General features: G+C 63.3%; 60 protein-coding genes and 1 tRNA gene (1 of these 61 cut by a window edge). 37 read left to right on the top strand and 24 right to left on the bottom strand.

What is annotated here, in order from left to right; all coding sequences use genetic code 11:
• The first annotated feature begins 43 nt into the window (after window positions 1–43).
• Window positions 44–1,270, top strand: coding sequence for a dihydroorotase (locus ACTS1Z_RS07175; RefSeq protein ID WP_442623765.1), 1,227 nt, complete (start codon window positions 44–46; stop codon window positions 1,268–1,270).
• An 18-nt stretch (window positions 1,271–1,288) separates the two neighbouring features.
• Here ACTS1Z_RS07175 and ACTS1Z_RS07170 read toward each other — a convergent pair whose 3' ends face one another.
• Genes ACTS1Z_RS07170 through ACTS1Z_RS07160 form a run of 3 tightly spaced genes read right to left on the bottom strand, consistent with a single transcriptional unit; the run spans window position 1,289 to window position 4,307 of the window.
• On the bottom strand, window positions 1,289–2,782 hold the full coding sequence (locus tag ACTS1Z_RS07170; RefSeq protein WP_442623757.1) for an SPOR domain-containing protein: 1,494 nt from the start codon (window positions 2,780–2,782) through the stop codon (window positions 1,289–1,291).
• Between the two features lie 15 nt (window positions 2,783–2,797).
• Window positions 2,798–3,574 (bottom strand): hypothetical protein, encoded by a 777-nt coding sequence (locus tag ACTS1Z_RS07165; protein ID WP_442623756.1) that lies wholly within the window; start codon window positions 3,572–3,574, stop codon window positions 2,798–2,800.
• A 10-nt stretch (window positions 3,575–3,584) separates the two neighbouring features.
• Window positions 3,585–4,307, bottom strand: a complete 723-nt coding sequence (locus ACTS1Z_RS07160; protein WP_442623755.1) for an AAA family ATPase — start codon at window positions 4,305–4,307, stop codon at window positions 3,585–3,587.
• 186 nt (window positions 4,308–4,493) lie between these two features.
• Here ACTS1Z_RS07160 and ACTS1Z_RS07155 point away from each other — a divergent pair, with 186 nt between their 5' ends.
• Together ACTS1Z_RS07155 and ACTS1Z_RS07150 are read left to right on the top strand one after the other, a co-directional pair.
• On the top strand, window positions 4,494–5,519 hold the full coding sequence (locus ACTS1Z_RS07155; RefSeq protein WP_442623754.1) for an SPOR domain-containing protein: 1,026 nt from the start codon (window positions 4,494–4,496) through the stop codon (window positions 5,517–5,519).
• 74 nt (window positions 5,520–5,593) lie between these two features.
• A complete protein-coding gene (locus ACTS1Z_RS07150; RefSeq protein ID WP_442623753.1) occupies window positions 5,594–5,911 on the top strand; it encodes a hypothetical protein in 318 nt (105 codons plus the stop codon).
• Here the strand turns inward: ACTS1Z_RS07150 and serB are convergent.
• Window positions 5,908–6,789 (bottom strand): phosphoserine phosphatase SerB, encoded by an 882-nt coding sequence (serB, locus tag ACTS1Z_RS07145; protein WP_442623752.1) that lies wholly within the window; start codon window positions 6,787–6,789, stop codon window positions 5,908–5,910. The genes ACTS1Z_RS07150 and serB overlap by 4 nt on opposite strands.
• Here serB and miaA point away from each other — a divergent pair.
• The 6 genes from miaA (at window position 6,782) to ACTS1Z_RS07115 (ending at window position 11,888) form a co-directional block, all read left to right on the top strand.
• The gene (gene miaA, locus ACTS1Z_RS07140; RefSeq protein ID WP_442623751.1) at window positions 6,782–7,729 is read left to right on the top strand and encodes a tRNA (adenosine(37)-N6)-dimethylallyltransferase MiaA; all 948 of its coding nucleotides are present in this window, start codon (window positions 6,782–6,784) and stop codon (window positions 7,727–7,729) included. The two genes, serB and miaA, sit on opposite strands and share 8 nt — an antisense overlap.
• Window positions 7,730–7,812: 83 nt before the next feature.
• The gene (ilvB, locus tag ACTS1Z_RS07135) at window positions 7,813–9,561 is read left to right on the top strand and encodes a biosynthetic-type acetolactate synthase large subunit (protein WP_442623750.1); all 1,749 of its coding nucleotides are present in this window, start codon (window positions 7,813–7,815) and stop codon (window positions 9,559–9,561) included.
• The gene (gene ilvN / locus ACTS1Z_RS07130; protein WP_442623749.1) at window positions 9,561–10,076 is read left to right on the top strand and encodes an acetolactate synthase small subunit; all 516 of its coding nucleotides are present in this window, start codon (window positions 9,561–9,563) and stop codon (window positions 10,074–10,076) included. The genes ilvB and ilvN overlap by 1 nt, the downstream gene beginning before the upstream one ends.
• 11 nt (window positions 10,077–10,087) lie before the next feature.
• Entirely contained in the window at window positions 10,088–10,402 is a 315-nt protein-coding gene (locus tag ACTS1Z_RS07125) for a hypothetical protein (RefSeq protein ID WP_442623748.1), read from the top strand.
• 4 nt (window positions 10,403–10,406) lie between these two features.
• Window positions 10,407–11,426, top strand: coding sequence for a ketol-acid reductoisomerase (ilvC, locus tag ACTS1Z_RS07120; RefSeq protein ID WP_442623747.1), 1,020 nt, complete (start codon window positions 10,407–10,409; stop codon window positions 11,424–11,426).
• 36 nt (window positions 11,427–11,462) lie between these two features.
• Window positions 11,463–11,888 carry an I78 family peptidase inhibitor gene (locus tag ACTS1Z_RS07115; protein ID WP_442623746.1) on the top strand — a complete coding sequence of 142 codons (426 nt, stop codon included), beginning with the start codon at window positions 11,463–11,465 and terminating at the stop codon, window positions 11,886–11,888.
• Between the two features lie 60 nt (window positions 11,889–11,948).
• On the opposite strand, the gene ACTS1Z_RS07110 is transcribed toward ACTS1Z_RS07115, so the two are convergent.
• Window positions 11,949–12,482 carry a YHS domain-containing (seleno)protein gene (locus tag ACTS1Z_RS07110; RefSeq protein ID WP_442623745.1) on the bottom strand — a complete coding sequence of 178 codons (534 nt, stop codon included), beginning with the start codon at window positions 12,480–12,482 and terminating at the stop codon, window positions 11,949–11,951.
• Between the two features lie 333 nt (window positions 12,483–12,815).
• Between ACTS1Z_RS07110 and leuA the strand changes: the two genes are divergently transcribed.
• Both leuA and ACTS1Z_RS07100 read left to right on the top strand, forming a co-directional pair.
• Window positions 12,816–14,480 carry a 2-isopropylmalate synthase gene (gene leuA / locus ACTS1Z_RS07105; protein ID WP_442623764.1) on the top strand — a complete coding sequence of 555 codons (1,665 nt, stop codon included), beginning with the start codon at window positions 12,816–12,818 and terminating at the stop codon, window positions 14,478–14,480.
• Entirely contained in the window at window positions 14,477–15,016 is a 540-nt protein-coding gene (locus ACTS1Z_RS07100) for an AAA family ATPase (protein WP_442623744.1), read from the top strand. Before leuA ends, ACTS1Z_RS07100 begins: the two co-directional genes overlap by 4 nt.
• On the opposite strand, the gene ACTS1Z_RS07095 is transcribed toward ACTS1Z_RS07100, so the two are convergent.
• A complete protein-coding gene (locus ACTS1Z_RS07095) occupies window positions 15,013–15,354 on the bottom strand; it encodes an MOSC domain-containing protein (RefSeq protein ID WP_442623743.1) in 342 nt (113 codons plus the stop codon). The two genes, ACTS1Z_RS07100 and ACTS1Z_RS07095, sit on opposite strands and share 4 nt — an antisense overlap.
• A 9-nt stretch (window positions 15,355–15,363) precedes the next feature.
• Here ACTS1Z_RS07095 and ACTS1Z_RS07090 point away from each other — a divergent pair, with 9 nt between their 5' ends.
• The gene (locus tag ACTS1Z_RS07090) at window positions 15,364–15,597 is read left to right on the top strand and encodes a hypothetical protein (RefSeq protein WP_442623742.1); all 234 of its coding nucleotides are present in this window, start codon (window positions 15,364–15,366) and stop codon (window positions 15,595–15,597) included.
• A 61-nt stretch (window positions 15,598–15,658) separates the two neighbouring features.
• Window positions 15,659–16,324, top strand: a complete 666-nt coding sequence (locus tag ACTS1Z_RS07085; RefSeq protein ID WP_442623741.1) for a CAP domain-containing protein — start codon at window positions 15,659–15,661, stop codon at window positions 16,322–16,324.
• A gap of 9 nt (window positions 16,325–16,333) precedes the next feature.
• Here the strand turns inward: ACTS1Z_RS07085 and mutL are convergent, their stop codons facing one another.
• Window positions 16,334–18,157, bottom strand: coding sequence for a DNA mismatch repair endonuclease MutL (gene mutL / locus ACTS1Z_RS07080; RefSeq protein WP_442623740.1), 1,824 nt, complete (start codon window positions 18,155–18,157; stop codon window positions 16,334–16,336).
• A gap of 164 nt (window positions 18,158–18,321) precedes the next feature.
• Here mutL and ACTS1Z_RS07075 point away from each other — a divergent pair, with 164 nt between their 5' ends.
• From ACTS1Z_RS07075 to ACTS1Z_RS07040, 8 genes are all read left to right on the top strand, one after another.
• On the top strand, window positions 18,322–19,362 hold the full coding sequence (locus ACTS1Z_RS07075; RefSeq protein ID WP_176874306.1) for a rod shape-determining protein: 1,041 nt from the start codon (window positions 18,322–18,324) through the stop codon (window positions 19,360–19,362).
• A 30-nt stretch (window positions 19,363–19,392) separates the two neighbouring features.
• Window positions 19,393–20,316 carry a rod shape-determining protein MreC gene (gene mreC, locus ACTS1Z_RS07070; protein ID WP_442623739.1) on the top strand — a complete coding sequence of 308 codons (924 nt, stop codon included), beginning with the start codon at window positions 19,393–19,395 and terminating at the stop codon, window positions 20,314–20,316.
• On the top strand, window positions 20,313–20,828 hold the full coding sequence (locus tag ACTS1Z_RS07065; protein ID WP_442623738.1) for a rod shape-determining protein MreD: 516 nt from the start codon (window positions 20,313–20,315) through the stop codon (window positions 20,826–20,828). The genes mreC and ACTS1Z_RS07065 overlap by 4 nt, the downstream gene beginning before the upstream one ends.
• Entirely contained in the window at window positions 20,825–22,795 is a 1,971-nt protein-coding gene (gene mrdA / locus ACTS1Z_RS07060; protein WP_442623737.1) for a penicillin-binding protein 2, read from the top strand. Before ACTS1Z_RS07065 ends, mrdA begins: the two co-directional genes overlap by 4 nt.
• On the top strand, window positions 22,795–23,910 hold the full coding sequence (rodA, locus tag ACTS1Z_RS07055) for a rod shape-determining protein RodA (RefSeq protein WP_442623736.1): 1,116 nt from the start codon (window positions 22,795–22,797) through the stop codon (window positions 23,908–23,910). The genes mrdA and rodA overlap by 1 nt, the downstream gene beginning before the upstream one ends.
• Window positions 23,911–24,005: 95 nt before the next feature.
• A tRNA-Lys gene (locus tag ACTS1Z_RS07050) sits at window positions 24,006–24,081 on the top strand.
• Window positions 24,082–24,154: 73 nt separating this feature from the next.
• A complete protein-coding gene (locus tag ACTS1Z_RS07045; RefSeq protein ID WP_442623735.1) occupies window positions 24,155–24,691 on the top strand; it encodes a hypothetical protein in 537 nt (178 codons plus the stop codon).
• A gap of 81 nt (window positions 24,692–24,772) precedes the next feature.
• Window positions 24,773–25,123, top strand: a complete 351-nt coding sequence (locus ACTS1Z_RS07040; RefSeq protein WP_442623734.1) for an ion channel — start codon at window positions 24,773–24,775, stop codon at window positions 25,121–25,123.
• 213 nt (window positions 25,124–25,336) lie between these two features.
• On the opposite strand, the gene ACTS1Z_RS07035 is transcribed toward ACTS1Z_RS07040, so the two are convergent.
• The 3 genes from ACTS1Z_RS07035 to ACTS1Z_RS07025 all read right to left on the bottom strand — a co-directional run bounded on the left by ACTS1Z_RS07035 (window position 25,337) and on the right by ACTS1Z_RS07025 (window position 27,447).
• Window positions 25,337–25,942 carry a hypothetical protein gene (locus ACTS1Z_RS07035; RefSeq protein WP_442623733.1) on the bottom strand — a complete coding sequence of 202 codons (606 nt, stop codon included), beginning with the start codon at window positions 25,940–25,942 and terminating at the stop codon, window positions 25,337–25,339.
• 115 nt (window positions 25,943–26,057) lie between these two features.
• Complete coding sequence (locus ACTS1Z_RS07030; RefSeq protein WP_442623732.1) at window positions 26,058–26,648, bottom strand: GNAT family N-acetyltransferase; 591 nt, start codon at window positions 26,646–26,648, stop codon at window positions 26,058–26,060.
• A 28-nt stretch (window positions 26,649–26,676) separates the two neighbouring features.
• Window positions 26,677–27,447 (bottom strand): sulfite exporter TauE/SafE family protein, encoded by a 771-nt coding sequence (locus tag ACTS1Z_RS07025; protein WP_442623731.1) that lies wholly within the window; start codon window positions 27,445–27,447, stop codon window positions 26,677–26,679.
• 101 nt (window positions 27,448–27,548) lie between these two features.
• Between ACTS1Z_RS07025 and ACTS1Z_RS07020 the strand changes: the two genes are divergently transcribed.
• Window positions 27,549–28,520, top strand: coding sequence for an NAD(P)H-dependent flavin oxidoreductase (locus ACTS1Z_RS07020; protein WP_442623730.1), 972 nt, complete (start codon window positions 27,549–27,551; stop codon window positions 28,518–28,520).
• A 138-nt stretch (window positions 28,521–28,658) separates the two neighbouring features.
• On the opposite strand, the gene ACTS1Z_RS07015 is transcribed toward ACTS1Z_RS07020, so the two are convergent.
• A complete protein-coding gene (locus ACTS1Z_RS07015; RefSeq protein ID WP_442623729.1) occupies window positions 28,659–29,126 on the bottom strand; it encodes a DUF1465 family protein in 468 nt (155 codons plus the stop codon).
• 245 nt (window positions 29,127–29,371) lie between these two features.
• Here ACTS1Z_RS07015 and ACTS1Z_RS07010 point away from each other — a divergent pair, with 245 nt between their 5' ends.
• Window positions 29,372–29,848 (top strand): Hsp20 family protein, encoded by a 477-nt coding sequence (locus ACTS1Z_RS07010; RefSeq protein WP_442623728.1) that lies wholly within the window; start codon window positions 29,372–29,374, stop codon window positions 29,846–29,848.
• A 78-nt stretch (window positions 29,849–29,926) separates the two neighbouring features.
• Here the strand turns inward: ACTS1Z_RS07010 and ACTS1Z_RS07005 are convergent, their stop codons facing one another.
• Window positions 29,927–30,124, bottom strand: coding sequence for a YdcH family protein (locus tag ACTS1Z_RS07005; RefSeq protein ID WP_442623763.1), 198 nt, complete (start codon window positions 30,122–30,124; stop codon window positions 29,927–29,929).
• A gap of 125 nt (window positions 30,125–30,249) precedes the next feature.
• On the opposite strand from ACTS1Z_RS07005, the gene ACTS1Z_RS07000 reads away from it, so the two are divergent.
• On the top strand, window positions 30,250–30,405 hold the full coding sequence (locus tag ACTS1Z_RS07000; protein WP_299326443.1) for a YdcH family protein: 156 nt from the start codon (window positions 30,250–30,252) through the stop codon (window positions 30,403–30,405).
• Between the two features lie 24 nt (window positions 30,406–30,429).
• On the opposite strand, the gene dksA is transcribed toward ACTS1Z_RS07000, so the two are convergent.
• The 3 genes from dksA to ACTS1Z_RS06985 form a co-directional block, all read right to left on the bottom strand.
• On the bottom strand, window positions 30,430–30,795 hold the full coding sequence (gene dksA / locus ACTS1Z_RS06995; RefSeq protein ID WP_442623762.1) for an RNA polymerase-binding protein DksA: 366 nt from the start codon (window positions 30,793–30,795) through the stop codon (window positions 30,430–30,432).
• A 1,157-nt stretch (window positions 30,796–31,952) separates the two neighbouring features.
• The gene (locus ACTS1Z_RS06990; protein ID WP_442623727.1) at window positions 31,953–32,177 is read right to left on the bottom strand and encodes a hypothetical protein; all 225 of its coding nucleotides are present in this window, start codon (window positions 32,175–32,177) and stop codon (window positions 31,953–31,955) included.
• Between the two features lie 193 nt (window positions 32,178–32,370).
• Entirely contained in the window at window positions 32,371–32,814 is a 444-nt protein-coding gene (locus ACTS1Z_RS06985; protein WP_442623726.1) for a host attachment family protein, read from the bottom strand.
• Between the two features lie 85 nt (window positions 32,815–32,899).
• Between ACTS1Z_RS06985 and serS the strand changes: the two genes are divergently transcribed.
• The 4 genes from serS (at window position 32,900) to ACTS1Z_RS06965 (ending at window position 37,108) form a co-directional block, all read left to right on the top strand.
• Window positions 32,900–34,183 carry a serine--tRNA ligase gene (gene serS, locus ACTS1Z_RS06980; protein ID WP_442623725.1) on the top strand — a complete coding sequence of 428 codons (1,284 nt, stop codon included), beginning with the start codon at window positions 32,900–32,902 and terminating at the stop codon, window positions 34,181–34,183.
• Window positions 34,183–34,947: a 5'/3'-nucleotidase SurE gene (gene surE / locus ACTS1Z_RS06975; protein ID WP_442623724.1), complete on the top strand. Its 765-nt coding sequence runs from the start codon at window positions 34,183–34,185 to the stop codon at window positions 34,945–34,947. The genes serS and surE overlap by 1 nt, the downstream gene beginning before the upstream one ends.
• A 77-nt stretch (window positions 34,948–35,024) precedes the next feature.
• Window positions 35,025–36,068, top strand: coding sequence for a peptidoglycan DD-metalloendopeptidase family protein (locus ACTS1Z_RS06970; protein ID WP_442623723.1), 1,044 nt, complete (start codon window positions 35,025–35,027; stop codon window positions 36,066–36,068).
• Window positions 36,068–37,108 carry a potassium channel family protein gene (locus ACTS1Z_RS06965; RefSeq protein WP_442623722.1) on the top strand — a complete coding sequence of 347 codons (1,041 nt, stop codon included), beginning with the start codon at window positions 36,068–36,070 and terminating at the stop codon, window positions 37,106–37,108. Before ACTS1Z_RS06970 ends, ACTS1Z_RS06965 begins: the two co-directional genes overlap by 1 nt.
• A 6-nt stretch (window positions 37,109–37,114) precedes the next feature.
• Here ACTS1Z_RS06965 and ACTS1Z_RS06960 read toward each other — a convergent pair whose 3' ends face one another.
• Together ACTS1Z_RS06960 and ACTS1Z_RS06955 are read right to left on the bottom strand one after the other, a co-directional pair.
• The gene (locus ACTS1Z_RS06960; RefSeq protein WP_442623721.1) at window positions 37,115–37,519 is read right to left on the bottom strand and encodes a DUF1761 domain-containing protein; all 405 of its coding nucleotides are present in this window, start codon (window positions 37,517–37,519) and stop codon (window positions 37,115–37,117) included.
• A gap of 37 nt (window positions 37,520–37,556) precedes the next feature.
• Window positions 37,557–38,054 carry a hypothetical protein gene (locus ACTS1Z_RS06955; protein WP_442623720.1) on the bottom strand — a complete coding sequence of 166 codons (498 nt, stop codon included), beginning with the start codon at window positions 38,052–38,054 and terminating at the stop codon, window positions 37,557–37,559.
• Between the two features lie 77 nt (window positions 38,055–38,131).
• Here ACTS1Z_RS06955 and rimO point away from each other — a divergent pair, with 77 nt between their 5' ends.
• Window positions 38,132–39,469, top strand: coding sequence for a 30S ribosomal protein S12 methylthiotransferase RimO (gene rimO / locus ACTS1Z_RS06950; RefSeq protein WP_442623719.1), 1,338 nt, complete (start codon window positions 38,132–38,134; stop codon window positions 39,467–39,469).
• Here the strand turns inward: rimO and ACTS1Z_RS06945 are convergent.
• Window positions 39,466–40,047, bottom strand: a complete 582-nt coding sequence (locus tag ACTS1Z_RS06945) for a hypothetical protein (RefSeq protein ID WP_442623718.1) — start codon at window positions 40,045–40,047, stop codon at window positions 39,466–39,468. The genes rimO and ACTS1Z_RS06945 overlap by 4 nt on opposite strands.
• A 67-nt stretch (window positions 40,048–40,114) precedes the next feature.
• Here ACTS1Z_RS06945 and ACTS1Z_RS06940 point away from each other — a divergent pair, with 67 nt between their 5' ends.
• The 5 genes from ACTS1Z_RS06940 to ACTS1Z_RS06920 all read left to right on the top strand — a co-directional run bounded on the left by ACTS1Z_RS06940 (window position 40,115) and on the right by ACTS1Z_RS06920 (window position 44,318).
• On the top strand, window positions 40,115–41,509 hold the full coding sequence (locus ACTS1Z_RS06940) for a leucyl aminopeptidase family protein (protein ID WP_442623717.1): 1,395 nt from the start codon (window positions 40,115–40,117) through the stop codon (window positions 41,507–41,509).
• A gap of 159 nt (window positions 41,510–41,668) precedes the next feature.
• Complete coding sequence (locus ACTS1Z_RS06935) at window positions 41,669–42,013, top strand: MarR family transcriptional regulator (protein ID WP_442623761.1); 345 nt, start codon at window positions 41,669–41,671, stop codon at window positions 42,011–42,013.
• Entirely contained in the window at window positions 41,925–42,863 is a 939-nt protein-coding gene (locus tag ACTS1Z_RS06930; RefSeq protein WP_442623716.1) for a C40 family peptidase, read from the top strand. The genes ACTS1Z_RS06935 and ACTS1Z_RS06930 overlap by 89 nt, the downstream gene beginning before the upstream one ends.
• Window positions 42,863–43,804 (top strand): N-acetyl-gamma-glutamyl-phosphate reductase, encoded by a 942-nt coding sequence (argC, locus tag ACTS1Z_RS06925; RefSeq protein WP_442623715.1) that lies wholly within the window; start codon window positions 42,863–42,865, stop codon window positions 43,802–43,804. Before ACTS1Z_RS06930 ends, argC begins: the two co-directional genes overlap by 1 nt.
• Window positions 43,805–43,877: 73 nt before the next feature.
• Window positions 43,878–44,318: a hypothetical protein gene (locus ACTS1Z_RS06920; protein ID WP_442623714.1), complete on the top strand. Its 441-nt coding sequence runs from the start codon at window positions 43,878–43,880 to the stop codon at window positions 44,316–44,318.
• Here ACTS1Z_RS06920 and mltG read toward each other — a convergent pair.
• The 6 genes from mltG to fabD form a co-directional block, all read right to left on the bottom strand.
• Window positions 44,315–45,286 carry an endolytic transglycosylase MltG gene (gene mltG / locus ACTS1Z_RS06915; RefSeq protein ID WP_442623713.1) on the bottom strand — a complete coding sequence of 324 codons (972 nt, stop codon included), beginning with the start codon at window positions 45,284–45,286 and terminating at the stop codon, window positions 44,315–44,317. The genes ACTS1Z_RS06920 and mltG overlap by 4 nt on opposite strands.
• A gap of 39 nt (window positions 45,287–45,325) precedes the next feature.
• Window positions 45,326–46,582 carry a beta-ketoacyl-ACP synthase II gene (gene fabF, locus ACTS1Z_RS06910; protein ID WP_442623712.1) on the bottom strand — a complete coding sequence of 419 codons (1,257 nt, stop codon included), beginning with the start codon at window positions 46,580–46,582 and terminating at the stop codon, window positions 45,326–45,328.
• Window positions 46,583–46,706: 124 nt separating this feature from the next.
• Entirely contained in the window at window positions 46,707–46,943 is a 237-nt protein-coding gene (locus ACTS1Z_RS06905; RefSeq protein ID WP_442623711.1) for an acyl carrier protein, read from the bottom strand.
• Window positions 46,944–47,098: 155 nt separating this feature from the next.
• Entirely contained in the window at window positions 47,099–47,644 is a 546-nt protein-coding gene (locus ACTS1Z_RS06900) for a hypothetical protein (RefSeq protein WP_442623710.1), read from the bottom strand.
• The gene (gene fabG, locus ACTS1Z_RS06895; RefSeq protein WP_442623709.1) at window positions 47,641–48,378 is read right to left on the bottom strand and encodes a 3-oxoacyl-ACP reductase FabG; all 738 of its coding nucleotides are present in this window, start codon (window positions 48,376–48,378) and stop codon (window positions 47,641–47,643) included. The genes ACTS1Z_RS06900 and fabG overlap by 4 nt, the downstream gene beginning before the upstream one ends.
• Window positions 48,379–48,386: 8 nt before the next feature.
• Window positions 48,387–49,322 (bottom strand): ACP S-malonyltransferase, encoded by a 936-nt coding sequence (gene fabD, locus ACTS1Z_RS06890; RefSeq protein WP_442623708.1) that lies wholly within the window; start codon window positions 49,320–49,322, stop codon window positions 48,387–48,389.
• A gap of 92 nt (window positions 49,323–49,414) precedes the next feature.
• Between fabD and ACTS1Z_RS06885 the strand changes: the two genes are divergently transcribed.
• The 3 genes from ACTS1Z_RS06885 to ACTS1Z_RS06875 all read left to right on the top strand — a co-directional run.
• A complete protein-coding gene (locus ACTS1Z_RS06885; RefSeq protein WP_442623707.1) occupies window positions 49,415–50,815 on the top strand; it encodes a phosphotransferase family protein in 1,401 nt (466 codons plus the stop codon).
• Entirely contained in the window at window positions 50,812–52,074 is a 1,263-nt protein-coding gene (locus ACTS1Z_RS06880; protein WP_442623706.1) for an acyl-CoA dehydrogenase family protein, read from the top strand. The genes ACTS1Z_RS06885 and ACTS1Z_RS06880 overlap by 4 nt, the downstream gene beginning before the upstream one ends.
• Before the next feature lie 136 nt (window positions 52,075–52,210).
• A protein-coding gene (locus ACTS1Z_RS06875) for a hypothetical protein (RefSeq protein ID WP_442623705.1) crosses the window boundary here: on the top strand, window positions 52,211–52,259 show its 5' end (the start). It continues 281 nt past the right edge of the window; only the first 49 of its 330 coding nucleotides appear in the window; the start codon lies at window positions 52,211–52,213; the stop codon falls past the right edge of the window.

The following is a 52,259-nucleotide window of genomic DNA, read 5'->3' as shown; positions in this document are numbered from 1 at the left end:
TCGACGTGCTGACCCGCAAGCAGCGCGGCGTGGAGGGCTGGGCATGAGCGCGCTGACGATAGCAGGCGGCGCGGTGATCGACCCGGCAACGGGCAGCGCGACGGAGCGCGATATCGCCTGCGCCGGCGGCGTGATCGCGGATGCGGCAGTCGATGGTGGGGCGACGATCGATGCGAGCGGCCTGCATGTCGCGCCGGGCATCGTCGACCTCGGCGTTTTCGCGGTGGACATTCCGGCCTTCGTTGCGGGCGGCATTACCCGGGTCGCGCTGATGCCCGATCAGGTACCGGTGATCGACGAGCCGTCCATGGTCCAGCATGCGGCGGCCGCTGGAAAACCGTCGGTCTGGGTCCATCCCCTCGCCGCGGCGACGCAAGGCTTGGACGGCGCGGAGCTGACGGAGCTCGGCCTGATGCGACGGGCCGGCGCGGTTGCCGTGTCCACGGGCCGTTCGCGGGTCGCCGATGCCGGAATCATGTTGCGCCTGCTGCGTTACGCCAATGCGCTCGGCCTACCCGTGATCACCCATGCGGAAGACGAGGGCCTGTCCGGCCACGCAATCGCGACGGACGGCGAAACGGCGACGCGGCTCGGGCTGGCGAGTGCCCCGCCCATGTCGGAGGCGATGGCCATCGCGCGGGACATCATGCTGGCCGAAGAAAGCGGTGGCCATGTCCATTTCCGCATCGTGACGACGGCGCGCGGTTTCGATCTGATCCGCGACGCCAAGGCACGCGGCCTGCGGGTGACTTGTGGCACGACACCCGCGCACCTGTTGCTTTGCGATGTCGATATCGGCCCGTACCGTACCTTCGCCAAACTCTCTCCGCCCCTGCGTAGCGCCGAGGATCGCGATGCGGCGCTCGCCGCGCTGACCGACGGCACGATCGACGTTATCTGCTCAAGCCACGATCCGCAGGGCCCGGAAGCCAAACGCCTGCCTTATGCCGATGCGGAAGCCGGCATGTCCGGCGCGGAAACGCTGCTGACCCTATCGCTCAATCTCGTGCGCGACGGCCATATCGATATGGCACGGCTGTTCACGCTGCTATCCGCCACGCCCGCAAAGCTGCTCGGGGTGGACGGCGGGTCGCTCGCGGCTGGGTCTGCCGCCGATCTGATCGTGTTCGACCCGGACGCACCGTGGAAGATCGATACCGCCGCCATGGCCTCGCGTGCCGGCAACACGCCGTTCGACGAGCTGCCCGTGCAGGGCAAGGTCATCCATACGATAAAGGGCGGCCAACCGCTCGATCGACCGCCCTTCTGATATCGTGCCGCTGGTGCGCTAGCGCAGTGCGGCGGCTCCCGCACCGCCACGGGCGGCCATCTGCAGCGGTGCATCGCCCGCATGGGTCCGCACGAAACATTCCTGACCGCGTGAACGCAGCGTACGGCACAAGCGCGCGGCTTCGCGGCGGCTCTCGAAACCGCCGAACGAGAGGCGGTACAGCGTCCGGCCCTGTTCGATCGTCGCGTGCGACGGTGTGTAATCGGCAAGCGCGCCATGGCGGCGCACCGCGCGATCCCAAGCGACTTCCACATTCGAGCGCGTGGCGAACGCGCCGAGCTGTATGACATAGCGTCCATCGGTGCTGCGCGCCTGGCGTTGGGGCGCTTCCGGCTGTGCAGCGGGCGCCATGGGTTCAACCGACTGCACCGTGCGTTCCGGCGCACGCGCCGCGCGCAGGACCGCCAGCCATTCTTCTTCAGCCGGCGCCTCGGCCGAGACGACCGGCGCTGTCAGCGCGACGATCGCCTCTTCGCTTGGCGCAGCCGCAGCCGCGATCGCATCGTCAGCCTCGACGACCTCGAAATTGTCTTCCTCTTCGACGATGAAGGCGTCCGCCGCGGGTGCCGCATAATCTTCGGTCTCCGCGACGGCGACGCGCATCGGCTCTTCGTCAGCCTCGATGACCGGCGGGTTTTCTGCAGGCGCGGTGAAGGCGACCACCACATCTTCGTCTTCGGCAGGCTCGGCGGCCGGCGCCTCCACCGGTGCCTCGGCAACGGCCGTGGGCGCCGGGTTTGTTACCAGCGCAAGCCGCATCGGCTGTCCGGGATCGCTGGGCGCTGCGGTCACACCGAGCAGGCTCGCAACCTGATCGGACGGGCGTTCCGGCGCGGCAAAGCGCGCCCAGTCCTGCATACGCGCATCGAGGTCGGCCATGCTGATATCCTGGGCGGCGGTTACCCGCGCTTCGGCCCAGCGACCGGCGATGGCATAGGTCAGTGCCAGATTCTGGCGCGCACGCGGATCGCCGCCATTGGCGCGCGCCGCCTGCTGCAGAATCTCGATCGCGCGGTCATGATTACCGGCAAGCGCCATGGCGAGCCCGAGATCCGAAGCGCCCATACGGCCTTCAAGATTGTTGAGCTCTACCAGCGCATCGGCGCGGTCGCCCTGCGCGATCTGCGCGAGCGCGAGGTTGAACGCGGTGCGATTGAGATCGGGATTGATCGTCAGCGCATCGTGGAAGCTGGTCTCGGCCGATGCAAAACGGCCCGCGGCCAGATAGGCGCGGCCGAGCAGATGCCGATATTCGGCGCTGTTCGGGACATGCTGCACCGCGCGTTCCGCATGGCGGATCGCCGCCACGCTGTCATTGGCGCCTAGCGCTGCGCGCGCATCGGCGGCCGCATCTGCCGCCTGCTGTGCCGCGCGGCTGTCGACCTCGGTCGCACCCGTCGAGAAGGCTCCGTGCAATAGCGGCGTAAATCCGGCGATCGATGCACCGACGGCGAGCGTCGATGCGGCGAGTTTGATGATGCTAGGCTTCATTATACCCCTCCTCAATCAGTGCGTCTTGCCGTCAGCCGACTGGCTGGCGATGGACTGCACGTCAGGATGCTCTTCGAGAAACCGGTCGAGCGCTTCGGTAACCAGGCGCTGCGCCGACTGATTGGTGATCGCCGATGCAAGCCGCAGTTTGAGATGCCGCTCCTTGTCGAGACGCAGCGTGAAGGCGACCTTCTCGCGCGCCGGAACAGAGTCGGCTTTTGTTTCCTCGGCAGGCTTAGATACCGGCTCCGGCGTTTTCGGCTCAGGCACGTTGGACTTGGTCGACAGCGGCGACTCCCCGTGCGGCACGACGGCTTCGGGTGCGTCAACGGCACTCGCTGGCTCTTGGCTGTACTCGCCGACCGTCTGCGGCTGCTCGCCCGACTGGCTTTCGGCCTTTTCGGCGTCATCGCCGACATCGTCCTCGGCATCCATCGGGCTGAGACCGCTATGGCCATTCGATTCATACGGCTCGAACGCGTGGTGCTCGACCATGTGATCGCCGATGTCCGGATATTCGCTATCGTCCGCGTCGACCGGTTCGTCGGGAGATTCGCTCAGGCCCTTTTCGAGTTCCTCGCGCTGCTTGTGCACCTCGGGAAGCGGAGCTTCGCCGTGATGCTGATCTCCCTGGACGGTATGCGGACCCTCATGGCCCATATCGTTCCAGCCGAGATCTTCGGTGACGTCACCCTGCGGATTGATGAATGCTTGGCGTCGCATGGCGGGCTTGGCCGCACCTTTGCGTGCGAGAAGCCCCGAGGATAGCGACGCGAATTTTTCTTCGCCCATTATGTCGCTCCTACTGGCCTGTCACCCGGCGGCCGAAACCGCCTGTCGCGGGACGCTGCACGGTGCCCGGCTGGGCCGCGAATTTCGGCCCGCTGAACACGGTCCGGCGGAAATTCTTTTCGAGCCGGTCGGAAATATAGGCCCACAGCTCACGGATTTCGGCGGCGGACTTGCCGTTGGGATCGATCTCCATGACCGTCCGGCCGTCGATCATCGAGGCGGCGAAATCGGTGCGGTGGTGGAGGGTGACCGGTGCAACCGTGCCATGTTGCGAAAGCGCGACGGCTGCTTCGTAGGTAATCTTCGCCTTGGGCGTCGCCGCGTTCACGACGAAGATGAGCGGTTTCCCGGCGCGTTCGCAAAGATCGACCGTCGCACCGACGGCGCGCAGGTCGTGCGGGCTCGGGCGGGTCGGAATCACGATGAGTTCCGCGACCTGGATGACGCTCTGGATCGCCATGGTGATGGCGGGCGGCGTATCGAGGATGGCAAGTTTGAAGCCCTGCTGCCGCAATACTTCCAGATCGGCGGCGAGCCGCGCGACCGTGGTCTGGGCGAAGGCCGGCATATCGTCCTCGCGCTCGTTCCACCAATCGGCGAGCGAACCCTGTGGGTCGATATCGATCAGGACGACCGGTCCCGCGCCGCTACGCTGCGCCTCTACGGCCAGGTGCCCGGAGAGCGTCGTCTTGCCCGAGCCGCCTTTCTGCGATGCTAATGCCAGTACCCGCATGATATCCCCTTTGCTCGCGGTATTTCACGCAAGCCATTGCCACTCGGGTGACTAAAATCTGGTTAACGACCGGCGTTAAATTTCGATTGATGTCCCGGAAATGGACGGTCCATCTTTGCTAATCCGCCTTTAACCCTGCTATCGTTCGCGATAGTAAATTCGGGCGTAAATGCATGGAGATGGATAATGGCGACGAGGCATAAGGCGGCGATCGCGGCGCTGTTGGCGGCAACGGCCTTGCCATGGGGTGCCAACGCCGGCGTGCAGGACGGCGTCGAGGCGTGGCAGAGCGGCGATTATGCCCGGGCCGTCGCCGAATGGCAGCCGCTTGCCGAAACCGGCGATCCCGATGCCCAGTTCAATCTCGGCCAGGCGTACAAGCTGGGTCGCGGCGTGCCGCAGGATATGGAGCGCGCACGCGACCTGTTCGGCCAGGCCGCGCGGCGCGGCCATCTCCAGGCGGAAGCCAATTACGGACTGATACTGTTTCAAGACGGCAATCGCGAAGAGGCGATGCCATACATAATCCGCGCCGCCAATCGCGGCGAACCGCGCGCGCAGTATATCTACGGCACGGCACTGTTTAACGGCGATCACGCGCCCCGCGACTGGCCGCGCGCCTATGCGATGATGACGAATGCCGCCGCCGCGGGCCTGCCGCAAGCGTCGGCCAGTCTCGAGCGCATGGACGGCTTTATCCCGCTCGAACAGCGCGAGGAAGGCACGGCGATGGCCGAACGTATGGCCGCCGACAGCGCGGCGACCCAGGTCGCAGTCGCCAGCCCGCCACCTGCGCCGACCGCACGCCCGGCCCCGACCGGCACATTTACGCCTGTTCCGGTCCCGGCACCTGCAGCCAGTCCGCCGGCATCAACGCCGCCACCCGCATCGCCGCCGCAAACACGGCCTGCACCGGCGATGACGGCAGCAGCGCCGCCGCCTCCGCCGCCACCCGCGCCTGCGCCAGTGGCCCGTAGCGGCGACTGGCGGATCCAGCTCGGTTCGTTCCGCGAAAGGGCGCGCGCGGAATCGCTTTGGCGTTCGGTGAGTGGCCGGTCTTCCACGCTGGCGAGCCTGCAGCCCTATCTCGTCCGGGCAGGTCCCTATACGCGGCTTCAGGCCGGCCCGTTCCAGACCCGCGCCGAAGCGCAACGGGCCTGCAGCGCGGCGACCCGGGCCGGGTCGGAATGCATCACGGTCCGTCGGCGCTGATACCGGAAAGTCGAGCCGTTTAACCGAATTTTTGCCGGTAGTGGCTAACCGCTCTCTCCAACAGGGGAGTGTCGATGGCGCGGCGTTATCGGGTACAGAATTCAGGATCGATGGCGTCACCATGGCGCCGCCGGCGCATGTGCGTCATCCATGCAGATGGTCCCGCGCCCGCGGCGCTGGACAGAGTCTCCGGTCGCGGCGCGATCGTTCGCAGCAATATCGAAACGCAATGCGGCGCGCGCGTGACGCTCGTCCACCCGTCCGCCGGCGAGATCGCGGCGGAAGTCCATGCCGTGTCGGATGCCGGTATCGAGCTCAGTTTTGCCGGAGATGAGACTGCGGTCGCCTTCGCGCTGACCGCCATCGCTTCGGACATGACGCGGGCGAACTAGGTGTCGACCCAGTCCGCGCGCGCATAGCCCTGCGCATAGAGCAACGCCGTCAAATCGCCATGATCGATGCGGGCATCCGCGGCCTCCCGCAGCGTCGGCTTGGCGCGATAGGCGATCCCGAGGCCCGCCCGGGCGACCATCGCCCTGTCGTTGGCGCCATCTCCGATAGCGAGCGTTTCGGAGAATTGCAGGCCGCGTTTCTCGGTCGTATCCGCCAATATCCGCTCCTTCATGGCACCATCGACGATCGGGCGGGTCACGCGCCCCGTCAGCCGGCCGGCGGCGATTTCCAGCGTGTTGGCGATAGCGCGATCGAACCCGATTTCCGCCGCGACACGGTCCGCAAACAGCGTGAAACCGCCGGAAACAAGGACGCAATGGGTGCCTGCCGCGCGCATGGTGCGCACCAGCGTCGCCGCGCCCGCCGATATCGCGACGCGTTCCTCATGGCAGCGGGTGACAATCTCGGCATCCATGTCCGCAAGCAGTGCGACGCGTTCGTCCAGCGCTTCGATGAAATCGAGTTCGCCGCGCATGGCCCGCTCGGTGATCGCGGAAACCTGCGGCTTGAAGCCCGCATAATCGGCCAGTTCGTCGAGACATTCGACGGTGATCATCGTCGAATCCATATCGGCAACGAACAGCGATTTGCAGCGCCCCTCTTCCGGTTGAACGATCGCATCGAACTTACCGTCCAGTATCGACAGCGCCTGCCTTGCATCGTCAAGCACACCGGAAAAGCGAATATCCGCCGCCTTGTCCGCTTCCACCCATTCCCAGCCCGCAACGCCGGCACCCGCTGACGCGAGGCGGTCCGAGGCCTCGGAAATATCGCCTGCGGACAGGCGATCTGCTGCTATGAGCGTTGCGATGAACATGCCGGAAGACTCCAAGAACCAACTGTGCGGGGCCAGGGTCGCGCTTATTGCCGGGCCAACGGCCAGCGGCAAGTCGTCTCTCGCGATGCGGGTCGCCGAACGCACGAACGGAGTGATTGTCAACGCCGACAGCGCGCAGGTCTATCGCGATCTGAGGGTCGTCACGGCCCGGCCGAGCGCGGAAGACGAAGCCGCCCTACCCCACCGCCTGTTCGGCTATATCGACGGCGCGGAGGCCTGTTCCGCCGCCCGCTGGGCCGATGACGCCAAGACGGCAATTGCCGAAGCTCATAACGGTGGCCAACCCGCGATACTGGTTGGCGGCACCGGCCTCTATCATCGTACATTGCTCGAAGGGCTGGCCCCGATCCCGGAGATAGACCCCGATATCCGCGCAGATATCCGCGCCAGTCCGGTCGAAGAGAATTTTGCCGCTCTGGAGCGCGAAGACCCCGCATCGGCCGAGCGGCTAAACGCGACGGATACGACCCGCGTGGCGCGCGCCCTCGAAGTGATCCGCTCGACCGGACGCACTATCGACGCCTGGCAGAAAGAAAAACGCGGCGGCATTGCGCAGGACATCGCGCTTGCACCGGCGATCCTGTTGCCAGACAGGCATTGGCTCTATGCGCGGTGCGATGCGCGGTTCGCCGATATGTTCGACAGCGGTGCGGTGGACGAGGTGCGCGCGTTGATCGATCGCGAGCTCGACCCGTCTCTTCCGATCATGCGGGCCATTGGGATGCCCGAAATTGTGGCGTTTCTGTCTGGCGGCCTCAGCCGGGAAGACGCAATCGCCGCCGCCGCGCAGGCCACGCGCCGCTATGCCAAGCGCCAATATACCTGGTTCGCGAACCAGCCCCCTGCCGACTGGCCGCGCCCGAGGGAATCAGAATGTGAGAAATATGAGAATAAAATTGTAACTAAATTACTCCAATAGGCGTTGACATGGAATATTTCCCTGTCTAGCAGCCCGGTTCCCGCGCTGCTATTGCGGTGCAACACGGGTAGTGGATGAGGATCATGGCAAGCGAAAAAGCCGGAGCGGATATATTGGTCGAAGCGCTGTTGGATTGCGGCGTGGACGTCATTTTCGGCTATCCGGGCGGCGCGGTGCTGCCGATCTATGATTCCCTGTTTAAACAGAAGCGCATCCGCCACATTCTGTGCCGGCACGAACAGGGCGCGGCCCATGCCGCGGAAGGCTATGCGCGGGCGACCGGCAAGCCGGGCGTGGTGCTCGTTACTTCAGGCCCCGGCGCGACCAACGCTGTCACGGGTATCACCGACGCGCTGATGGACTCGATCCCGATGGTCGTCATTACCGGCCAGGTACCCTCGACGCTCATCGGCACCGACGCTTTTCAGGAAGCCGACACGGTCGGGATCACCCGGCACTGCACAAAGCATAATTATCTGGTGAAAGACCCGGACAAGCTGGGCAGCGTGCTGCAGGAAGCCTTTTTCATCGCGACGACGGGCCGCCCCGGCCCCGTCGTCGTCGATATCCCGAAGGACGTGCAGGTTGCGACCGGCCGCTATCGCAAAGCGGGCCCAATGCCGCACAAAGCCTATGTTCCGCGCGACAAGCCGGACCCGAAAAATATCGAAGCGGCGGCGGAGATGATCGCTGCGGCCGAGCGGCCGATCTTCTACACGGGCGGCGGCATCATCAATTCCGGGCCCGGCGCCAGCATGATCCTGCGCGAGCTGGCCCGGATCACGGGCGCGCCCGTCACTTCGACGCTGATGGGTCTGGGCGCCTTCCCGGCCTCGAACGAGCAATGGCTCGGCATGCTGGGCATGCACGGGACGTTCGAGGCCAATATGGCGATGAACAAGGCCGACCTGATCATCGCGATCGGCGCGCGGTTCGACGACCGGGTGACCGGCCGTCTCGACGCTTTTGCCCCCAATTCGCGGAAGATACATATCGATATCGATCGCAGCTCGATCAACAAGATCGTGCCCGTCGACCTCGCCATCAACGCCGATGCGGGCCGCGCGATGGAAGATATCGTCAAGATCTGGAAGGCCCGGCAGCACAAGAAAGCCGATCTGCAGGATTGGTGGGCGCGGATCGATGGATGGCGCGCGACCCAATGCCTTGCATTTCCTGAGAGCAAGGAAGAGATCATGCCGCAGGCCGCCATCCAGGCGCTGTGGCAGGCGACGCACAAGCAGGATCCGATTATTACGACCGAAGTCGGCCAGCACCAGATGTGGGCGGCCCAGCATTACGGCTTCGAAAACCCGAATAAATGGCTGACATCCGGGGGTCTCGGCACGATGGGATACGGCCTGCCCGCAGCGATTGGCGCGCAGATCGGCAATCCGAACGCGCTCGTCATCGATATCGCCGGCGAAGCCTCGATCCAGATGAATATCCAGGAGCTGGGCACGGCGAGCCAGTATCGCCTCCCGGTCAAGATATTCGTGCTCAACAACGAATATATGGGCATGGTCCGCCAATGGCAGGAGCTCACATATTCTGGTCGCTACGCAGAGAGTTATAGCGATTCCTTGCCAGATTTTGTAAAGTTGGCCGAAGCCTATGGCTGGAAGGGCATCCGGATCGAGGAGCCGGACGCTCTGGAAAGCGGCATAGAGGCGATGCTTGCCCATGACGGACCGGTACTCGTCGATTGCTGTGTCGCCAAACTCGCCAATTGTTTCCCGATGATCCCGTCGGGCGCTGCGCATACGGACATGATCCTCGAATCCGACACGGTTTCAGGGACGATGGACGATGAAGCCAAGGCGCTGGTCTGATGAAAATCCACGCCGAAGCCGGCGAACGGCATACCCTCTCCGTCCTTGTCGATAACGAACCGGGCATCTTGGCGCGCATCGCCGGCATGTTCACGGCGCGCGGCTACAATATCGAGAGCCTGACGGTGACGGACGTCAGCGAGGACGAGGCGATCAGCCGGATCACCATCGTCACCAACGGTTCGGCGCGCGTCATCGACCAGATTATCGCCCAGACCGAGCGCATGCCGCCCGTGTACAAGGTCACCGACCTCACCGAGATCGGCCCGCACGTCGAACGCGATATGGCGCTCGTCAAAGTCGCCGGCACGGGCGATCATCGGATCGAAGCGCTGCGCCTCGCCGATGTCTATCGCGCGCGGGTCGTTGACTCGACGACCGGCAGCTTCGTCTTCGAGGTCACGGGCAACAGCGAGAAGGTCGACAGTTTCATCGATCTCATGCGCGAGGTCGGCTTGGTCGAAGTCGCGCGCACGGGCGTTGTCGCCATTGGCCGCGGCAAGGAAGCGAGCTAAGGCCCGCGGCAATGCGCGAAATCATCAGCATATCGGCGATCATCATCGCGTTTTTCTACTTTCTCGCCTTCGGCTCGGCCGTATTCATGGCGCTCGAGGATGCGATGCACTGGATCCTCGCCGGGATCGCGATGGCGTGGATCATTATCTTACGGCTCTGGCCCGCCCTGCCGATCCTCGCGGTGATCGGCGCGGTCAATGTCTGGGGATGGGCCTGGTATGACGGCGTCGCGCTGGCGTTGCCGATCTCCATCTATGTGGTTTCCTATTACTGGACGCGGATCTTCGACTATTTCCGCCGTCCGGCGCAAAAACAGGGAGTGTGAACTTATGCGCGTCTATTACGATGCCGATGCCGATCTGGGCCTGGTGACGGGCAAGAAAATCGCGATCATCGGCTATGGCAGTCAGGGCCATGCCCATGCGCAGAATCTGCGGGACAGCGGCGTTGCCGATGTCGCGATTGCCCTACGCGAGGGTTCGGCGACGCGCAAAAAAGCCGAAGCCGCCGGGTTTCAGGTAATGACGAATGCCGAGGCCGCGTCTTGGGCCGATATCGTCATGATGCTGGCGCCGGACGAGCATCAGGCAGCAATTTATGCTGAAGACCTTGCACCGAACATGAAGGAGGGCGCCGCCCTCGCCTTCGCCCACGGCCTGAACGTGCATTTCGGCCTGATCGAGCCGCGCGCCGATCTCGACGTCATCATGGTCGCGCCCAAGGGCCCGGGCCATACGGTTCGCGCCGAATATGAGCGCGGCGGCGGCGTCCCGTGCCTGATGGCGATCGCGCAGGATGCGACCGGCAACGCGCATGACGTCACGCTTGCCTATGCAAGCGGCGTCGGCGGCGGACGTTCGGGTATTATCGAAACGACATTTCGCGAGGAATGCGAAACCGATCTGTTCGGCGAACAAGCGGTGCTCTGCGGCGGACTCACGAGCCTCGTCATGGCCGGGTTCGAAACGCTCACCGAAGCGGGCTACGCGCCGGAAATGGCCTATTTCGAGTGCCTGCACGAGGTGAAGCTGATCGTCGACCTCATGTATGAGGGCGGGATCGCCAATATGCGCTATTCGATCTCGAACACCGCGGAATATGGCGACTATCACACCGGCCCGCGCGTCATCACCGAGGAAACCAAGGCTGAGATGAAGCGCGTTCTCGACGATATCCAGCGCGGCAAGTTCGTCCAGCGCTTCATCGCCGACAACCGTGCCGGCAACCCCGAGATGAAAGCGGCCCGCAAGCTGCAGGCCGAACATCCGATCGAAAAGACCGGAGCCGAATTGCGCGCGATGATGCCGTGGATCGGCGCCAACAAGCTGGTGGATAAGGAAAAAAACTAGCGCTACACCGATATGCCTCAGACAATGAGGTGTATCATGCGTATCGATTACTCAGCGGCGGTTGCCGCAGTCTTCATGGTCGGTCTGGCGGGCTGTGGCGCCTCGGCCGAATGTCCGGCAGGCGAACCGGCGACGGGCAACGGCGCTCGCGAACCGATTGCGGCGGATGTTGCCCAACGGGATGACCTACCGCCCTGCCCCGGCATCAACCCTGAAATCCGCAGGCCGGCGGGGTCCAACTGCTTGGGCATCTTGCCCGAGGAATGCGGCGCCGACCGACTCACCGCCTTTGTCGGCCTGTTTGCCGATCCCGCGACGCGCCGGGAGGCGGAGGCGCTGGTCGAAACCACCGACATCCGGTGGATACGCCCGGGCGATGCCGTGATCGAAGACCTGCGGGCCAACCGGCTGAATTTCGAGCTCGACGAAAACAACCGGATCGAAAAGATCGATTGTTATTGAACGCGAAAGAGCGGCGCGTATCTCTGCCCGCCGCCCTTTCCATTCGCATCGTTCCAGCGTTTAGCCGAGGGAATCGCCCTCGGTCGCATCGGCGGCGAACTGCGGATAGTTCTCGTCCGCGCGCTCGATGAAGCCCGGGATGTCCTGTTCCCAACGCGACTGGATCAGCCCGTTGAAGTTCAGATAGAGCCGGCCGTCCACGACGCGATAGTTTTCCGGGTTGCCGGCGGCGAGATCGCCACGCGCAGCCGCCCAGGCACAGAAACCGCCATAGGCCGGAACGTAGCGCGCCGGATCGGCCTGGAAGGTCGCGGCATTGTCGGCATTCGCGAAATGATACTGCACGCCGTTATAGCTGACGGCGAACTCCTCATTGCCCTGCTGCGGCGTGCCGTCACCGACTTGATAGGATACCGCGTCATAGCCGCTGAGGCCGATATTGCGGCCGGAGCTCAGATAAACGGGCCCGCTGGCATCGTCATTCACTTCGGCGAGCAGTTCGTCCTGAGCGACCTCTTCGGTCACGGTTTCGGGGGCGCTGCAAGCGGCCGGGATGAGAGCGGCGGCGGCAAGCGCGAGAGCGATGGTGCGCATGATATTAGTCTCCTGTTGAGCGTCATGCCGGCCGCCCGGATGCGGGCGCTTGATCGAACCGTCATGGTCGCGACGAGCTTCGCGCGCCCTCGCCGATCGGTTACGGCAAAGAAAATTTCGCTTGGCCAAGATTATCTTTTTCAGCGGCCCACTCTGGACTTGTTAACCATTTGCCGTCACACAATGCGGCCATGACAGCGCAACGCGCCCTGCTTATTCTTCGACTTACACGCCCTTAGGCGTGCCCCTCGTGCTGAGCGCAGCACACACGGCCTAAGGGCTTCTCTTTCAAAACCCGGCAAACCGAAGAAGATACAGGCTATCGTTATGCCCATGCTCAGCGATCCGTCGCAAAAATACCGACCCTTTCCGCAGATCGACCTGCCCGACCGGCAATGGCCGTCCCGCACGATCACAACTCCGCCGCGCTGGCTCTCCACGGACCTGCGCGACGGCAACCAGGCGCTCATCGACCCGATGGACAGCGAGAAAAAGCGCCGTTTTTTCGACCTGCTCGTCAAGGTCGGCCTTAAGGAGATCGAGGTCGGCTTTCCCGCATCCGGCGCGACCGATTTCGATTTCATCCGCGGGCTGGTCGATAGCGGCGCAATCCCAGACGACGTCATCATCCAGGGCCTGACCCAGTCGCGCCGCGACCTGATCGAAACGACTTTCGCGAGCATGGCTGGCGCGAAAAAGGCTATCGTCCATCTCTACAATGCGATCTCCCCGGCCTGGCGCAAGATCGTGTTCCAGATGGACGAAGACGGCGTGATCGATATCGCAAAGCAGGGTGCGGGCATCCTGGTGGAACAGGCCGCGAAATATCCGGAGACCGACTGGCATTTCGAATATTCGCCGGAAACCTTCAGTACCGCCGAAATCGATCTGAGCGTTCGCGTCTGCGACGCGGTCATCGCGATTATCGATCCGACGCCCGAAAAACCGCTGATCCTCAACCTGCCGGCGACGGTGGAGGCGGCAACGCCCAACATCTATGCCGACCAGATCGAATATTTCGGCCGCCATATCTCGCGTCGCGACAGTGTCGTCATCTCGCTGCACACGCATAATGATCGCGGCACGGGCATCGCGGCGGCGGAGCTCGGCCTGATGGCGGGCGCCGACCGGATCGAGGGCTGCCTGTTCGGCAACGGCGAGCGCACCGGCAATTGCGACCTCGTGACGATGGGCCTCAACCTGTACAGCCAGGGCGTGCATCCCGGCCTCGATTTTTCGGATATCGACGAGATCAAGCAGACGGTCGAGTATTGCAATCAGATCCCGGTCCATCCGCGCCATCCTTATGGCGGCGAACTGGTGTTCACGGCCTTTTCCGGATCGCATCAGGACGCGATCAAGAAAGGCTTTGCAGCGCAGGAAAACCGCAACGATACGCTCTGGGAAGTGCCGTATCTCCCGCTCGATCCGCGCGATATCGGCAGCGATTATGAGGCAGTGATCCGCGTAAACTCGCAATCGGGCAAGGGCGGCGTGGCCTGGGTGCTCGAACAGGATCAGGGACTGAAACTGCCGAAACGGTTGCAGGCGCATTTCAGCTTCGTCGTGCAGGAACTGGCGGACGCCACCAGTCGCGAACTCAATGCCGACGATATCTGGCAGGCTTTCCAAAGGCGCTATGGGCTAACAGGCGAGCAACGCTTCACGCTGATCGACTATGAAGAGGGCCGCGCCGGCTCGGACCGGATATTCACCGGCACGATCGGCCATGACGGCGAAGAACGGTCCGTGAGCGGGCGCGGCAACGGCCTGATCTCCTCGGTGCTCGCTGCACTGCGCGACGAATGGGGCATCCAGCTCGATGTGGTCAGTTACAACGAACATGCGATCGGGCACGGCTCCGACGCACAGGCGGCCGCCTATCTCGAATGTACGGACGGTGCCGGCAACACCGTCTTCGGGGTCGGCATCAGCCATGACGTTGCAACGGCAAGCGTCCGGGCAGTGCTAAGCGCCGCGAACGGCGTCGACGTTTGAACGCAAACCCGCTTATCGCCGTCACCGGAGGGCCCGGCGCAGGCAAGACCACGCTGGTGGACGCGCTGGCGGACGAAGGATTCGCCACCGTTCCCGAAGCCGGACGTGCCATCCTCGAAGAGCAGAAGCGCAGCGGCGGCAGCGCCACGCATGATGGGGATCGTGTGCGATATGCCGAATTGCAGTTCCAGCGCTGCATCGCGGATTACGAAGCCGCTCTCACGCTTCCTCCGCCCGTCTGGTTCGATCGCACGATTGTCGACGTCTACGGCTACTATCTGTTGATCGGCGAAGCGGTACCTGATCGCGTCAAACGCGCCTGCGATACCCACCGTTACGCGAAGGATGCCCTGCTCGCGCCGTTCTGGCCGGACATATTCTGCAATGACGAACTGCGCCGGCAGGACGAAGCCGAAGCGCGCGCAACCGAAAACGCTTTACGCGAAGCCTATACCGCCAACGGCTACCAGCTTGTCGAACTCTCAAAAGCTAGCATTGCCGATCGCGTCGCGTTTGCGGTGCGTCGCTTCACCTAAACCGATTGCAACCGCCGCCTTTCGCCTTCGGGCATGTGCACCGCTATCGCATCGCCGGGCCGCACTTCGCCGCCTTCCAAGACGACCGCCATGATACCGGCCTTGCGGACGAGTACGCCATCGGCATCGCGATCCAGTACGGCATTCATCAGCCCCGGCGCATGGCCGTTCAGCTGCTTGCAGGGATTGCGCAGCCCCGTGATCCGGATGCGCGCCGTATCGCCCAAAGCCAGCTCCGTGCCCTCAGGCAACGCCAGTAAGCCGATGCCGCGCGTCGTGATATTCTCGCCCATATCGCCGGGCGAGACGGCAAAGCCGTGTTCACCGAGTGCGTCCAACAGTTCAGCATGGACCAGATGCACCTGACGCAAATTGGGCTGATCCAGGTTTTTCGCCACGCGAGAGCGATGCTGTACAGTCGTCCCGAAATGCGCATCGTCCTCCACGCCATGACCGGCAATCAGGCGGATGACATCGACGTTCGTTTTGGCAATGCCGTGGGACCGCTTTCTCGAGACGGCGAGGATTTGCATCGGCTGCGATCCGGCGGGCATATCCGCGCTTGTATCAACTCCGCCTGACAATCCAAAGCGGATCGCGTTAACCTGACAGCCACGGACGGGAAGCTATCGCGGCGCGGAGATGAGACAGGGTACTATCAAGCGCTTGCCAATCTTCGTCGCGGCGGTGTGCGGGCTTTCCGGCACTGCACAGGCGCAGTCCGACAACGCGGTTTCGGCGCGCGAGTCCGCGGTGCTTGCCGAGATGAATCGAGTGCGCGCGGATCCGGCGGCCTATGCCGATGTGCTCCGCGAATATCGCACCTATTTCGACGGCCGGATCATGCGACGGCCGGGCGACGCCGTCGGCATATTGACCAGTGAAGGCGTGGCGGCCGTCGACGAGGCCATCGCTTTTCTCGAACGTCAGGACCCGTTGCCGCCTTTCGCTGCGAGCGGGCTTTTGGCCCAAGCCGCTGACGATCATGTCGACGAGCAGGGCCCGCGTGGCGCGCTCGGTCATGCGTCGCGCGACGGAAAGCGAGCCGGCGACCGCGCAGAGCGCCGCGGCGGCGGCCGCTATGTCGCCGAGGCGATATCCTATGGTCCGTCGGAAGGCGCGGAGGTCGTGCGTCAGCTCATTGTCGACGATGGCGTACCCGATCGCGGCCATCGCGACCTGATCTTCACGAGCGAATTCCGCTACGCGGGCGTAGGCTGCGGCGATCATGCGCGCTTCGATCATATGTGCGCGATCAGCTTCGGGACGACGGCGACCGGGCACTATCGCGCCAGCTCGCCGGACTGACGCGCCCGATCACTTCCGCCCGAACAGTTTCTCGATATCGCCATGGCCGAGCTTCACCCAGGTCGGGCGGCCGTGATTGCATTGGCCGCTATGCGGCGTCACTTCCATTTCGCGCAGCAGCGCGTTCATCTCGGCAACATTCAGCACCCGTCCCGCACGCACCGAGCCGTGGCAGGCCATCGTCGCGGCGACATGGTCGAGTTTCTCCTTCAAACTCAGATGCTGGTCATAGGCGGCGATCTCGTCGGCCAGATCGGTGACCAGCCCTTTGACATCGCCGGCACCCAGCATGGCCGGGGTCGCGCGGACCAGCATCGCCTTCGGGCCGAAGCGTTCGAGTTCGAGGCCGAGTTCGGTCAGTTCGCCGATCCTTTCCTCCAGCGCATCGCAGGCGCTTTCGTCGAGCTCGACCACCTCGGGCACGAGCAGGCCTTGGGACGCGACCCCGCCCTCCGCCATGGCCCGATTCATCCGCTCTAGCACCAGCCTCTCATGCGCCGCATGCTGATCGACGATTACAAGCCCATCTTCCGCTTCGGCAACGATATAGGTTTCGGCGACCTGTCCGCGCGCAATTCCGAGCGGATGGTCGGCGGCCGCGGGCACCGGCGCGTCGGCAATTTCGGCGCGGCCTTCTGGCGCTGGTCGATAATCGGGCGAGCGATCCCAGACGCTGGATTGCCCGGCGGCAACCTCGGAACCCGCCGATGGCGCGAAAAAGGCACCGCGCTGTCCATAATCCTGTTGATAAGCCTGTGGAGAAGCCGTGGACACGCTGCCGGATGCCGCGCCGACCGGCTCCGTCTGCCAATTGCCGAGCGCGCCCGCCGATGGCCGCTGCACGCTCCGGAATCCCGCCTCGTCCAGCGCATGGCGCAACCCGCCGACTATCAGCCCGCGGATATTTCCCGGCTCGCGAAACCGCACTTCCGTCTTTGCCGGATGGACATTTACATCCACTTCGCCCGGCGGCACGGTCAGGAACAACGCCAGCACCGGATGCCGGTCCCGCGCCAACAGGTCCTGATACGCGCCGCGGACGGCGCCGATCAGCAGCCGATCCTTCACCGGCCGCCCATTGACGAACAGATATTGATGATCGGCGACGCCGCGATTGAAAGTCGGCAAGCTCGCCACGCCTTCGAGCTTCGCCGTGCCGCGTTCATAGTCGACCGCGACACTGTTTTCGGTCAGCTGACGATCGGTGAGCGCGGCGACGCGTTCCGCGCGCGTCTCTCCGGGCTGTACGGAAATATTGCGCCGCCCGTCATGTTCGAGCGTGAAGCCGATATCGGGCCGCGCCATGGCGAGCCGCCGGATCGCGTCGGCCGCCGCGCCATATTCGGATCGCGGCGTACGGAGAAACTTGCGCCGCGCCGGCACCTTGGCGAACAGACCCTCGACGACGACGCGCGTGCCGGGCGGTAGCGCCGCTGGCCCCTCTTCGAGCAACGCGCCGTTGTCGATAATCTTCGACCAGCCCTCGGTCCCGCGCACACGGCTTTCTATCGTCAGTCGCGCGACACTGGCGATCGAAGGCAGCGCTTCGCCCCGAAAACCAAGCGTTTCGACGTTCTCGATATCGTCGTCCGGCAGCTTGGATGTCGCGTGTCGCTCCAGCGCGAGCGCCATCTCGTCCGGGCTCATGCCACAACCGTCGTCGATCACTTCGACTCGGTCGATACCGCCCGAGGCGAGGCGCACCGTTATCCGTGTCGCCCCCGCATCCACGGCGTTTTCGACCAGTTCCTTCAGCGCACTCGCCGGCCGTTCTACGACTTCGCCGGCCGCGATGCGGTTGACCAGATGTTCGGGAAGACGGCGAATGGGCATACTAGAGTCTTTATCGCATGTCCCGACATCGCACGAGCGGACGATCCACAGTGATTCGCCGAAAATATTAGTGCAAATGCGCCGATAAGCGCTATGGGGGTGTCAAGGCCTGTCAAGCGCCGATTCCCAACGCTTTAAACCCTTTGTACGAGACAGTTCCAAACATGTGGTTCCAACGTTTTTTTAAGATCATGTCCCACGACATGGCGATCGACCTCGGTACGGCGAACACCGTCGTCTATGTCCGCGGCCGCGGCGTCGTCCTAAACGAGCCGTCTGTGGTCGCGATCGAGACCGAAAACGGCATCCAGAAAGTCCGCGCTGTCGGAGAAGACGCGAAGGTCATGATGGGCAAGACGCCCGACGCTATAGAGGCGATCCGCCCGCTGCGCGACGGCGTGATCGCCGACATCGATGTCGCGGAGCAGATGATCAAACACTTCATCCAGAAGGTGCACGGGGCCCGCCGCTTCCCGCGCTGGCCGCAGATCGTCATCTGCGTGCCCTCAGGATCGACCAAGGTCGAGCGCCGCGCGATCCGCGACGCAGCTTCCAATGCCGGGGCGAGCCAGGTGTTCCTGATCGAGGAACCGATGGCGGCAGCGATCGGCGCTGACATGCCGGTGACCGAACCGATCGGATCGATGGTCGTCGACATCGGCGGCGGCACGACCGAGGTTGCCGTGCTCTCGCTGCGCGGCCTCGCCTATACAACGTCGGTCCGCACCGGTGGCGACAAGATGGATGAGGCGATCTCCTCCTATGTCCGTCGCAACCACAATCTGCTGATCGGCGAAGCGACGGCCGAGCGGATCAAGAAGGAAGTCGGCGTCGCGCTGATGCCGGCGGACGGCAAGGGCCAGACGATTCACATCAAGGGCCGCGACCTCGTCAATGGCGTGCCGAAGGAAATCTCGATCAACCAGGGCCAGCTCGCCGAAGCGCTGAGCGAACCGGTCGGCACGATCGTCGAAGGCGTCCGCATCGCGCTCGAAAACACGGCGCCGGAGCTGGCGGCGGACATCGTCGATCAGGGCATCGTTCTCACTGGCGGCGGGGCGCTGCTCGAAGGCATCGACGAGGTGTTGCGGCGCGAGACGGGTCTCCCCGTCACGGTGGCCGAAGATCCGCTGACCTGCGTCGCGCTCGGCACCGGTCGCGCACTCGAAGAGGAAATCTTCCGCGGCGTACTAAGCACCGGATAATCTGGCCGAATACGCCAAGGGAGACGGCCAGTGGCCTCACAAGGATCGAAGCGCCCCGGTTTTTCCCGTCGCGCGCGCTTCGGCCTGTTCGCCGGTTATGTGGTTGCGATCACCGGCGCGCTCATCGGCGCGGGCCTGATCATCATCGCGATCTTCGATCCGCAAGGCTTCGCCTCGATCCGCGGCGCCGTCAGTACGGTGACCGCTCCGGTTTCGGCGTCTGGACGCGGCGCGGTGCAAAGCGGCGGCCGGATCGATGACTATATCGCCAACTGGTGGAATGCGGGCCGCCAGAATGCGGAGCTGCGCGCCGAACTCGATATCGCGCGGCGACAGCTTGTCGAGGCGCGCGCGACCGAGCTGGAGAACCGCCGGTTGCGGCAGCTTGTCAACCTTATCGAAGGGGAAAGCGAGATCATCGTCACCGCGCGTCTCGTCAATTCCAGCCTGACCAGCGCGCGGCGTACCGCTACGCTATTCGCCGGACGCAATCAGGGCGTACGCTCGGGTCAGCCGGTGAGCGCCGCTGACGGCCTGGTCGGGCGGATCATCGACAGTGGCAGCTCGGCCTCGCGTGTGCTGCTGCTCACGGACCGGTCGAACATCGTGCCCGTCCGGCTGACGCGGGATGGAACACCCGCTTTCACGACCGGACGCGGCGACGGGCAGGTCGAGGTGCGTGCGCTCGAAGCCGGCCGCAGCCCGTTCGAGGAAGGCGATGTCCTCATCACCAGCGGCACCGGGGGCATTTATCCGCCCAATGTACCGGTTGCCGTCATCATCGAAGTGTTCGGCGATTCCGCGCTGGCGACGCCGCTGGCCAACCCCGCCTCGCTGGACTTCGCGATCGTCCAGCCCGCCTATGAACCCGAAGTCGAAGAAGAAGACGAAGCCTCGGCAGGCGATGGCAATGCGGACGAAACGGCCACCCCCGGATTCTCGGAAACGCCATGAGCCGGTTGCGCGCAGCGGATGAGAATCTCGCGCTGGTGCGCGCGCAGCTGAGCCTGATTCCCGCGGCAAGCGTCGTCGCCGGTTCGCTGCTGTGCCTCGTCCCACTCATCGCGCAGGCGCCGCTCATGCCGCCCTTCGCGCTCATGATCTTTCTCGCCTGGCGCTTTCTGCGGCCCGAAATCTGGCCGATCTGGGCCGGCCTGCCATTCGGCCTGTTCGACGATCTCATATCCGGCAATCCGATCGGCAGCGGCATGCTGCTCTGGACGGCGATCCTGCTGGCGCTCGATTTTGCCGAGAACCGGGCGATGTGGCGCGATTACTGGATCGACTGGCTTCTCGCGACAGGCGCTCTCACTTCCTATATCATGGGCGCCATGGTGTTGAATGCGTTGACTGGCGGCGGCTGGATCTTCTGGCCGCTGCTGCCCCAAATTGCCGCGACGATCTTGCTCTTCCCGCTTGCGCTGCGCCTGTGTGCGCGGCTCGACCGGCGGAGGCTCATGCTGTGAAGCGCCGCCGCCCGTCTCTCCCGATCAACGACAATATGCGCAAGACGATGTATTCGCGCCGGGCGATTCTGCTCGGCGGGGCGCAGCTCGGCGTCGCCGGACTTCTCGGCGCCCGCATGGCCTGGATATCGGTTGCCGAGAATGAGCAGTGGCAGCTACTGTCCGAAAGCAATCGCGTTCAGCTGAGCCTGATTCCGCCGCGCCGGGGCTGGATCGTCGACCGCGCCGGACAGCCCATCGCGATGAACCGGTCCGACTTCCGCGTGGACCTGATCCCGGATCGGCTGCGCGACCGCGAACCGGTGCTCGCCGCGCTGACCGAGTTGCTCGACCTGCCCAGCGACGAACTGGAGCGCATAAACGAGGAACTCGACACGGTACCCGGCGCGCAGCCCGTGCAGGTCGCGGCGGGACTCGAATGGGAGCAATTCGCCGCCGTCAATGTCCGACTGCCGGACCTGCCGGGCGTCGCTCCGATACAGGGCTTTGCGCGCCATTACCCCGCCGGCGCGGCCGTCGGTCATCTGGTCGGCTATGTCGGCGCACCGACGCGCGAACAGTATCTCGAGGAAGGCGAGGATCCGCTGCTGCTCTTTCCGGGCTTCAAGGTCGGCAAGGACGGGCTCGAAAAGACGTTCGAGGAGCGTTTGCGCGGCGAACCGGGCGCGCGGCGCGCCGAGGTTACCGCCCGCGGCCAGCTCGTTCGCGAACTCGATACGCGCCCCGACAGGCCAGGCGAAACGCTTCAGCTGACGGTCGATGCGGGGCTTCAGGAATATGTGGGTCGCAGGCTCGGCAATGAATCGGGCGCGGCGATCGTCATGAACTGCCGGACCGGCGATGTACTGGCGATGGCGAGCATGCCCTGTTTCGATCCCAACAGTTTTTCGGACGGCATCAGCCATCCCGAATATAATATGCTTTCCGAGGACGAGCGTGTCCCGCTGCGCAACAAATCGCTGCTCGGCATGTACCCGCCCGGATCGACCTTCAAACCGGTCGCGGCGCTGGCCGCGCTGGAAGCGGGCGTGGATCCCGAAGAGATCGTCTATTGCGGCGGGGGCTACCGGCTCGGCAACCGCCGCTTCGGTTGCCTTGGCGTGCACGGCCCGATGAATTTGCACCGTGCCATCGCACGCAGCTGCAACACCTATTTCTACACGATGGGCCGCCGGATCGGCATCCAGCGGATCGCCGAAGTCTCGCGCAAACTCGGCCTTGGCGCTGAATATCCGATTCCTGTCGCCAACCAGAATTACGGCACGGTGCCCGACGACGAATGGGTCGTCCGCCGGCACAATCGCGAATGGACCGATGCCGACACGCTCAACACGTCGATCGGTCAGGGCTATCTGTTGACGACGCCGTTGCAACTGACGGTCATGTCCGCGCGCATCGCATCGGGCCTCGACGTCAATCCCCGGCTCGTTCAGGACGGCGCTACGCAACCGCGGCACCTTTCGGGCATCTCGGACGAAAATCTGCAGCTCGTCCGCGCGGGCATGGACGAGGTCGTGAATGGCGCAGGAACCGCGCCACGCGCGCGTCTGCCGCTTGAGGATGTACGCTTGGCAGGCAAGACCGGGACGGCGCAGGTCGTGAACCTTTCCGCTGGCCGCGGCGGTCGCGGCGTGCCGTGGCGGTTCCGCGACCACGGGCTGTTCGTTTCCTTCGCCCCTGCTGACAATCCGCTCTATGCCTGCGCGGTGGTCGTCGAGCACGGCATGTCCGGCGGACGCGCTGCTTCGCCAGTCGCGCGCGATGCGATCACCTATCTTTACGATCCCGACCGCGCAATGGAGGAACTCGAGCGCCTCGAAGCGGGATGGGGCGGCGATATATTCACCCGCATGGCGGTGCAGGAGGCCGAGTATCGCCGCGACGAAGGTCTGCCGCCGCGCGAGGGGCTGCCCGTCGTACCGGCCCGAGCCGAAGCGGCGGATGACGACGAAGAGCGGGCGCCATAATGGCGACGAACCCGGACTCCCTCATCCCCGAACCATTGGCGCAATTGCCATGGCGGCTGATCCTGCTCGTGCTTGCGATCTTCGGCCTTGGCCTCGCCGTGCTCTATTCGGCGGCCGGCGGCGCGCTCCAACCCTGGGCCTCGAACCATGCGATCCGGTTCACGCTGTTCTTCGCCTTTGCGATCATGCTGTCGCGGTTTCGCGAGGAGCATTGGAAATTTTTCGCCTTTCCGTTGTACGGCGCTACCTTGCTGGGCCTGCTCGGCGTCGAAATCATGGGTCAGGTGAGCGGCGGCAGCCAGCGATGGCTCGATCTCGGCTTCATGCGCATCCAGCCCTCGGAGATCATGAAGCCGGTATTGATCCTGGCGCTCGCGAAATTCTACGACACGCTGCCGTCCGGCGAGCTGCGCCGCTTCGTCGCCATCTGGCCGGCTTTGATCATTATCGGCCTCCCTGCCGCGCTCGTCGTTATCCAGCCCGATCTCGGGACGACGCTCGTGCTGGTCGCGGCCGGCGTAACGGTCATGTTTCTGGCGGGGCTGCCGATGCGGATATTCGTCGGCGGCGCACTCGCGATGGCGGCCGCGATCCCCCTTGCCTTCCAGTTCCTGTTGCAGCCCTATCAGCAGAACCGCGTCCTGACCTTCCTCAATCCCGAAAACGATCCGCTCGGCACCGGCTATCATATCACCCAATCGAAGATCGCGATCGGATCGGGCGGGCTGTTCGGCAAGGGGTTCTTGAACGGTACGCAGAGCCATCTCGCCTATCTGCCGGAGGGCCATACCGATTTCGTCTTCGCGACCATGGCCGAGGAGTTCGGGCTGCTTGGCGGATTGCTCTTGATCCTCGGCTTCGCGCTGCTGATCCGCTGGGGCATCCGGGTCGGACGCCGGGCGGAATCGACCTTCTCGAAATTGACCGCGGCGGGCCTTGCGACCACGATCTTCTTCTATTTTGCGATCAACCTGATGATGGTCATGGGCCTCGCCCCGGTTGTCGGCATTCCCCTGCCCCTCGTTTCCTATGGCGGATCGGCGATGCTGACCGTGTTGATCTGCATCGGCATATTGATGTCGATCGACCGCGAAAACCGGATGCGCCGTCGCTGAGCCGGCACACCTTCGCGCTTGCGGAATGGCAAACCTCATGCTAACCGCCCCGCCTTCCCGACTGCCTCAGGCCGGACGGAACGCCAAAATGGAATGGACGCATAGCTCAGTTGGCAGAGCAGCTGACTCTTAATCAGCGGGTCCCAGGTTCGAGCCCTGGTGCGTCCACCATCCTTCTTCGCAATCCGATGCTGACGATCCGAGGCTTGTGCGATATGCTTTGTCTTTTTGGCGGGGCGTAGACATGCGGTTTCTATCATTCTCCAAGGCCTTGTTCGGCTCGGCGCTTCTCATCTTTGCAGCAACCCAGGCCTCTGCGCAGGACGAGGGCGGCGCGTCGGCGGAAGAGATCGGCGAAGCGGTCGGCGAAGTCGCGCTGACGCCGCTCAGCGATCTCAATCTGCGCGCCGAACGGGTGCCGGAGGTACTGCTCGAACTTGACTCACCGTACCAGCCCGTCGGGCGACACCGCTGTTCGGCGATCGGCGAAGAAGTCGCCATGCTCGATGCCGCGCTCGGACCCGATGCCGACCTGCCGCAAACCGATGACGACGATACGCTCGAGCGCGTCCAGAGCGGCGCATCTTCAATCGTCGGCGGTCTCATTCCGTTCCGCAGCCTGGTGCGCGAGCTGTCCGGCGCGGAGGATCGCGAAAGGCGACTGTTGGAACTTCATATCCGCGGCGTTGCGCGGCGCGCCTATCTCAAAGGGCTTGGATCAGCCCTCGGATGCAGTCCTCCTGCCGCGCCGCGGCCCTATGTCGCGCCAGAGGCGGAATAACCCCGCATCATGTTCGCCCAGATTGCCGTTGGCTCGCTTCTGATAGCTTTAACGATCCTTGTAACCGCGGGTTTTATCGGCATGGCGATCGCGGCAGCGCAGCGCTTCGGCGATCGCTTCCTGAACGACCACAGGATGCTGCGGCTGGTCGCGTTCCTCACGGGCATGACATTGTGGATGGTCGCAGCGCTGAGCATCGCCGTCTGGCTATGGGCTGCCGCGTTCATGATGCTCGGTGTTTTCAGGCTGCCGGAGGACGCGCTCTATTTCGCTGCAGTATCCTTCACGACGCTTGGTTTCGGCGATGTCTTGCTGGAAAAGCCATGGCGTTTGCTATCGGGCTTCATCGCCGCGAACGGACTCATACTGTTCAGCCTGACCACGGCGTTCCTGATCGAAGCCGTGCGGCGCGTCTATCAGGCGGAGGAATAGTTCAATTGCGCGCCGGGGTTGACGCTCGATCAGCGGGTCCGCGGTGCGCGCCCTGGCGCGGCCAGCAGATCCGTATCTGCATCTCGATTGGCAAATGAAGATGTAGAGGCCCCGGTTTACAACGGTTGATAAAGTGTTTCCGACCGTCGAAAGCCGCTCGAAAGCAGCGCCGATTCATTAACAGTTTGTGTAGAAGTTACCGCTATCCCGGCCTCAGCTTGGGGAAAGGGATATGCGATTTAAACTGATAGTCGCGTTGATGCGCGACACACGTGGGCTTTCGATCGTCGAATACGGGATTATCGCGGCATTGCTGGCAATCGGCGTTTCTGCCGCTATCGCCACCAGTGGGCAATCGACTTCGAACAGCATGAACGACGTAAGTGGTTGCCTCAATGGTACTTCGGTAGCCTGCCGCAGCAGCGACGGCGGACCGGACGATGGGTCGTCGGGTAATGGCGGGTCCTCGAGCGGCGGCTCTACTGGCGGAGGCTCAACTGGCGGCGGCTCGACTGGCGGCGACGGTTCAACCGGCGGCAACGGATCTACCGGCGGAGATGCATCGAGTGGCGGCAACGGCTCGGGCGGTGCCGGGTCCAGTAGCAACGGCTCGAGCGGTAACGGCAGTTCGGGAGGAAGTTCCGGTGGTAGCAGTTCCGGTGGATCGAGCGGCGGCAGCGCAGGCGGCAGCAGCAGTGGTGGGTCCAGCGGCGGCAGCGGATCCAGCGGCGGCTCCAGTTCCGGTGGCGATCCCGGAGGCAGCTCAGGCGGATGCGGGAACGCCAGCTCCGGTGGCAATAATGGCAGCAGCGGGAACAACAATGGTAGCTCCGGTAATAATAACGGGAGCTCCGGCGGATGCGGCAACGCTAGTTCCGGCGGCAACAATGGCAGCAGCGGAGGCCGTGGCCGCAGGAGGTAAGCGGCCGGCCTCTTAGACCCGCGGCGGCCGCAGCATCGGCGTCACTACCGGCGATGTGCCATGCTGGATCTCGCCCATGATCTCGAAACCGTGCCGTTCGTAGAGCGAGATATTGCGCGGGTTCGACGACTCGAGATAGGCCGGAAGCCCGTCCTCGTCGACGCGGCGCAGCGCGTGTTTCATCAGCATGCCACCCAGACCGCGCCCGAGCCAAGCCGGATCGGCGGCGATCAGCGGCAGATACCAGCATGCCTCGTCATGCGGGTGATAGGCATCCATTTCTTCAAGAACGGTGCCGACCTCTTCCATCAGTTCAGGCGCGATATTATCGGCCATCAACTGCTCCATCCGGTCCTCATCGGGCGTCTGGCCGGGCGGCAACCACAAGGCGACCGCCTTGCCGCCGTCGGCAAAATAGGCGGAACCTGCGGCGAGCGCACCACCGCCGAACGCATCGGCTATTTCGGGAAATACGCGCGTATACCTGTCCGCATCGGGCAGCATCCAACGCACAAAAGGATCGTTGGCGAAACCGAGCGTCATTGCGGAGATTGCCCGTGCGCGGTCATGCTCCTCCGCTATCCGGACTTCCGGGATCGACATTCTCACTCCCCCTGATGCGAGTCGCGGGTCAGCTTATGAGCCCGATCCAGCGCCACAACAAGCGCGCGGCGACATACAGGATGAGTGCCGCGGTAAGTCTTTTGACAAGCATGGGCGGGATGCGCGTGCTGCCGAGACGCGAGCCGATCTGGCCGCCGATCAGGACGGCTGGAAAGAGCATCCAATAATCGCGCAGCGCATCCGTCGCACTGCTGACCCCATACTCGGCCTCGAGTTTCATAAGCTGTCCTGCAAGGCCGGCTAGTGAATTCACGAGAATGAAAACGCTCGCCGTGCCGGCGATTTCGCGCGCGCCGCCCCAACGCAGCAGATAGAGGATGGGTGCAAGGAATATCCCGCCGCCGATACCAACCATGCCGGACAGAAAGCCGATGCCGCCGCCCCCGGCGAAGCTGATCGGACGTGCGACATGGCGCTTTTCCGCATGCTCTACGGGTCTCGCGTCGAACAAGAGCTGCAGGCCTGCGAGCGACAGCGATCCGCCCAGCAGGCCGATGAAAAGCGTTTCGGACACCGGAAGCCGCCCGCCCAGCCATGCAGCAGGTATGGACAGAAGAAACCAAGGCCATATCCGCGCGAAGGTCACATGGCCGGCCCTCCAAAAGCGCCAACTGCCGCCGGCGACGACGATAACGTTGCAGATAAGCGCGATGGCCGGAAGGAGGCGGTAATCGGTGCCGTTCAGCACGAGCAGCGCGTTATACGTCGAACCGCCACCAAAGCCGACCGAGGCGTAGAGCAGCGCGGTCAGCGCAAAAAGAGCGGCGAGCATCGGCATGAACGCGGCCTAGCCGCTTTGCCGCGGATGGCGAAAGCGCAAATCGCAGCCTGTCCCAAATATCGGGTGGACAGAAAAATCCGTTTCGCTAGGAAACCGAAATGACTTTACCCAGCCCTCTCTTCGATACGCTGCGCTTGCCGCTGGTCGGCGCGCCCCTCTTCATCATTTCGGGTCCGGAACTCGTGATCGCGCAGTGCAAGGCCGGGATCGTCGGCTCCTTCCCCGCGCTCAATGCCCGGCCGCAAACGATGCTCGACGAGTGGCTGCACCAGATCACCGAGGAGCTTGCCGCGCATAATCGCGACAATCCGGACCGCCCGGCCGCGCCGTTCGCGGTCAACCAGATCGTCCACAAGTCGAACAACCGCCTCGAAGAGGATCTCGCGACCTGCGAGAAATGGCAGGTGCCGATCACGATTACGTCCCTCGGTGCACGGGTTGAACTCAATGACGCCGTCCACAATTGGGGCGGCATCACGCTGCACGACATCATCAACGACCGCTTCGCGCGCAAGGCCGTGGAGAAAGGCGCGGACGGCATTATCGCGGTCGCGGCCGGCGCGGGCGGCCATGCGGGCACCATATCGCCCTTCGCGCTGGTGACGGAAATCCGCGAATGGTTCGACGGGCCTCTGCTGCTGTCCGGTTCGATGGCCACAGGCGCTGCCATTCTCGGCGCGCAGGCCATGGGCGCCGACCTCGCCTATATCGGTTCCGCCTTTATCGCGACCGAAGAAGCCAACGCGGTCGACAGCTACAAGCAAGGCGTGGTCGAAGGCCGCGCGGCCGATATCGTCTATTCGGACCTGTTTACCGGGGTGAAGGGCAATTATTTGCGCCAATCGATCGAGAATGCGGGGCTGGACCCCGATAATCTTCCCGAGGGCGACATTTCGACCATGAATTTCGGTTCCGGCGGAAACCAGGAAAAGAAGGCCTGGAAAGATATATGGGGCGCGGGCCAGGGCGTCGGCGCCGTCGAAAAGGTCGAGAGCATCGCCGACCGCGTCGACCGGCTGGAAACCGAATATCGGGCCGCGAAGGACAGTCTGCTCGAGCGGTTGTATTAATTTGTCAGACTCGACCTTGCGGTCGAGCGCGGCACCGGCCCGCTCCCCCTCCCGACCTCCCACAGGGTAAACTTATTGGGGGGTCGGGAGGGGGAGTGGGCCGGTGCCGCGAACTTCCGACAGGAAGTTTCTGACAGTTTAAAACGCGCGTTCGAGACGGCCGAGCAGGCTGCGCGCCGGGCTGGGTCCAGTCTGTTCTGGCGGGTTCAAGAGATCGCGTTCGAGACGGCTGACGCGGCCATACAATTCCTCGCTCGCCGCAATCAGTTCTTGTGCCGCTTCCGGTAGCTGCGCGACAATCGCCGCATCGCTCTTGGCTGTAAGGCCAAGACGCCGGTCCGGATGGCTTGCCGCTTCGGCCGTAATTTCACCCTTCGCCTCGCCGCGCCAGGTGAGCAGCCAGGCGATCACATGCATCATGCGCGTGGTCACTTTGAGCGACTCCACGGCATAACCGACGCGCAACGACGGGGAGAGGCTGTCCCGCGCTTCCACTCCATGATCCTCGAAATAGGCGCGGGCTTCGTCGGCCAGCACCATCGCTTCCACGTACAGCGAATCCACGAACTTTCGGGCGAGGCCCGTTTGCGCAACTACAGTCGACATAATTTCCCTCTGGCGACCCCTTGGCACAGGCGCTGCGCGGCGGAAAGCGCAAACAGGGTGAGCGGCGCTGGTTAACCGCGAATGTCCCGATCCGGGCCGCAATACACCCCTTGAAAAACGGCGATCAAATCCCATCTTTTTCGTGTCGGCACCGTCGCCGTTTTCGGGGCGGTGAAGACAGGCCGCGCGGACGATCCGCGGGCTGAAAACACTCTTAAATCGCTTGAATGAAAGGATTTTTGATTATGCGTACCATCGATTTTACCCCCCTCCTCCGCTCTTCGGTCGGATTCGAGAATCTGAACCGTCTGATGGACACCGCGACCCGCGGCGAAGGTAATGCCTACCCGCCGTACAATATCGAGAAGCTTGGCGATGATGCCTATCGCATCTCGATGGCGGTCGCCGGTTTCGCCGAAGACGAGCTCGACGTGACCGTGCACGAAAATGTGCTGATCATCAGCGGCCGCGTGGCCGAGCGTGAGGAAGACGAAACTCGTGAATTCCTCCATCGCGGGATCGGCACGCGCGCCTTCGAGCGCCGGTTCGAACTCGCCGACACCATCAAGGTGACCGGCGCGGACTATGCGCACGGCTTGCTCAATATCGAGCTTGCGCGCGAAATCCCTGAAGAGAAAAAGCCGCGCAAGATTGCGATCGGCGGCGGCGACGCCCCGAAGACGATCGACGCGCACAATGACGAGGATCGCGAAGCCGCGTAAGCGAGCTGAAGTCTCGAAATTGGAGGGCCGGTCCGAACATTCGGGCCGGCCCTTTTGTTTGCCGCGAGCGGCGAGGCATCAGGCGATTATGTCGGGCAACAGCCTGTCTTCGATTTCGGCGATCTCGTCCTTCAGGCGAAGCTTGCGCTTCTTGAGACGGGCAAGCTGGAGTTGATCCTTGGCGGGGGCTTCGAGCAAGGCGTCGATCGCTCCGTCCAGATCGCGATGCTCGGACTTGAGCGCCGCCAGCTTCACCCTCAATATCGCCTCTTCCATGGCATTATCCGATGTCATCAACGCCTTACGGTTGCAAGGCCACGATCCGGCGCGAGCGGGCATTTTGGGGGCAGACTGCGTCCGCGAAATAGGTTAGCTTATTCGGGCAGAATAAGGAGAGAGTGATGGATAATGCTCGTGAGTCCGCCCTTGAAGCCAAGCATGCCGGCCTGGATGCGAAGATAGCAGCGGAAATGCAGCGCCCCTCACCCGATCAGATCAAGATCGCCGAACTGAAGAAACAGAAATTGAAGATCAAGGAACGGCTCGTCACGCATTAAGCGTTCGACGACCCTGCAGGGCGGCTATTCGTCGCGCGTAATGCGCTCGTTGCGTTCGTGGCGCTCCTGCGCTTCGATCGTCATCGTCGCTATGGGCCGCGCATCCAGCCGCGCCAGAGAGATCGGCTCGCCGGTTACGACGCAATAGCCGAACTCGCCATTGTCGAGCCGCCGTAGTGCGGCGTCGATCTTCATGACCAGTTTGCGCTGGCGATCGCGGCGGCGCAGTTCGATCGACCAGTCGGTTTCGCTCGATGCGCGGTCGGTCGCATCGGGCTCGCGGATCGGCCCCTCGCGCAACTGTTCACGGGTTCCGTTGACGTCGTGCAGAATGCTCGCCTTCCAGTCGAGCAGCTTCTCCCGGAAATAGGCCTGATGAGCCTCGCCCATGAACGGGGCGTCGTGATCCAACTCGCGCTCGATATGCGGCGGATTGGTCGTACCGGAACCGGATTTACGACCCTTGCCCGAGTCGCGCTTGTCAGATGATCGCGCGGCAGTCGCCATATAACGTTCCCCCACCAGACCGATTCCAAGTATCGCGGCGCAGAAACGCTTGCGAATCAATCGCTATGGGGCGTCCTGCCATGGCGCGGGCCTATACTCACAGGGCGCTGCGCGCACAAGCGCGATTCGGCAACATCGTCATATGACCCAGGTCGAAGCGCCTCCGCTGGTGCCGGCGCGCTGCATCCTTCTCCCATCGAAACTGTCCCTCAATGGGTCATTAACTCCGATTGTTCGGGAAAGGCGGCTGCAAATCCCTGATTAACCATTGGAAACATGGTTAACGATATTGCGATTAATGTTTCGTTGATGCCTTGTGCCGGCGTTGAGCACCGGATTTTGCGCCCGGACGGGGCCGAACCGATGTTCTGAACAACAGGAAAGAGAAAGCCAATGTCTGTCAGAATGGCTCTAGCAAAATTATCGGCCTGCGCTTGCGGAGGGGCAATCGTCGGCGGAGGTGCGGTGCATGTCGCGGAAGCGCCCGCAGGCGGTCCGGCGGAGATCCGCACCGAGCAGCCGCGCGTTGCAGCGCGCAGCATCGGCAACCGGCCGCGCGTGCATCGCAAGACGCGCCAGGTCCGCACGATCACGCGGACGGCGACCTGCGCGCCCGCCCCGACCGTGGTCAGCGTTACGAACCAGGTCGCCGCGCCCGCGCCGGCCGTCTATGACGTGCCGCCGCCCGCACCGATCATCAATGAGATTCCGGCCTTTGGCGGTGGCGGCGATGTCGGCCTGATCGGCGGCGGCGGATTCATCGGCGGGGGTGGCGGCTTCTTCGGCGGCTTCTTCGGCGGCGGCGGATCGACAGGCGGCGGCGGTTTCTTCGTCCGCGAAGGCGATATCGTCATCAAGAACGACAATAGCGGTTCCACCTCGACCGGAGGCAGCTCGACGTCGAGCGGCGGTTCGTCAAGCTCCTCCAGTTCCAGCTCTAGCTCGTCGAGCAGCAGCTCCAGCTCCTCCAGCTCGAGCTCCAGCTCATCCGGCGGGTCGAACGGGAGCTCAGGCGGTCATCCGCCGAGCAGCACCGGCGGTCATCCCCCGAGCAGCACGGGTAGCTCCGGCAGCTCCGGCAGTTCGTCGAGCAGCAGCTCTTCGGGATCGAGCGGATCGTCCTCGACCTCGTCGGGCGCAACCGGCGGATCGAGCAGCTTCGGCAGCAGCGGTTCCTCGAGCAGCAGCAGTTCCAGCTCCAGCTCGTCCAGCAGCTCGTCGTCCTCGTCTTCGAGCGGTGGCAGCACCGGTTCGACGGGCGGCACTGAAGTGCCTGCTCCGCCGATGCTCCTCCTCTTTGGTGGCGGTGTTGCGGCACTGGTCGCCCGGCGGCGCTGGAAAAAGAAGAAACAGGCAGTCGCCTAGCGTTAACGTCTGACAGACGGGAAACGGCGCGATCCAGCCCCTTGGATCGCGCCGTTTTTTTGTGCGCCAGATCGGCGGTCCGCTAGTCCCCTGTTAGTCCGCAGTCTTCAGGATTTTCTCGATATCCTCGATCGTGTGGCCGGTCAGATCCTTGTCGATCTCGCCGATCAGCCTGTCCTTCACCTCCTGATGATAGTTTTTCCGCAACTCGCCCAATGTCTTGGGCGGCGCGACGATGATCAGCTTTTCGAAATCCCCCTTGTGCGCGCGCTTGTAGAGTAGGTCCGCCGTTTCCTCGGCAAAGCGATCTTCTTCGAGCTGGTGAAAATCTGTTTCGTCCATCTTGCTGCGGCCCGGGCCTGCGCTGCTGAAGCTGCGTCCGGCCTCGTCGGTCTTCTGTTCGCGGTTCGGCGGATTATCCTGCTTGCGTTTCCGTTCCAGCTCCAGCTGCGGATATTCGGAATCGCCCTCATTGCGGAAAAACAGCATCTTCCGGCCATCGGCCACGACGACGAAGGCATCGTTCGGTATCTTCATGGATAGTCTCTCCTTCTCTATCCCACCAACGCACCAGCGGGCTTGAGGGTTGCGCGAAAAGAGCGCGCCAGCCATAGCGCCGGTCATGCATGACCTGAAACAGATCCGCGAAAACCCGGACGCTTTCGACGCCGCGATGGCCAAGCGCGGCGACGATCCGATCGCCGCCGAGATCCTTTCGCTCGACGAACAGAATCGCGCACTCATGACCGAAGTGCAAGCCGCGCAGGCACGGCGGAACGAAGCGTCGAAAGCCATCGGCCAGGCGAAGGCGCAGGGCGATGAGGACAAGGCCCAGGCGCTGATGGCCGAAGTCAGCGAACTCAAGACGAAACTGCCCGAACTCGAAGACCGGCAAAAGGCGCTCGCCGCCGAAATCGACGTCCGCCTGTCCGGCCTGCCAAACATACCGGCCGACGATGTGCCGATCGGCGAGGATGAGGATGACAATGTCGAGCTGAAGCAGGTTGGCCAGCCGCCATCCTTCGATTTCGCGGTCAAGGATCATGCCGATCTCGGCCCGCCGCTCGGCCTCGACTTCGAGACCGGAGCCAAGATTTCGGGCGCGCGTTTCACACTTGTCCGCGGGGCCGTCGCCAAGCTGCATCGTGCACTCGGCCAGTTCGGCCTCGACATCCTGACGCGCGAGCACGGCTATGAGGAGGTCTTCCCGCCGATGCTCGTCAATGACGAGACGATGTATGGCGCGGACAAGCTGCCGAAATTCGCAGACGATCTGTTCCGCACGACGGACGGCCGCTGGCTGATCCCGACGGCCGAAGTCAGCCTCGCCAATATCGTGCGCGGCGATATCGTGTCCGAAGCGGAGCTGCCGATGCGCTTCGTCGCACTGACCTCTTGCTTCCGCTCGGAGGCCGGCGCTGCGGGCAAGGATACGCGCGGCTATATCCGCCAGCACCAGTTCGAAAAGGTCGAGATGGTGTCGATCACGACACCCGAAAGCTCGGAAGCCGAGCACGAACGGATGACCGATTGCGCCGAGGACGTACTGACGCGTCTCGAACTACCCTTTCGGCGCATGAACCTCTCGACCGGCGATCTGGGTTTCGGTGCGGCACGGACGTACGATATCGAGGTCTGGCTGCCCGGACAGGATACCTATCGCGAGATTTCGAGCTGCTCGACCTGCCGGGACTTCCAGGCGCGGCGGATGAATGCGCGCTACCGCCCCGAGGGCGAGACCAAGGGCACGCGCTTCGTTCATACGCTGAACGGCTCGGGTCTCGTCGTCGGCCGGACGCTGGTCGCCATCCTCGAAAACTATCAGCAGGCCGACGGATCTGTCATCGTTCCGGACGTGTTGCGCCCCTATATGAACGGCATGGACCGGTTGGAGCCCGCACGCTGATGCGCATATTGCTGACCAATGACGATGGCATCAACGCGCCGGGCTTCGCGGTGCTCGAAGAGATCGCAGCCTCGCTGAGCAACGATATCTGGGTCGTCGCGCCTGCCGAGGAACAGTCGGGCGCAGGCCATTCGCTCACCCTCACCGCACCGCTCAGACTGCGTGAGCATGACGACCGCCGCTTTTCGGTGACCGGCACGCCGACCGACGCGGTGATGCTGGGCATCAATCGGGTCATGAAGGAAAATCCGCCCGATCTGCTATTGTCCGGGGTCAATCGCGGGGCCAATCTTGCCGAGGATGTTACCTATTCCGGGACGGTCTCGGCGGCAATGGAGGGTGCGTTGGCCGGTGTCCCGTCGATCGCGCTGAGCCAGACCTATGGGCCCGATGCCAGGGGCGATGACGTACCGTTCGCCGCAGCGCTAAAATGGGGCGGCCAAGTGCTCGAAAAGCTGCTCGCGTACGATTTTCCGGCGCGCACATTGGTCAATATCAACTTCCCGGCGCGTACGCCCGACGAGGTGCGGGGGATCCGAACGGTCAGCCAGGGTATGCGGGACTATGGCCGGCTGCAGATCATCGAGAACAAAGATCCGCGCGGTTATCCTTATTACTGGTTCGGTCTCGGCCCGATGGTGGGCACTCCCGAACACTCGACCGACCTCGAGGCGATAGAGGATGGTTATATCGCCGTCTCGCCGCTCCATCTGGACATGACGCATCACGAGTCTTTGAAAGACCTCAGTGCCATTTTCGACTGATTCGCCGCCCGCAAGTTGTTCAATCCTGACGGCTATCCGGCGCTGGAAAGCCGCGAATTTCGTGGTAAGAGCGCTGCATGCGCGCGCAACGCCCATGGATGCAGCCCGCCGCCTTGGCGTTCGTAACAGTTTCGGCGCTCATGCTTAGTGCCTGTATCCCCGCACCGCCCGGTCCGCGTAGCGCGCCGCAAGCGCGCACGACCCCGCCGCCGCAACCGCTTACGACTTGGGAAGCGCAAACCGTCACGGCTAACGCCGTCGAAATCGAAGGCACCAGCTACACCGTGCGCGCTGGCGACACGCTGAGCGAGATCGCCCGGCGGACCGGGGCGAGCGTGGATGCGATAGCCAATGCCAACGGCATAGCGCCGCCTTATGTCATCCGCCCCGGGCAGCGGCTCGAAATTCCTGCCGGGCGTTATCACGAAGTTCAGCGCGGCGAGACCGGGATCGGGATTGCGCGCACTTACGGCGTGGACTGGTCCGAAGTCGCCACGCTCAACAGGCTCGAGGAACCGTTCATCCTGCGCGCGGGGCAACGAATATTGCTGCCCGGTACCGCTGCTGTATCCGAGATGACGCTGCAGCAGCGTGCCGCCGCCTTCGACCTCGACATTGACGATATCGTCACAGGCGGCGAACCGGCGCTCGCCGAGAACGAGCGGCCGACACCGCCGACACGGACCGCCGAGCGCGTGCTGCCAGCCGATGCCGCCGTCCGTTCCCCCGCCAATTTCAGCGGGCGGTTCGGCTGGCCGCTGACAGGCCGCATACTCGCGCCGTTCGGGCGTCGTGGCGAAGGCCAGTTGAACAACGGTATCGATATCGCGGCCGAACGCGGCACGCCCGTGCTCGCGGCGGCCGATGGTGTGGTCCTCTATGCCGGCGACGAGATACAGGTGCATGGCGGGCTCGTTCTCCTCAACCATGGCGACGGCTGGATTACGGCCTATGCCAATATGGACGATCTGCAGGTGGCGCGCGGCCAGCGCGTCGAACGCGGCCAGATGATCGCCCGGGCGAGCGACACCGGCCAGGTCGATCAGCCGCAACTCCATTTCGAAATCCGCCGCAACCGGCAGCCGGTCGATCCGGCGCAGCACCTGCCGGATCTGAGCTGATGGCCCGTCTTCCACAGGCCCCGTCCGACCGCACGGGAGAATTGCGGCGCAAGACCGGCCTCTCGCGTTGGGGTTCGCTCTGGCTACGAGTGAGCGCGGTTATCGGTCTGATCGGCATCGCGGTCGCCGTGCACTGGTTCGACCGCGAGGGCCTCGTCGACTCGGTGGACGGCAATGTCAGCTTCAGCGACGTCGTCTATTTTACGATGATCAGCATCACCACGACGGGCTATGGCGATATCACGCCGGTGACCGACCGCGCACGCATGTTCGATGCGCTGATCGTTACCCCGCTGCGGATTTTCGTGATTCTGATATTTGTCGGCACAGCCTATGATTTCGTGCTGAAGCGAACTTGGGAAAGGTGGCGCATGAGCATCATCCAGAAAAACCTTCACAACCATATCGTCGTCGCCGGGTTTGGGATCAGCGGATCGGAAGCGGTGGACGAACTGCTGGAGCGCGGCATCGACCCGTCCGAGATCGTCGTCATCGACCAGGATCATGGCCGGCTCGAAGCGGCGGAAAAGCGCGGATGCAACGTCATGGAAGGCGATGCGTCGCGCGACAAGACACTCAACCAGGTCCGCGTGTCGCGCGCGCGGTCGATGATCGTATCCGCCGGGCGCGACGACACCTCGATCCTTGTCGTCCTGACGGCGCGGGCGCTGGCGCCGAAGCTTGCGATCAGCGTCCTCGTACGCGCATCGGACAACGAGCAGCTGGCCCGCCAGGCCGGTGCCAGCAACGTCATCAACCCGGTTAGCTTTGCCGGATTGCTGCTCGCCGGTTCCTGTCATGGCCCGCATATCTCCGACTATATGGCCGATCTCGCCTCGGCGACCGGCCGCGTGGCACTGCGCGAACGCATGGCGACGCATATGGAGGAAGGCCTGCCATTGGGCGCGATCCAGACCGGGCTCGGCGTGCGGATCTACCGCAACGGCAAGCCCTATGGTTTCTGGGAAGAAGAAGCCAAGCAGATCCTCGAAGGCGATCTCATCGTCGAGATTGTCGGCAAGCCCGACGACGAGGAATAGATCGCCCTACAGCAGCGCGTGGACGAGACCCATCGCCGCGTAGAAGAGCAGCCAGTAGGTCGCATCGATCAGGAACAGCGTGCGGCTCTTCTGCGAAAACAGATAGTTGGTCCCGATCGCCGGTACGATGAAGCCTGCGGCCACGCCGACCGCGATCAACAGCACCGTGCTCAATCCCGCATCGGGAAAATAGGTGAGCAGATGCGCAAGCGTCGTCGAAGCGACAAGGCTCAACACGAAAGTGGTACCGTAGATCAGCCCCATATTGCCGGACTGCACATCCTCTTCGGTCAAGCCGACGGCGCCCATCCATTTCTTGCCCATGACCGGGCCGTACCAGATGCCCCCGACCACGAAGCCGGCAGCGGCCGCGGCGATGATCGCCAGCCAGTTTTCGGCATAAAATTCCATGACACATCCCCCCTTTGTGTGTGCGGTAAAGGTTACACTACCAGACCAACGTGATCGACTGTCCCGTCGACAGATCGCTCCAGTCTGCAGCAAACTCCCGCAGCCGCGTAAATAGCTCGAGAATCGCTTCGCTGGAAAGATCGGGTAGCGGCACGTGCGAAGATTCGCAGGCCGCCCGGTAAGTATCCAGAAACGCGTCCAAATCCAGCTCATCGGCCCATAAAGCAGCTTCGAAACACTCGACCAGCCGCTCCGCCTGGAGCAGCTGCACGATATCCGCGTCCGGTCTGGCCGCACGTTTCGCGCTCGCATGGCCGGCCTGCTTCGCCATCTCCTGAATCGAATCCGGATCGCCGCCCGCCGCTACCGAGCCCCAAAAACCGACGTCGAAGCCGAGCGCCTTCTCGACGAAGAAATGCACCGCATCGTGCGGGATATGGCCCTTTTTGGGGAAGGTGAGCCGCGCCTCTGAACCGTCATCGCGTGTAACGGTAAGCCAGTCCCGATCGGTACCCTTGGCCATCACTATATCCATGCCAACCTCCTCGGGCGCGCTAGCCAAGGACAATGGAGATGACAATCTCCACCACAATCCCTATGTCGCGGCGCATCATGGCAACGCGTCTCCCCTCCCCGCCCAAGGTCGGCATGGTGTCGCTCGGCTGTCCCAAGGCTCTGGTGGACAGCGAACGCATACTGACCAAGCTGCGCTCGGACGGCTATGGCCTGTCGCCCGACTATGACGACGCTGACGTCGTGCTGGTCAACACGTGCGGGTTCCTCGACAGCGCCAAGGAGGAGAGCCTCGAAGCAATCGGCGAGGCCATCGCCGAAAACGGGCGCGTGATCGTCACCGGATGCATGGGCAACGAAGCCGATGTCATCCGCGAGCGTTTTCCCGACGTGCTCGCCGTGTCGGGGCCGCAGCAATATGAGGAGGTCGTCGGCGCGGTGCATGAAGCGGCGCCCATGCCGGCCTTGCCCTATGTCGACCTTGTGCCGGAGACCGGGCTCAAGCTTACGCCGCGCCACTATAGTTATGTGAAGATATCCGAAGGCTGCAACCATCGCTGCGCCTTCTGCATCATCCCCTCGATCCGCGGCGATCTGGTTAGCCGACGCCCCGACGCGATCCTGCGCGAGGCGGAAAAGCTAGTCGCGGCCGGGACCAAGGAGCTGCTGATCATCAGCCAGGATACATCGGCCTATGGCGTCGATATCCGCAAGGAAGAGCGAGAGTGGAAGGGCCGCACGGTACAGCCGCATATGACCGATCTGGCGCGCGAGCTGGGCCAGTTCGGCGCCTGGGTGCGACTCCACTACGTCTACCCCTATCCGCATGTCGATCAGGTCATTCCGTTGATGGCCGATGGTCTCATTACCCCCTATCTCGATATCCCGTTCCAGCACGCGAGCCCGCGCATCCTCAAAGCCATGCGCCGCCCGGCCAATGAGGCGAAAGTGCTCGAGCGCATCGCCACCTGGCGGGATATCTGCCCTGACATCACGATCCGCTCGACCTTCATCACAGGCTTTCCCGGCGAAACCGAAGAGGATTTCGAATATCTGCTCGACTGGCTCGACGAAGCCCAGCTCGACCGGGTCGGCGCGTTCCGCTTCGAGCCCGTCGAAGGCGCGCGCGCCAACGCCCTGCCAGACCCGGTGCCCGAAGAGGTGAAGGAAGACCGCTACAAGCGGCTGATGGACAAATGCGCGACGATTTCGGCCGCCAAACTGCAGGCGAAGATCGGCACGACACAAAAGGTCATCATCGATCTCGTGGACGAAGATGGCGGCGCGACGGGCCGCTCACAGGCCGACGCCCCGGAAATCGACGGCGAAGTTCATCTGCGTGATACGACGGGGCTTACGCCCGGCGACATCGTGTCCGTGGAAATCGAAGACGCCAATGCGCACGACCTGTTTGGTGTGGTCGTTGGTTCCGCCTAGCTGATCCCGGCGCGTTCCTGGTTCTTGCGGCGAGAACGACGAACAAGCCAGACGATCAGGACGACTATCCCGACGAAAATCACCAGCGCGATGATGCCGGCCCACATGAATACACTGCCGACCGTCTCCATGACTTCAAGATCGGCGGGCGGTTCGCTCGACCCGTCGACGCTCCATGACGTGATGACGGGATCGCCGCCACGTTGCAGCGTCGAAAAGCGCGTCGTCGTCCAATGCGCATCGTTGGTGGTGACGAGCGTGAATTCCTTCTCCGTGCGCGCACCCTCGCCCAGCCCGTCGCTGTTCATGCTGTACGATATGATCCGGGTCTCGACTTCGCCGTCGGGAAACAGGTCCGCCGCCTGTTCGAACTGACCGGCGCTGTTTCGCCACACGTCCGGATCGACCATGGATTCGATCGCCGCGGTGTCGCCGGTCCGGATGTTATCGACGAATTCCTGCGCCATCGCCCGATCCTCTTCCGAGGTCATCGTCTCGATCATGCTGTCCATCGAACAGGCGGCAAGTGCTCCCAGCGCCAGCAGCGCCATGACGTAACGGATGAATGAAAGCCCCATCTTACCTCCCCTCGATGCGTGCCCAGACGCTTGGCGTTTGGCGCCACATCTGTCTAAAGCTCGATCCATGACCGATTATGACACCCTTCTGAAGCCCGACAAGGGCCAATCCGCCCATCTGCTCCACCCGTTAAATACCGACGGTTTCGACGAGTGGCTCAAGGGCCTTCCTGATCGCGAGCGCAAATCGGTGAAGGCGCAGGGGTTTTCCGGCAAGGAGGGCGAGGTCGCCATCGTAGCAGGCGACGATGCCGACAGCTGGTCGGCGGCGGTCGGCGTTGTGGATCCCGAAAACCTCAAAACCTGGTGCCTCGCAAAAGTGGCGGAATCGCTACCCGCCGGCGAATACCGGCTTGCGGACGGCTCGCCCGGCAACGCGGCATTGGGTTGGCTGTGCGCGCAGTACAGTTTCGAACGGTATAAGAAGGAGCCTAACGGCGACGGGCCGAAGGTTCTGCTCACCGACAAACCGGGTACGATCGAAGAAACGGTCGCGCTCGCCGAGGCGACGGACCTGGTGCGTACGCTCGTCAATACCCCCGCCGGTGACATGGGCCCGGCCGAGCTGCAGGAGGCGGCAGAGGAATTGGCCACGCGGCACGGCGCCGAACTCTCGGTTACGCACGGCACCGATCTCGTCGAGGGCTATCCTATGATCGACGCGGTCGGCCGGGCGGCGACGACGGATCGCGCACCCCGCCTGATCGAACTCGAATGGGGCAAGGCCGATCATCCGCGCGTCGCGATCGTCGGTAAGGGAGTCTGCTTCGATTCCGGCGGCCTCGACATCAAGAGCGCAACGGGCATGCGCTGGATGAAGAAGGATATGGGCGGCGCGGCGCACGCGCTGGCGCTGGCCGGCCTCGTCATGGGCCGCGAGCTGCCGGTACGATTGCATCTCCTGATCCCGGCGGTCGAAAATGCGATCGCGGGCAATGCGTTCCGGCCGGGCGATATCCTTGCCAGCCGCAAGGGGCTGTCCGTCGAGATCGGTAATACCGATGCCGAGGGCCGGCTGATCCTGGGCGATGCGTTGTGGCGGGCGTGCGAGGACGATCCGGAGCTGATCGTCGATTTTGCCACGCTCACCGGCGCGGCGCGCGTTGCGCTCGGACCGGATCTTCCGGCGCTCTTTACGGATAATGAGGAGCTGGCGCAGGAAATTTCCGAGGCAGGCTTGGCCGTCGACGATCCGGTCTGGCGGCTTCCGCTCTGGGATGGCTATGACGAGTGGATGAAATCGCCCGTAGCCGATCTCAGCAATACCTCCTCGGTGCCCATGGCGGGCGCGACGACGGCAGCCCTGTTCCTGCGGAACTTCGTGAAAGCGGATATTGCCTGGACGCATCTCGATACCTTTGCCTGGCGCAACCAGCCCAAGCCCGGTCGGCCGAAGGGCGGGGAAGCGCTGGGCGTCCGCGCGCATTGGGAGGTTCTGAAAAACCGCTATTCCGGCGGCTAAACGCGCAAATCGGCGCATCCAAGCCGATGATATCCGATCCGAATCTTCAGCTTATTGAAACCAAGCGGGCCCCGCGTGCGTTAAGGCGTTGGAGATGGGCTGCGAACAGCTCGCAATTAGGGAGTTTGAAGAATGCCGAGCGATGCGCTTGGGGCCTGGATGGATGCGCTTATCGGCTATGTGCAGTCGGGAGAGCCCGATCTCAGCAACCGGCAGATGGCGCTGCTGCTGCTGATCTACGCGACGCCCGGCCCGCACACTGTTCGCGGGCTCGCCGAAAAGTTGCAGGTTTCCAAGCCGGTTGTCACACGCGCCTTGAATACACTCTCCGCCCTCGGCTATCTGCGACGCGAACGCGATGAAAGCGACCGCCGCAACATCTTCATCGCGCAAACATCGAATGGGGCGCGTTTCCTTGAACGTTTCGAAAAACTCATCGGCCAGAGCCGGCCAACCGATATCCACGAGCGAAAGGACGGATTCCAGCGGGCCAATCTGGGCTAGCGTAGAACTGGGGCAGACCGCGCCAGAGCTCGATCCGCGCATCCATGCGTTCCGGCACGAGATCGCCGATATCGCGCTCGCCGATCGCATCGCCCTGCCCCATTATGTGGAGCCCGTGACGCGCACGATCGGCAGTCCGCTCGCCGATCTGCGCGTCGAACCTTCAGAGACGTCCGAACTGGGATCGCAGCTTCTTTACGGCGAGCCGTTCGCACTGCTCGATTTCGAGGATGGATGGGCCTGGGGTTACGGTCTACTCGACCATTTCGTGGGCTTCGTTCGGCAGGAAGCGCTCGCGCCTGCAAGAAGTGCAACCCATATCGTCTCTGCACCGGAGACCCGGACAGTCGACACCGCCAATGGCGCCGATCCCGCCGCTTTCTTTATGGGCAGCCATGTATCGGGCCAGATCGACGGCGATCAGCTGGTCACCGCCCAAGGCGCCATTGCGCTCGCCGACCTTATAGAAGTCGGTACCGCTGTCGACGATGCGGTGAGCGTTGCCGAAAGCCTTGTCGGCGCGCCCTACCGCCTCGGCGGGCGCAGCATTGAAGGGATCGACTGTTCGGGTCTGGTCCAGCTTGCTTTCGCTCTTGCTGGCCATGCGCTCCAGCGCGATTCCGATCTGCAGCAAGCCACCGCCGGCACCGAACTCGATGCGACTGCCAGCCTGCAGCGCGGCGACCTCATATTCTTCCCGGAGCATGTCGGCATGATGGCCGATACCGAAACCTTGCTGCACGCGAGCGGTCACAAAGGCGCGGTCTGCACCGAAGCATTGACGGATGTGGTCGCGCGTATCGGCCGGGAGCACGACACGCCTGTTCTCGCCCGCCGCCGGCTCAGCTGATGCCGCTATCCGTATTCATCGATGGCGGCCACGGCACGACGGGGCTGGAAATCCGTGATCGGCTGGGTAACCGGCCGGAGATCGGACTGCTCGCGCTCGACGAAGGCAGCCGGAAGAACGACGCCGCGCGGACGGAGGCGTTGCGCAGCGCCGATATCGCCATCCTGTGCCTGCCCGACGATGCCGCGCGGGTGGCCGTGGCGATGGTCGGTGATGCGGATACGCGGATCATCGATGCATCGACCGCGCATCGCGTTGCGCCGGACTGGACTTACGGGTTCCCGGAATGGGAGCAAGACCATCGTGCGACCATTGCGAATAGTGACCGCGTCGCCAACCCGGGCTGCTACGCGCAGACATTCATAGCGCTCGTCCATCCGCTCGTGCGCGCCGATCTGTTGCCCGCCGATGCGGCGGTCAGCGTCAATGCGACGTCCGGCTATTCGGGCGGCGGACGCGCGATGATCGAGGAATTCGAAAGCGGCGACGCGCCGACCGCGTTTCGCAACTATGCGCTCGGACTGGCGCACAAGCATCTGCCGGAAATGCGCCAGCATAGCGGGCTCGCTAAACCGCCGCTCTTTTCGCCGTCGGTCGCCAATGTGCATCGGGGCATGCTGGTCGAAATCCCGCTGCATATCGGACAGTTGCGTGGGGGCGTGAACGTTGGCGACATCCGCGCCGTCCTGCAGGACCATTATGCCGATAGCAGGCTCATCAGCGTATATGACGCCGCGGATAGCGACGCGCTGGACATGGTGACGATCGAACGCTGCGCAGGCACTGACCGGATGGAGATATTCATATTCGCCAATCCGGCCGGCGACCAGATCCGGCTGTGCGCCACACTCGACAATCTGGGCAAGGGTGCCGCGGGTGCGGCCGTACAGAATCTCAACCTGATGGCCGGGTTCGACGAATGTGCCGGGTTGAGACTCTGACACCTACTTATCAACACTTTATTCACAATTTGCGCCAGATCGGATAAGCCTTGACCGAATAGGTGAGGTCGCCGTGAACAAGGTTCTTGCGAGAAAGCCGCCCGGTTCGTTCTGGGTGATATCGATACTGCTGTTGATCTGGAACGTCATGGGCGTCGCCGTCTATGTCGCTCAGGTCACCACGAGCGACGAGCAGCTGGCCCAGACCTACACCGCGGAAGAAGTCGTCATATTCTCGAGCGCGCCGGGCTGGGTGACGGGCGCATTCGCCATCGCCGTTTTCGCCGGTCTGTCCGGTGTAATCGCGCTGCTCGCGCGGAAATCATGGGCAAAATGGCTGTTCGTAATCTCGCTGATCGCGGTTCTCGTCCAGCATTTCTGGACCTTCTTTCTCAGCGGACTGCTCGATATCATCGGCCTTGAGCGCGTGATCATGCCGCTCGTCGTCGTAGCCCTTTGTGCCTTCCAGATCTGGTACGCGGATCAAGGCACAAAGCGCGGCTGGCTGCGCTAGTCCATCTCGCCGCGCTGGCGGCGCAATTCGTACCACTGCTCAACATTTTCCCGATGCTCGCGATAGGTTTCGGCGAACACATGGCCGCCCGTGCCGTCGGCGACAAAGAAGAGCGCATCGGTCTCCGCCGGGTTTAAAACCGCCTCGATCGCCTCGCGTCCGACATTGGCGATCGGCCCGCGCGGAAGCCCCGTCATGGTGTAAGTATTATAGTCGTTGCGGGCATCGATTTCGGAACGGCGGATGCGGCGGCCCAGCGCCCTGCCCTGTGTTATCGGATAGATGATCGTCGGATCGGCCTGCAACCGCATCCCGATCCGCAAACGGTTGGAATAAACGCCGGCGATCAGCGGCCGTTCGGACGGTTCGGCGGTTTCCTTCTCGACGATCGACGCGAGGATGATCGCTTCGTCCGGCGTGGAGACCACCGTGTCGGGGCTGCGCGCCGCCCATAGCGCCGCCAGCTCCTCGTCCAGCGCCAACTGCATGCGGGCAAGCACATCGGCCCGGCTTTCGCCGCGCTCATAGGCATAGCTGTCGGCCAGTACCGATCCCTCTTCGGGGACCGGGATTTCCCCGGTCAGCAATTCGGTTGCCATCAATCTCTCATGCACGAGCACGGCGGGCATGCCTTCGGGGATGGTCACGAAGCGCTGGATCGCGGGCTCTTCCTGGAGGATTCGCAGTGCCTCGGACTGGCTGACCCCGGCCGGCATTTCATACTCGCCGGCGCGAATCGGGGCGCTGCTGCCAAGCACACGCGAGAAGAAGAGAAAACGGCTTTGGGAGCGGATCACACCGCGTTCCTCGAGTATCCCGGCGGCATCCGTCAGCGTTGCGCCTTCCGGAATGCTCACCGCAACGGGTTCTTCAAGCGGACCCGATCCGCCCCAGCTGCGCAGCGCGGCTATCAGCCCGACCGCCAGCAGGAGCGCGACAATCAGAGCCAGGCAGCCGAGCTTGCGCATAAGGTCTCCCTCTCGATGTATTCCTCCGGGCAGGCGCCGTTAGACGGCCTGCATCACAAGGCTGGCGTTGGTGCCGCCGAAGCCGAAACTGTTATTCAGCACCGCCTTAACCTCGCGTTGCCGGGCTTCATGCGGCACAAGGTCCATACCTTCGGTTCCGTCTTCCGGATTGTCGAGGTTGAGCGTCGGCGGCACGACCTGGTCGCGCAGTGCCAAAATGCAGAAGATCGATTCGACCGCGCCGGCTCCGCCGAGCAGATGGCCGATGGCCGATTTCGTCGAACTCATCGACATGGACTGTGCGGCGTCGCCGAACAGGCGTTTGACTGCGTCCAGCTCGATCAGGTCCGCCATGGTCGAGGTACCATGCGCGTTGATATAGTCGATATCGTCGGTGCTCAGCCCCGATTTGGCGAGCGCCATCTCCATCGATCGATACGCGCCTACGCCGTCTGGATGCGGCGCGGTGACATGGTAGGCGTCGCCCGACAGGCCATAACCCGTCACCTCGGCATAGATGGTCGCGCCGCGCGCCTTGGCCCGTTCATATTCCTCGAGCACGACGACGCCCGCGCCTTCGCCCATCACGAAGCCGGAGCGGTCCTTGTCATAGGGCCGGCTTGCCTTTTTCGGTTCGTCATTGCGGTTGGTGCACAGGGCCTTGGCCTGTGCGAAGCCGGCAATACCGATTGGGCAGATCGCACCTTCCGAACCGCCCGCCAGCATCACGTCCGCATCGTCGAGTGCGATCATTCGCGCCGCGTCGCCGATCGAGTGCGCGCCCGTCGAACACGCCGTGACGACCGCATGGTTCGGCCCCATCAAGCCATATTTGATGCTGACCTGACCGGAGATCAGGTTGATCAGGCGGCCATGGACGAAGTGCGGGCTCACCCGCCCCGGCCCGCGTCTGTCGAGTACCAGGGATTCGCTTTCGATCCCGGGAAGCCCGCCAATACCCGATCCGATCGAGCAGCCCGCGCGCAGCTTCTCCTCGTCGCTCATGTCCGTAAGGCCGGCATCTTCGAGCGCCTGACCGGCCGCGTCGATGCCATATATGATGAACGGATCGACCTGCCGCTGGACCTTGTGATCGACGCGCAGCGACGGATCGAAACCGAATTCGTGATCCGCGGGCTTCACCTCGCACGCGATCGTGCATTTCTGATCCGACGTATCGAAGCGTTCGATCTGCCCCGCGCCCGATTTGGACGCCAGAATATTCTTCCAGCTCGTTTCCACATCGCCGCCCAGCGGCGTAACGAGACCCAGCCCGGTGACTACTACTCGGCGCATCTGATGGCTCCCTAACTTGCGACCCTATTCATAAGGCAAAACGGCTCCCCGGGGTTCGAACCGGGAAGCCGTTCCAATTCCTTCTGCTCGGCCTTGAAGCCGGGCTCCCGTATCGCGACTGCGATCAGGCGGTTTGCTTGTCGATATAGGTGATCGCGTCCTTCACGGTCGTGATATCCTCGGCGGCATCGTCCGGGATCTCAACGCCGAATTCTTCTTCGAACGCCATGACCAGCTCGACGATATCGAGACTGTCCGCGCCCAGATCGTCGATAAAGGCCGCATCTTCGGTGACCTTGTCGGCTTCGACGCCCAGATGCTCGGTGACGATCTTTTTTACCCGATCGGCAGTATCGCTCATGGAATATCCTTTGCTTTTATGATTCCCGGTTTTCCTAAAGGGGAGCGCTTTCTGGCGCAAGCCCGTTCATCTTCAGTCAAGCTGTTACATCGGAATTGCGGTTTCGCCGTTCAAGAGCGCCGGAATCCGACCGCGCGGTGCGCTTCGCCGGCCGCTCAGCTTTCAGCAAATTGCTCCGCCGCCACCTCGGCCATCGCCCGGAACATCATATACTGCCCGATCAGCTCGTAGAACTGCCCAGGGTTAGGTTGGCCGCTAACCGCCTCTTCTATAACGGAAATATGCCGATCAACCATGGATTCGATGACCGCATCGGACATATCGCGCGATCGGATCGCATCGAGAAACACCGCATCGCCCAACACCGCGTCCTCGATCTTCGAGACGTCGATATTGCTCGCGGTAAGGATTTCGGACGTTCCGCTTTGCCCGGCTATGCTCAGTGTAAACATCGTCGCCAGTTCGCCCTGTTCGGCGGACCAGCCATGGCGCCTGACGCAATCGGCGAGAGTGCGCACGAGCGGCGCGGCGCGAGAATCTCCCGGATCGCCCTGTTCGACAACATGATCGACGACACCGACGAGTTCGGTATCGCTCATGCCCTCGATCTGGCAGTTGAGCTCGTCGACATCCGCCGCCTGCAGCGGTGCGGAGACGGCGAACGTGGCTACGGCGAAGAGAAAGGCGCGTTTCACGATCATAGCATCGCCATTCCGCCGTTCACATGCAAGGTTTCGCCGGTGATATAGGCCGCCTCGTCCGAAGCCAGATAGACCACGGCCGCGGCGATATCCTCGCCTTCGCCCAGTTTTCCGGCCGGAATCCGCGTCATCAAGGCTTCCTTCTGCGCCTCGGGCAGTTCGTCCGTCATCGCCGAGCGGATAAAGCCCGGCGCCACGCAGTTCACCGTAATCCCGCGGCTGGCGACTTCCTGCGCCAAGGCCTTCGACATGCCGACGAGTCCCGCTTTCGACGCCGCATAGTTGGCCTGGCCCGGATTGCCGGTGGCCCCGACCACCGAAGTGATCGAAATGATCCGCCCGCCCTTGGCCCGCATCATCGGCCGGAGCGACGCGCGCGCCAGCCGGAACGCGGCTTCGAGGTTCACGCGGATCACCTGATCCCATTCCTCGTCCTTCATCCGCATCGCGAGATTGTCCCGCGTAACCCCGGCATTGTTGACGAGGATGTCGAGCTGCCCGAGCGCCTCGACGGCCGACGGGACCAGCGCATCGACGGCCTCCGCGTCGGACAGGTTGCACGGCAAGATCACGGTTTCGCCCGAAATCTCGCCAGCAACAGCCTTGAGCGCGTCTTCCCGCGTGCCGGACAGCGCGACCTTCGCACCCTGCGCCGCCAGTGCCTTTGCGATCGCCGACCCGATGCCGCCCGAAGCGCCGGTCACCAGCGCGGTTTTGTCTGAAAGATCGAACATGGTTGCTCCTACAAGTCTTTCGCCAATGCCTCGATATCGTCCATCGAGACGACGCTTTTCTGGTCCGCCTGGGGCGCGATACGCTTCACCATCGGCGCGACGACCTTGCCGCCGAATTCGACGAACATGTCCACGCCCTCGTCCGCCATCGCCGCGATGCTCTCGCGCCAGCGGACCATCGCCGTCACCTGCTCCACGAGCAGGCCGCGGATCGCCTCATGCTCGCCGACGGCCGTCGCCGTAACGTTCGCGTACAGCATTGCCGAGAGCGGATGGATTTCGACCTCGCTGAGCGCCTCTTCCATGGCGTCCGCCGCCGGTTTCATCAGCGGGCAATGGAACGGCGCCGACACAGCGAGCGGCATGGCGCGGCGCGCGCCCTTCTCCTTGCCCAGTTCGCAGGCCCGGTCGACCGCGGCCGCATGGCCGGAGATCACGATCTGTCCCGGCGCATTGTCGTTGGCGATCACGCAAACTTGGCCCTCGGCAGCCTCCTCGACGATTTCCGACACCGGATCGAAATCGAGACCGAGAAACACGGCCATCGCCCCCTCGCCTACCGGGACCGCCGCCTGCATCGCCTGACCGCGGCGTTTCAGCAGCCGCGCCGTCGTCGCCAGGTCGAAGCCGCCTGCCGCGCAGAGCGCCGTATATTCACCGAGGCTGTGCCCCGCCACGAAATCCGCGGTGTCGGCAAGCGACACCCCGCCCTCCTTTTCGAACACGCGCAGCGTGGCGATGGCGTTCGCCATGATTGCCGGCTGCGCGTTTTCGGTCAGCGTCAGTTCGTCCTCGGGGCCCTCGCGCATCAGCCGCGAAAGATTTTGCTCGAGCGCCTCGTCGACCTCCTCGAAAGTTTCGCGCGCGACGGGGCTCGCTTCGGCCAGCGCCGTGCCCATGCCGACGGCCTGGCTACCCTGCCCCGGAAAGATGAATGCCCGCATGTCGAACCCCTGTTGTTGCGGTTTCCGACTAGGCAGCGCGGCATCGCGATGCAAGCGTTGAAGGGCGCTGCGGTTGCCGCTAGCGTCAACCCATGTCCGACGCCGATTTCCAGACCGAGCTCGCCGCCTTCTGCCGCCGCGTGCTTGGCGAGGATGCGGAGATCATAGGGCTGCGGCGGCTGACGGGCGGCGCAAATATGGAGAGCTGGGGCTTCGATTATGGCGCGCACGAACTGGTGCTGCGGCGTGCACCCGGCAGCGGCGAGCGCAGCGAAGAGCTGGCGCGCATATCGATGGAGAGTGAGGCGCGGCTGATCGCGCTCGCCTGCGACCACGACATCACGGCCCCACCGATGCTCGGCATTCTCGAACCGGAAGACGGCCTCGGCCAGGGCTATCTGATGACAAGGATCGCCGGCGAAACGCTGCCGCACAAGATTTTGGGCAATCCCGATTTCGCCGATGCGGAAACGGCACTGACCGGCCAATGCGCGCGCGAGCTCGCCAAAATCCATGCGATATCTCTGGATGTACTGCCCGATGACATTCCGCGCGAAGATGCAGCGACTTTGCTCGAGGGCCTTGGCCAGCGCTATCGCGAGTCCGGCGCGAAGATTCCGCTGTTCGACTATACGCTGCGCTGGCTTGCCGATCATCTGCCCGAACCCGCCGAACCGCGCCTGCTGCACGGCGATTTCCGCATGGGCAATCTGATGATCGATGCGGGCGGCATTGCCGCCATCCTCGACTGGGAACTGGCCCATATCGGCGATCCGGCGCAGGATCTCGCCTATATCTGCACGCCGAGCTGGCGTTTCACGCGGCACGACCGGCCGGTCGGCGGCTTTGGCGATATCGACGCGTTTCTCGATGCCTATGCCAAGGCCAGCGGCACCGCCGTCGATCGCCCGCGTTTCGATTTCTGGCTCATCTATTCGACGCTGTGGTGGGGCGTCTGTTGCCTCGGCATGACGCAAATCTGGCGCTCGGGCGCCGACCGGACGCTCGAGCGGATCGTGATCGGGCGACGCGTCAGCGAAGTCGAAGTCGACCTGCTGCTGCTCTTCGACCCGATACTGGGCGAAAGCGCGGCGCGAAACATCGACTGGCAAATGCCCGAGCGGCCGGACCATGACGGCGAGACGCATGCCGGCGAGCTGCTCGAAGCGCTGATCGGCTGGGACAGCGATGACGTAATCCCAAACGCCAAGGGCCGCGACCTCTTCCAGGCGCGCGTTGCGAAGAATGCAATGGGCATGCTGCAGCGAGAGACCGAGCTCGGCCCGATCTTTGCGGGTCGCCAGACCGACCGGCTCGATACGCTCGGTCTCGCGGAGAAGGAACTCCGCATGGGGCTCGCCGACGGCAGCCTCTCCCCCGCCGACCCTGCCTTGCTCGATCATCTGCGCCTGACCGCGCTCGAACGCCTGTCGATCGACCAGCCCAAATATCCCGGCCTCGCCGCCGCAATTTCAAAATGGAGCCGCTCATGAGTTTCGAAATTCCGCAGGAGATCGAGGACTATCTCGCCGAACTGGATGCGTTCATCGAGGCCGAGATCAAGCCGCTCGAACAGCAGGACGACAATATCCGCTTTTTCGACCATCGCCGCGAACATGCGCGGACCGACTGGGACAATGACGGCCTGCCGAACGAGGACTGGGAGGCATTGCTCCGTGAGATGCGCCGCCGCGCCGACGCCGCCGGCCATTACCGGTTCGCTCTGCCGAAGGAATTCGGCGGCAAGAACGGGTCCAACCTCGCCATGGCACGCATCCGCGAGCATCTCGCCGCCAAGGGACTCGGCCTGCACAACGATCTGCAGAATGAAAGCTCGATCGTCGGCAATCTCGTCCAGCCGCTCATGGTCCGCGATTTCGGCACCGAGGAGCAGAGACGCGAATTCATTCCGGCCATGCTCGAAGGCAAGATGATCTGGACGTTCGGGCTTACGGAAGAGGATCACGGGTCGGACGCGACCTGGATGGATACCCGGGCCGTAAAGGAAACGCGCGATGGGAAACCTGGCTGGCTGATCAACGGCAACAAGATGTGGACGACCGGCAGTCATGTCGCGACGCATTGCATGGTCTTCGCGCGGCATTCCGGCGAGGACGGCGATGCGCGCGGCATCGGCTGTTTCCTCGTGCCCTATGATGCGGAAGGCGTCGAGATCGGCGAGTATCTGTGGACCTTCAACATGCCGACCGATCATCCCAAGGTGAAATTCACGGACGTCTGGATCCCGGAAGATGCGGTGCTCGGCGATCCCGATCTCGGCCTCGCCTGCGCCCAGCATTTCGTCCACGAAAACCGGATCAGACAGGCCGCCAGCTCGCTGGGCGCCGCGCAATATTGCATCGACGAAGCGGTCAAATATGCCCGCGAGCGCAAGCCGTTCGGCAAACCGCTATCGGCGAACCAGGCGATCCAGTTCCCGCTCGTCGAGCTCCACACCGAGGCCGCAATGCTTCGTCAGCTCATCTACAGCGTCGCGGCGGCGATGGACACGATGCCCAAGCCAGAGGTCGCCAAACGGCTCTCCGACAAGGTCAGCATGTGCAACTATCGCGCGAACCGGCTTGTATGCGACGCGGCGGACCGCGCGATGCAGGTTCATGGCGGCATCGGCTATTCGCGCCACAAGCCGTTCGAGCATATCTATCGCCATCACCGGCGCTACCGGATCACAGAGGGCGCGGAGGAGATCCAGATGCGCAAGATCGGCGGACATCTGTTCGGTTACATCTAGAGAAAATCGGCTGCCGTCGTCGGGCGCCGCACATCGGAGCGCCAAAATGGACATGTTTCGTAAACCACATATCTAATCCTGCCCTTAACTGCACCCGTTGCAAGGGAAGTAGGTAGTTCGAGGAACCGGGGGGTTTATGAGACTCGAATCTGAAATCTACTTTGAGAGGGTTCCCGTCGAACGCC

It is taken from the genome of Parasphingopyxis sp. (genome assembly GCF_052168295.1).
Lineage (GTDB): Bacteria > Pseudomonadota > Alphaproteobacteria > Sphingomonadales > Sphingomonadaceae > Parasphingopyxis.
Note: the sequence above shows the minus strand (reverse complement) of the source record. Positions and strands in the feature narration are given on the sequence as shown.

Excerpts from the sequence above, each read along its gene's own strand:
- leuA (WP_442623764.1), top strand. The coding sequence starts at position 12,816 with ATGCTCAGCGATCCGTCGCAAAAATACCGACCCTTTCCGCAGATCGAC.
- fabG (WP_442623709.1), bottom strand. The coding sequence starts at position 48,378 with ATGTTCGATCTTTCAGACAAAACCGCGCTGGTGACCGGCGCTTCGGGC.
- ACTS1Z_RS07045 (WP_442623735.1), top strand. The coding sequence starts at position 24,155 with ATGCGGTTTCTATCATTCTCCAAGGCCTTGTTCGGCTCGGCGCTTCTC.
- ACTS1Z_RS06900 (WP_442623710.1), bottom strand. The coding sequence starts at position 47,644 with ATGATCGTGAAACGCGCCTTTCTCTTCGCCGTAGCCACGTTCGCCGTC.
- ACTS1Z_RS07110 (WP_442623745.1), bottom strand. The coding sequence starts at position 12,482 with ATGCGCACCATCGCTCTCGCGCTTGCCGCCGCCGCTCTCATCCCGGCC.
- fabF (WP_442623712.1), bottom strand. The coding sequence starts at position 46,582 with ATGCGCCGAGTAGTAGTCACCGGGCTGGGTCTCGTTACGCCGCTGGGC.
- ACTS1Z_RS06965 (WP_442623722.1), top strand. The coding sequence starts at position 36,068 with ATGGCCCGTCTTCCACAGGCCCCGTCCGACCGCACGGGAGAATTGCGG.
- ACTS1Z_RS06905 (WP_442623711.1), bottom strand. The coding sequence starts at position 46,943 with ATGAGCGATACTGCCGATCGGGTAAAAAAGATCGTCACCGAGCATCTG.
- ACTS1Z_RS07025 (WP_442623731.1), bottom strand. The coding sequence starts at position 27,447 with ATGCCGATGCTCGCCGCTCTTTTTGCGCTGACCGCGCTGCTCTACGCC.
- ACTS1Z_RS07005 (WP_442623763.1), bottom strand. The coding sequence starts at position 30,124 with ATGGAAGAGGCGATATTGAGGGTGAAGCTGGCGGCGCTCAAGTCCGAG.
- ACTS1Z_RS07165 (WP_442623756.1), bottom strand. The coding sequence starts at position 3,574 with ATGGGCGAAGAAAAATTCGCGTCGCTATCCTCGGGGCTTCTCGCACGC.
- ACTS1Z_RS07175 (WP_442623765.1), top strand. The coding sequence starts at position 44 with ATGAGCGCGCTGACGATAGCAGGCGGCGCGGTGATCGACCCGGCAACG.
- ACTS1Z_RS07030 (WP_442623732.1), bottom strand. The coding sequence starts at position 26,648 with ATGTCGATCCCGGAAGTCCGGATAGCGGAGGAGCATGACCGCGCACGG.
- dksA (WP_442623762.1), bottom strand. The coding sequence starts at position 30,795 with ATGGGCGAGGCTCATCAGGCCTATTTCCGGGAGAAGCTGCTCGACTGG.
- surE (WP_442623724.1), top strand. The coding sequence starts at position 34,183 with ATGCGCATATTGCTGACCAATGACGATGGCATCAACGCGCCGGGCTTC.
- ACTS1Z_RS06885 (WP_442623707.1), top strand. The coding sequence starts at position 49,415 with ATGTCCGACGCCGATTTCCAGACCGAGCTCGCCGCCTTCTGCCGCCGC.
- mltG (WP_442623713.1), bottom strand. The coding sequence starts at position 45,286 with ATGCGCAAGCTCGGCTGCCTGGCTCTGATTGTCGCGCTCCTGCTGGCG.
- ACTS1Z_RS06960 (WP_442623721.1), bottom strand. The coding sequence starts at position 37,519 with ATGGAATTTTATGCCGAAAACTGGCTGGCGATCATCGCCGCGGCCGCT.
- ACTS1Z_RS07150 (WP_442623753.1), top strand. The coding sequence starts at position 5,594 with ATGGCGCGGCGTTATCGGGTACAGAATTCAGGATCGATGGCGTCACCA.
- ilvC (WP_442623747.1), top strand. The coding sequence starts at position 10,407 with ATGCGCGTCTATTACGATGCCGATGCCGATCTGGGCCTGGTGACGGGC.
- ACTS1Z_RS06935 (WP_442623761.1), top strand. The coding sequence starts at position 41,669 with ATGGATGCGCTTATCGGCTATGTGCAGTCGGGAGAGCCCGATCTCAGC.
- argC (WP_442623715.1), top strand. The coding sequence starts at position 42,863 with ATGCCGCTATCCGTATTCATCGATGGCGGCCACGGCACGACGGGGCTG.
- ACTS1Z_RS07015 (WP_442623729.1), bottom strand. The coding sequence starts at position 29,126 with ATGTCGACTGTAGTTGCGCAAACGGGCCTCGCCCGAAAGTTCGTGGAT.
- serS (WP_442623725.1), top strand. The coding sequence starts at position 32,900 with ATGCATGACCTGAAACAGATCCGCGAAAACCCGGACGCTTTCGACGCC.
- rimO (WP_442623719.1), top strand. The coding sequence starts at position 38,132 with ATGGCAACGCGTCTCCCCTCCCCGCCCAAGGTCGGCATGGTGTCGCTC.
- ilvB (WP_442623750.1), top strand. The coding sequence starts at position 7,813 with ATGGCAAGCGAAAAAGCCGGAGCGGATATATTGGTCGAAGCGCTGTTG.
- ACTS1Z_RS06945 (WP_442623718.1), bottom strand. The coding sequence starts at position 40,047 with ATGGGGCTTTCATTCATCCGTTACGTCATGGCGCTGCTGGCGCTGGGA.
- rodA (WP_442623736.1), top strand. The coding sequence starts at position 22,795 with ATGGCGACGAACCCGGACTCCCTCATCCCCGAACCATTGGCGCAATTG.
- ACTS1Z_RS07020 (WP_442623730.1), top strand. The coding sequence starts at position 27,549 with ATGACTTTACCCAGCCCTCTCTTCGATACGCTGCGCTTGCCGCTGGTC.
- ACTS1Z_RS06880 (WP_442623706.1), top strand. The coding sequence starts at position 50,812 with ATGAGTTTCGAAATTCCGCAGGAGATCGAGGACTATCTCGCCGAACTG.
- mutL (WP_442623740.1), bottom strand. The coding sequence starts at position 18,157 with ATGCCCATTCGCCGTCTTCCCGAACATCTGGTCAACCGCATCGCGGCC.
- ACTS1Z_RS07090 (WP_442623742.1), top strand. The coding sequence starts at position 15,364 with ATGGACCAGATGCACCTGACGCAAATTGGGCTGATCCAGGTTTTTCGC.
- ACTS1Z_RS06940 (WP_442623717.1), top strand. The coding sequence starts at position 40,115 with ATGACCGATTATGACACCCTTCTGAAGCCCGACAAGGGCCAATCCGCC.
- fabD (WP_442623708.1), bottom strand. The coding sequence starts at position 49,322 with ATGCGGGCATTCATCTTTCCGGGGCAGGGTAGCCAGGCCGTCGGCATG.
- ACTS1Z_RS07125 (WP_442623748.1), top strand. The coding sequence starts at position 10,088 with ATGCGCGAAATCATCAGCATATCGGCGATCATCATCGCGTTTTTCTAC.
- ACTS1Z_RS07160 (WP_442623755.1), bottom strand. The coding sequence starts at position 4,307 with ATGCGGGTACTGGCATTAGCATCGCAGAAAGGCGGCTCGGGCAAGACG.
- ACTS1Z_RS07065 (WP_442623738.1), top strand. The coding sequence starts at position 20,313 with ATGAGCCGGTTGCGCGCAGCGGATGAGAATCTCGCGCTGGTGCGCGCG.
- ACTS1Z_RS07085 (WP_442623741.1), top strand. The coding sequence starts at position 15,659 with ATGAGACAGGGTACTATCAAGCGCTTGCCAATCTTCGTCGCGGCGGTG.
- ACTS1Z_RS07170 (WP_442623757.1), bottom strand. The coding sequence starts at position 2,782 with ATGAAGCCTAGCATCATCAAACTCGCCGCATCGACGCTCGCCGTCGGT.
- ACTS1Z_RS06985 (WP_442623726.1), bottom strand. The coding sequence starts at position 32,814 with ATGAAGATACCGAACGATGCCTTCGTCGTCGTGGCCGATGGCCGGAAG.
- serB (WP_442623752.1), bottom strand. The coding sequence starts at position 6,789 with ATGTTCATCGCAACGCTCATAGCAGCAGATCGCCTGTCCGCAGGCGAT.
- ACTS1Z_RS06955 (WP_442623720.1), bottom strand. The coding sequence starts at position 38,054 with ATGGATATAGTGATGGCCAAGGGTACCGATCGGGACTGGCTTACCGTT.
- ilvN (WP_442623749.1), top strand. The coding sequence starts at position 9,561 with ATGAAAATCCACGCCGAAGCCGGCGAACGGCATACCCTCTCCGTCCTT.
- ACTS1Z_RS07010 (WP_442623728.1), top strand. The coding sequence starts at position 29,372 with ATGCGTACCATCGATTTTACCCCCCTCCTCCGCTCTTCGGTCGGATTC.
- ACTS1Z_RS07115 (WP_442623746.1), top strand. The coding sequence starts at position 11,463 with ATGCGTATCGATTACTCAGCGGCGGTTGCCGCAGTCTTCATGGTCGGT.
- ACTS1Z_RS07155 (WP_442623754.1), top strand. The coding sequence starts at position 4,494 with ATGGCGACGAGGCATAAGGCGGCGATCGCGGCGCTGTTGGCGGCAACG.
- ACTS1Z_RS07040 (WP_442623734.1), top strand. The coding sequence starts at position 24,773 with ATGGCGATCGCGGCAGCGCAGCGCTTCGGCGATCGCTTCCTGAACGAC.
- ACTS1Z_RS07075 (WP_176874306.1), top strand. The coding sequence starts at position 18,322 with ATGTGGTTCCAACGTTTTTTTAAGATCATGTCCCACGACATGGCGATC.
- ACTS1Z_RS06970 (WP_442623723.1), top strand. The coding sequence starts at position 35,025 with ATGCGCGCGCAACGCCCATGGATGCAGCCCGCCGCCTTGGCGTTCGTA.
- miaA (WP_442623751.1), top strand. The coding sequence starts at position 6,782 with ATGAACATGCCGGAAGACTCCAAGAACCAACTGTGCGGGGCCAGGGTC.
- ACTS1Z_RS07000 (WP_299326443.1), top strand. The coding sequence starts at position 30,250 with ATGGATAATGCTCGTGAGTCCGCCCTTGAAGCCAAGCATGCCGGCCTG.